This is a genomic window from Lacibacter sp. H407 (assembly GCF_037892605.1).
Taxonomy (GTDB): domain Bacteria; phylum Bacteroidota; class Bacteroidia; order Chitinophagales; family Chitinophagaceae; genus Lacibacter.
In genome coordinates this window covers 2364533-2422203 of record NZ_JBBKTU010000001.1, presented here as the reverse complement: position 1 = coordinate 2422203, position 57671 = coordinate 2364533, and the positions used below count along the sequence as shown (strand labels likewise).

Sequence of the window (57671 nt, the reverse complement as noted above, 5' to 3'; positions counted from 1 at the left end):
AAATGAATTACTGATATACCCGAACGTAATCAATTTCCATACGCTGCGGAAAAATTTTATCATCTACTCCAAACTTACCACCCCAGTTTCCACCTACTGCAACATTCAGCAGCAAATGAAATTCTTTATCGAACGGCCAGGCAGCACTGCCTTGTTTGTTGTTGGAAAAGCGATGATATTCTTTTCCATCGAGCAGAAAAATAATTTCATCAGCACTCCATTCGATCGAATAAACATGAAACGCAGTGGAAAGATCGCTTACAGGAATAGCTGTGCCTACCTGTGTGCCTTGCCCATGATTAAACGCTCCGGTATGTACTGTTGCAAATAATGAATCGGGCCAGTAACCAACATTTTCCATAATATCAATTTCACCACTATGCGGCCAACCACCGTATTCCCATTTGGTAGGCAACATCCAGATAGCGGGCCACATACCTGTACCTGCCGGCAGTTTTGCTTTCACATCAATACGGCCATATTTCCAATCGCCTTTATTTTTTGAAGCCAATCGTGCCGATGTGTATTTGGCATCTTCAAAATTTTCTTTGTGTGCTTCAATAATCAGTTTTCCATTTTCCACCCGTGCATTTTCCAAGCGATCGTGTGTGTAAAACTGTAATTCATTATTACCCCAGCCGCAATTATCCGGACAGCCACGGCCTTTATCATAATTCCATTTTTTGCTATCGGGTAAACCTGTGTTTGTAAACTCATCGGACCAAACCAGTTTTTTATATTTTGATTGTGCCAGCACGGAACTGCAATTGGTGAAATTCCATAGCAGCAACAAAAAAAAGGTAGTACGAAAAATACTGCTCATCATGATCGTATGTTTTGAACGAATGAACGATGTTGTTTTAAGGAATCAAAAAGCAGAAAGTGAAAGATATTCAGTTAAACAAAAAAATATGATTCACTTTGCTATTGATTATAAGAATAACTGCTGTATAAAAATTGATGGTACGGTTTCTTATAATGACACCCGCACATAATCTACTTCCATGGTTGCATTGGTAACGGCAGGATCAACTGCTCCGCCAAAAGTTCCGCCCATTGCAACATTCAGGATCAGAAAAAACTCATGGTTAAATGGAATGGCAGCTGAATTCGCAACTGTGTGAATGATTTGACCATCCACATAAATTTTAATTGATGCTGCCGTCCACTCTAATTTATAAATATGAAACTCAGTTGATGCATTGCTGATCACTTTTGTATTTCCATCAGCATTGCCACCCGAACGACCGGGATAATGCAATGTTCCATAGATGCGATTCAGATCATTGCCCTTGTGTTCCATAATATCAATTTCACCGCATGCAGGCCAACCGGCTGTGCTGATGTTGTTGCCCAACATCCAGATAGCGGGCCATGTGCCGCCACCTGCAGGAAGCTTGGCACGCACTTCAACTGTTCCATACTTAAATGAAAACTTTCCTCGTGAAAGCATTCTTGTTGATGTGTATGGACTGCCGCTGAAATTTTCTTTGATGAGATTGATCTTCAACACACCATTCTGCACAATTACATTCTCCGGACGACTGGTATAATACTGCAACTCATTGTTGCCCCAACCACCAGCACCAAGATCGTATCCCCATTTTGCAGGATCGGGTGCGCCGTTGGTATTAAACTCATCGCTCCAAACTAATGATGTAGAAACAATCACCGTTACTTCAATCGACTTTGTAGTTGATTTTCCCGTTGCACTTTTTGCAACTACGGTAACTGTGTAATTACCTGTTGCCGCATACTTATACGTTACCGCACCTGATGGCACATTCTGAAATGCACCATTGCCAAAACCATATTCAAACGTTGCAGCATTAGTGGCAGTGGCTGTAAAATTTACGTTACCACTGTTATCAGGATTTACTACAGCCGTAAGTGTAAGATTAGTGGGCGCAGTATCCGTTGTACCCGGGCTGCCTTTTTTCTTGCAGGAAGAAAAAGACAGCACGGATAATAACAGCATGAAAAATGATGAATACTTCATTTTTATTTCACTTTTAATTTCTGGTACCATGAATTACCATCACTTCCAATATTACGCAGGTGAAGAATACCATTTGTAATTGATAATATTTCATACGTTGTAGCACCTGTTCCAAAATTGATCAATCCATTACCCGGAACATCAAACTGAATTCTTGTAGAAATAGCGGGGGTAGACGCAGAAGTTGCATCCATGAAAACAAGCTTTCTACTTCCTGTTAAAGGAATATTCAAACAGGCATCACCACCACCAAATCCATAAAACGCAGTAGATGCACCAATTGAAAAGGATTGCCCTTTGTTATCAACAGTCATAAGAATATTATCAGTTGCATCTTTTGTAAACGTAATCTCATCATCGTAAACGCATGGATCCCGTTGGTTGGGAGTGGCTGCATAATAATTTGGAAAGAAAAAATCGGGAGCACCAACTCCAAAATGTCCGGGTTCATCTTTAGCGGTTACCCAAACTTTTGAAGTTCCACCTGTTAAACCGATAATAATTTCCTGCGGAATTACAAACTGTACAAATACTCTTATTTTTTTACTGATGGTAGATACAACACCGCCTGTACCAACGGCATTTACTGTAATAGTATAATCAGCCGTACCGGGATTATTGTACTTATAATTGATCGTACCACTCGGAACAGTTTGTGTTTTACCATCGCCAAAATCAATATTATACGTAATCGCATTCTTAGCTGTGGCTGTAATAACAACATTGCCTGTACCGTTTCCATTGGGATTGCTTGCATCAACACCTGCAACCGTTGCGGTGAGTGTAAGATCAGCAGGCGTTTTAAAATCGCCAAAGCTGTACTCCTTTTTTTCGCAGCCTGCAAGTAATGCAACAGCTGAGAACAAAACAAGTGAGAAAGATTTTATTTTCGTTATCATGATGTATGATTTATGAAATTAATTAAGCGAAATGTCATCAACGTAAAAAGTAAAGTTTGCAGAACCATCACCAACAATACCAAGGTCAAAAATCAAAACAATACTTTGGTAAGATCTGCCTGCATCAATGGCACTGAAATCAAATGTCATTTCCTCCCATGCATTTGCCACAGTTGTAAGTTTTCGGAGTTCAAATGCCGCACCACCCGGTCCTTCTACCTTCAAAAGAACATCTGCACCAACTCGTGGCGAATACACTTTCATTTTAAACGTTTTCTTCACAGAAAAATTGATCGGGTTTACAAGACCAATCAAACTACCTGCATATACTTCGCCTGCATTTTTGATCATTCTTGCAACTTTAGAACTTGGATTACCTGCATTTACAAATGGATTATCAATTACTGCAAGGTTACCACCTGCGAAATCGGTAATATTATAACCAAACGTAGTTGATTGGAAATCGAGTGGCAATGCAACATAGTTTGGAGTTACGTTTGTTGGAAGGAAATTTACATCATCCCAATAAAAAACCTTTCCATCACCATCTACATTAAAATTAAAAAATACACTCGCCATATCGTAATTGTAAGAAAGATTCAATGCCGCAGTACCTGCTGATTGATTTGCAAAGTCAAACACCAATGTTTCCCATGTATCCGCTGCTGTGGTCATGGCTTCTGTTTCAACTGATCTGGTATTATTTGTATGATCTTCTACTTTCAAACGAACACGGATACCTGCTGCAGGAGAATACACTCTGATACTCATTTGTGTTTCTGTTGCAGTGAAAGGAATTTCCGAAGTAAAATAAGCGCCAATGGTTGTGCCTGCCCATGAGGCAGCTCCTGTTGGCTTAGTGGTCTTCTTTACTTTATTAGCAGCATTTGCAGGATCAACATCATTTACTGTTGTTGCACCACCAAAATCTGTAACTGAATAATTAACACCCGGAAGATCAAAAGTTACCGGAAGGGCTAATGGAACAGTAGGAATTTGGTTTGTTAAACGGATGTCATCAAACAGGAATGTAAAGTTTGCTGAACCATCGCCGGGTGTTCCCAAATCAAAAATGAGTACAACTTTTTGGTAAGAGTTGGCGGTATTGATCGCATTGTAATCAAACACGAGATCTTCCCATGTGTTGGCAACCGTAGTGCTCACTTCCTTTTCAAAAAAGATACCACCATCCGTTGCGTTCTCTACTTTCAATAACACCTTAGCACCCACTCTTGGTGAATACACTTTCATGCGGAACACTTTGTTCGCAGAGAAATCAATTGGTGCGCCTAATGTAATTACACTACCACCCCATACTTCAGGAGCATTTTTCACCATACGTCCAACTCTGTTGGTTGTATTGATACCTGTTTTGTTAGGATTATCGATCACTGTTACTACACCGCCACCAAAGTTACCCCAGTTAAATACTAACGTAGACGATTCAAATGTTAATGGTAACAACACCGGATCAACGATCGTAATCGTTTTTGTAAATTCAGTAGTAGCTGCGCCGCCGCTTAATGCTACAACACGTACGGTATATGTGCCAACAGCAGCGTATGTATGGCTGATGGTTTCACCTTCCATAAATGAAACAGGTACTTCATTTGGCACATCACCAAAATACACCCTGAACATTGTTTCGTACAAAGCAGAGGCCGTAACATTCACTTTGAAATTATTGGCTACATCCAGATCGGCAGTTACCTGCAGATTTTCAGGTGCACGGAACGAAACAGTTAACTGCTGTGTTGCTTCTGTTGTTTTACCGGTGATATTGTAGGCAACCAATTTTACATTGTAAACACCTTCAGCATATTTATGTGTGGTGCTTTTACCTGCCTGTACTTTTACAAACGTAGTACCGCCATCTCCATAATATACATCATAGGAAACAGCTCCTTCGCCATTGGGTGTTATGGTAACATTACCGGTATTGTCTTGTGTAATTTCAAACAGTGCAGATACCTTTCCGGCATTAACAGCACTGTTGAGAAACGACAAATCATCATTCAACTCCTGCTTACATCCCGTAATAACAAGGAGGAGCAGAATAAATGGAAAAATATTTTTTATATGACTCATGATCTTCAGTTTTTTAATGTGTTGGAATTAATATCCGCTGTTTTGACTTAAGCCTGAAATAGTAACTTCCTGTTGAGGGATCGGAAACACTTCATGTTTGCCTGCCTGAAAACCGGTGATCTTTGTGGGTGCCTGTCCTGTACGAACAAGATCAAAAAAGCGATCGCCTTCCATACCCAACTCCAATCTGCGTTCGTCCCAGATAGCCTGGCGCAATGCAGTACCGGTTGCAGTAATATCATGCAGGTTGTCACCAAATGCACGTTGACGTACACGGTTCAAATAGGTTTGTGCTTTTGTATCATTTGGCGTTGAAGAACGGTTAAATGCTTCTGCTGCCAGTAACAATACTTCTGCAAAACGTATGATGCGGAAATTATTGGTATAGTTTAATTCCAACTGACCACTTGTTTCACCTTTACGTGGCAAATATTTCTGGTTGTATAACCCTGTGTTCTTGTATGGTGCAACCTGGTAAGTAATATTCAATGCAGGGTTTGCAGTTTTATATGCTTCAATATCCAATACTGTTACAGCTTTGCGTTTATCGCCTGCTGTATATGCATTAGCAAGATTTTGTGTTGGAAGATTTGTACTCCAGCCGGCTGCATACGGCATTGCACCCGTACCATTCAATCCTCTTACACCACATTGCTGAACTGCATAATTGCCTTGACCTCTGTTATAACCAGCCCAATTGTAATAAGGTGAAGTATTGGAATACTGAATTTCAAATACACTTTCAGGACCATTCTCGCCAGTAAACAAATACATCGATGCAAAATCAGTTACCAATGAAAATGCATTGGCAGTAATAATGCTTTCAAGAATAGGTGCTGCTGCATCAAATTTACCCTGATAGATCAACACTTTACCCATCAATGCCTGTGCGGCATATTTTGTAATCCGTCCTTTTTGTTGTTGCACTGCAGGCAAAGCAGCAATGGCAGCGGTGAGATCTTTCTCAATTTGCGCATACACTTCTGCTTTGGGTGAACGCTGTAGTGTTTTGCTGTCGGTGAGGCCTAAACGTCTGTCAACAAACAACGGCACATCGCCAAACATTTTCACCAGTGTGAAGTAGTAATAAGCACGAATAAAATACACTTCACCATACAATGCATCCTTGCCTGCAAAATCAACTGTTCCGCCGGCTGGATTTTTGTCTTTGTATTGTGTCATGTAATTGGCACGGTTCACACCTTCGTATGCCGATGACCATATTTCTGTTAAAGCTGAATTTACGGGCGTATGCGAATAATCATCGATCTGTTGCAGCGCCAATACATCCGATGCATTTTCGCCACCGCTCACGGCATTGTCTGATGCGATATCGCCAATTGGTACAACCTGGTTGATCCATTGCAGCGGAGTGTACACACTCACGGCCATAGTGCGGTAATCAGATTCTGATGCCAGGTAATCCAGTTCTGTAATTCTGAAATCTTCACGTGGATTGTAATCAACCCACTTTTTACAGGAGGCTAACAAAAGCGTCAGCAGAAACAGGCTTGCTATATTTATCGTTATCTTCTTCATTGTTATAATTGTTTTGATGGAAGATTATAGTTTGATGTCGAGACCAAAAGAAAAGGTTCTGGCCTGCGGATAAGCACCACGATCAACACCGGTATCAAGAATACCACCAGCGATCTCCGGATCAAATCCTGTATATTTTGTGAACGTAAATGCATTCCTTACCTGCACGTATAAACGCAGACTTTTGAATGCTTTCTTTCCAACGGTTGCAGGTAATGTGTAACCAAGCTGCAGGTTCTTGATCTTTACAAACGAACCATCTTCCACATATCTTTCAGATACACGGATATTGCTGTTAGCATCTGTAAACGAGTAGCGTGGTGTACGTGCATCGTTCGTAGTGCCTGCACCTGTCCAGCGGCCTAACACATCTCTGAATTTGTTAGAGAAGTTAGCGTTGCGCTCGTATGCTCTGTAAATATCATTTCCAACAGACGCATAGGTGAACATGTTGAAGTCGAAATTTTTATACTCGAGACCGAGGTTCCAACCCAATGTAAAATCAGGGAAAGGATCACCGATCTTGGTTTGGTCATCTGCATTAATAATACCATCACCATTAACATCCACATAACGGATATCACCGGGTTGTGCACCATTTTGTACTGGAGCCTTTGAAATTTCATCAAATGTCTGGAACAAACCATTTGTTTTGTAACCATAGAAATAACCAGGTGTAAATCCTTTTTCAAAAACAGTTACGCTTTGTGATTGGCCGTTGAAATAGTAACCGCCAAGGATCTTTGCAGTACCATCGCTGTTTGTTTCCGTTACTTCATTTTTCGCTGTTGTAAATGCGAACGATGTATTTAAACGGAAATCTTTCCCTATAACTTCTGTATAGCTCAATGTTAAGTCAACACCTCTGCTTGATGTAGAACCGATATTGGCTGTTGGAATAGGAACTGTACCGAGATAGAACGAAGCAGAAGGTGTAAATAACAAACCATCTACATTCTTCTGGAAATAGTCAGCTGATAAAGAGAATTTCTTTTTAAAGAATGTCATATCAAATCCAACATTCATTTGCAACTGCTTTTCCCAACGCAATGCGTTGTTAGCAGCAGAACCTACTGTTGAACCCGGATAAAAAACATCGTTGAACGTATAACCGTTACTGTTAGCAGTTGGGCCATAGCTTGGTCCACCGGTAACAATACCTACAAACTGAGGGCTTACATTTTCGTTACCAATTGAACCATAGCTTCCTCTGATCTTCAGGTAATCAATAAAATTTGAATTGAAAAAATCTTCACTGGAAACTACCCAACCCAATGAACCGGATAAGAAGTTAGCAAACTTATTATCTGAACCAAATGCATACGAACCATCACGACGTGCGGTGAATGATGCAAGGTATTTACTTTGGTAATCGTAGTTAACACGACCAAAGTAAGAAAGGTTACGACGGAAGTATTGATAATAGTAACCGGCTACAGCGTTTGAATTGGTTGCGGTATTGTTTCCGGTTGCTGCTGTAAAATCAGCAAACTCCCATGAGTTGAACGGAACATCCTGGCGACTTGCACCTGCTGCATTACCCGAAGTTTTTGCAACCGATACACCCGCTACTGTTTCAAAATTATGATCGTTGGCTACTGTAAAATTATAGTTACCAAATGTTTCCCATGTATAGTTGAAGTTGCTGGTTTTTTCGTGTGATACACTGTTGAAACGACCTGCAATTTGATTACCTGCTGCATCCATTGAATTTTCAACATTCAGCGGACCATAGAATACAAGTGGTGTAAAACTCTTTGCGTTACCATCGTATTTGGTATAACCAAAACGGGAAGTAAGTGTAAGATTTTTGATCACCTCGTATTGCAATTCAAACTTACCATAGAGTTTGTTCCCTACATTCTTATTATAGGTATTCTCCAGTTTTGTAAGCGGGTTGAATATTTCTGATAACAACAAGTTACTGTATCCGTATTTACCAACGGAGTTCGGATCTGTATTTAAAACAGATACGGTAGGATCAAAATTCAACGCACTACCCAATACACTGTTGAATGAGTTTTCCTGAATACCTCTTGAATCAAGTAACACTCCTGTTGTATTGAGAATGAATTTGAGTTTTGATGTAAGATTGAAACTCAGGTTGGCAGTAAGGTTACCACGGTTAAATCTTGATTTATCGTTACCACCTACAATACCACCTTGATTGGTATATCCACCCGAAAGGAAGAACGACATTTTATCGCTACCGCCACGGGCAGAAACTGAATGTGTTTGAAACGTTGCGTTTTTAAATACCTGATCCTGCCAATTGGTACCAACGCCAACAGTACTCAGGTCAGGAAAAATAAGGTTGCCACCTGCGGTAACACTTCCTTCATTAACCATAGCTGCGTATTCGGTGGCATTTAATACACCAATTTTATTCATTACCTGCTGCACACCATAGTTGGTACTGAAGCTGATCTCCGTTTTTTGGTTTTTGCGGCCCGATTTTGTTGTAACCACAATTACACCGTTACCACCTTTCACACCATAAATAGCGGTAGTGGCAGCATCTTTTAAAACGTTGATCGATTCAATATCAACCGGGTTGATGGAGTTGAAATCGGTTAATGTTTGCGGTACACCATCAATAATTACTACGGGGTCAGTACCGGAGAACGAAGGAATACCACGGATGAGTACCGTTGGTTTTGAACCGGGTGAACCACTTTGGATCACGTTTACACCGGAGGCCCTTCCCTGCAAAGCTTCTTCCGTACGAACGGGTTTCAGCTTTTCAATGTCGGCGGCCTTAATGGTTGAAATGGCACCGGATACTTTGGTTACCCGTTGGGTACCGTACCCTACTACAATCACTTCACCCAGATCAGCGCTACCGCTTTCTTCCAGTTGGATGTCGGCAGTTGCACCGGTAACGGTGTAGCGGTAAGTTGTCATTCCAATATAGGAGACTACCAGCACCGATCCTCTGGATGCCTGAATGGCGAAACGGCCACTGGCATCGGTGAGTGTGGAAGTGGCTGTGCCTTCCACCAGAATAGTGGCACCCACAAGGGCTTCACCGTTTCCTTTGTTTGTTACGCTTCCGGTTACAGAAAGATTCTGTGCGAAAGCAGGCTGTAGAAAAGTGCCGAGGAGAATTACAAGACACAGAATTGTGTTCTTACATTTCATAAAGCAATCGTTTTAGTTAATTAATATAATCGAAGGGAATTGAGAACTTAAAACTACACTACTCCACTACAGATAAGAAATAATCAGCCCCATCATTACTACATCAATAAATTCAATATATTGATTATCAATAGCTTTACACTACATCATTACTACATCAAAAGAAAAATGTTACTTTCACTTTCTAATTGCATTGCCTGCGATGAAGAAATTGCTGCTATTTTTTTGCCTTCCGTTGTACCTCTTGGGTCAAAACAGTATTGGTTTGCCCGATGTGATCAATTATTCCAAACAATCTTATGCGGCGGGCTTGCAAAGTTGGGACATTAAGCAGGATGCAAACGGCATCATCTATGTAGCCAATAATGAAGGGCTGTTAAGTTTTGATGGCCGCTTCTGGACCCTTTACCCACTCCCGAACCGAACCATTGTACGCTCTGTTGAAATAGGTCCCGATAATAAAATATATGTGGGCGGCCAGGATGAGCTGGGTTATTTCTCTCCCGCATCCAATGGCCGTTTAACCTATCATCCCTTAAATGCGGCCATTCCGTCAAAAGATCAATCCTTTGGTGATGTATGGGATATTGTGGCCTATAAAAAAGATATTTTTTTCCGCACAGCTAACCGGATCTTCAAATTCACGAATGGGGCTTTTGCCACCTTCCGTTCAATTCAGGAATGGTCGTACCTCGGCATTTGCAACGGAAAACTGTTTGCCCACGATTTTAAAGCCGGGCTCATGCAGTTTGAAAACAATGCAATGATCCCATTATCGGTTACAAGTACACTTCCTGCAGGCGATCCGGTAACTGCCATTTTACCCGGTGCAAAGGACAGCGTACTGATCACAACCTTAAAGAATGGGTTGTTCCTGCTGGCCTCCAATACTATTTCCAAAGTTGGATCACCCAATACAACCCGGTTTGAAAACGAACGGATCTATGCAGCTACTACTATTAATAAGGATTGGGTAGCACTTGCTACCAGCAGCGGCGGTGTGTATGTTACCGACTGGAAAGGAAACATCATCCAAAGCTTTTCAAAAACAGAAGGTCTGCAGAATAATAATGTGTTGAGCATTTTCTTAGACAATCAACAAAACCTTTGGCTTGGGCTTGATAATGGCATTGATTTTATTGCATACAACAGCGCCATCAAACACATCACTCCATTTCAACAGGATGGCTCCGGCTATGCTGCAATCATTTATAAAGATCGGTTGTTTACCGGCACCTCGAACGGATTGTTCAGTGTACCGCTGCAGCCAATGAAAGATCTCAGTTTCAGCAAAGGAATCTTTTCACCCGTTGCCAATACCAAAGGACAAACATGGGGATTGGCTGAGATCAATGACCAATTATTGCTTGGCCATCATGAAGGAGCGTTTGTGATCAATAACAATACTGCTGTACAATTTTCAAGCAACCCAGGCTTTTGGAACTTTGTGCCTTTATCAACTACGTTTCCTGCTTCGCAGATCATTGCAGGGAATTACCGTAGCCTGCAGTATTTTGATTTTAAGAATCAGCAATTCGTTCCAACTCGAGAGGTGCCCGACTTTATTGAATCGTCTCGTTTTGTAACCATCGATGAGAATGACCATATCTGGGTGTCGCATCCATATCATGGTGTCTACGAACTTGAACAAAAAAACAATGGATCGTTCAGCATTACAACTTATACCGATCAGCATGGACTTCCATCAATTTTAAACAATCATGTTTATAAAGTAAAGAACGAAATCGTTATTGCAACAGAGAAAGGCGTTTACTCATTCAATAAAGGCAGCAAAAAATTTGAGCCATCTGCTTTTTATAAAAACATACTTGGCGATCAAAGCATCCGCTATTTAAAAGAAGATGCCACAGGTAACATCTGGTTCATTCATGAAAAGACATTAGGCGTAATTGATCTGTCGGGAAAAGAGCCAACCGTTATTTATTTACCGGAGCTCAACAATAAAATGCTGAGTGGGTTTGAATTTATTTATCCGGTGAACGAGAACAATATCTTTCTTGGTGGTGAAAAAGGTTTCTTTCATATTAACTATGAAAAGTATAAAGCAACTGCTCCCAACCTGCAGGTACAAATCCGGGCAGTACGCATCATCAGCCAAGGCGACAGTTTATTGTTTGGTGGTTACTTTAAAAATGTAAATGAAAAACAAGTGCAGGATGCAGCGGCTGTTCCTTCTATAAAAAATAAATGGAGAACGATCCGTCTTGAATTTGCATCGCCGTTGTTTGGATTGCAACCCAATTTAGAATACAGCTACCGGCTTACCGGTTTTGAAAAAGAATGGAGTGAATGGACCAAACGTACAGAGAAAGAATACACCAATCTTCCGGCAGGCAATTATAGTTTCGAAGTAAAAGTGCGGAACAATCTTGGTAACGAATCGGCGCCTGCAGTGTATGCGTTTAAAATGCTTCCGCCCTGGTATCAAACAACATGGGCCTATATTATTTATGTACTACTGTTTGGAGCTGGTGTGTATTCACTCTTTAGCTGGCAACAGAAAAAGTTTGAACAGCAGCAGGCAAAGTATGAAGAGGAGCAAAAGCGTTTGCGTTATATTCATGAACTGGAGTTGAACAAAACAGAAAGCGAATTGGTAACGCTGCGCAATGAAAAACTGGAAGTGGAGATCAACTTTAAAAACTCCGAGTTGGCATCATCTGCCATGCATCTTGTAAAAAAAGGTGAGCTGCTTACAAAGATCAAGGCAGAATTGGCGCATGTAATGAAAGTATCGGACAATCCGCAAGCCATCAGTGAATTGAAAAAGATGATGAAATCGTTAGGCGAAGATGACAACATGGATAAAGAGTGGGAAAACTTCACCAAACACTTTGATAAAGTACATAGCGATTTTATTGTAAGCTTAAAAGAAACACATCCTTCGATTACCAACAACGAGATAAAACTTTGTGCTTACCTGCGTATGAATTTAAGCACCAAAGAAATTGCCCAGCTGATGAATATATCGGTACGTGGTGTAGAGATCAGCCGTTACAGGTTGCGAAAAAAATTAGGCATTGGTACCGAAACAAACCTGTTTGATTATTTGATACAGTTGCATAAAGAAGATTAGGCTCAAAGATCATTTACATCTGCAACAATTAAATAACGTGGCGGTTGCTCCAACTGCATCACAACTGAAATCCACTCTGCCTGCGAACTATACATACGTTCTCCTTTTTCATTCCATAGCTCCGGACTGCATAAGCAACCCAACGATGGGGTATTGGGATAATACGTTTTGCTTTTATAAAAAGCAGGATCAATGGTTGTACCGTGTGCAATAATTTCTGTACGACCGAGCTTGCCTGCTGTGAAACTTTCCCACAACGAGTTGTATTGATTCAATGATGTGCCTAATAATTTTTCGTAAACCGTTTGATAAATTGTGTCTTTCTCAAAAAAAGGCAGTTTGGCTTTTTCAAATGGCAAACACATTTGCAGATTGGTGGTTGGTCCGATCCAGTTATTATCCGACGTATCAAATCCGTTGATACGATACAACCCTTGAGGCGTATTGCCATTGGTTAAATAAAACGGAAGATTATTAATAGCACGTGCCAATTGTGGGAAACGAATTTCTTTTCCATTTTCATCCGTAAGCCAACGGCCATCTGCTGTGCGTATCATCAGGTAGCCGGGTTTATTTCGGTCGGTTGATTGAAAGCTGCATAACACCGTTTGTCCATTGAGAAAAGAACTATCCAGAAACAAACTCTTTGCAGGAAGTGATTGCGATGATTTATTTCGCACATAGTTGTAAGCTGGAAAATAAACCGACTTTACAAATGCGTCGTCTTTATGTACATCCACCAACACGTTTGATGCAGCAAGGTATTCCAGCGCCATTGCTTTTACTTTATCGGAGCGCAGTTTTTGCCATACCGCTTTTACTTCTTCATTGAACTCACCGGGATAAAGCGTGTACAGCATTTCAAAAAAAGAACGTTGAAAACCGGGGCCAAAGTTTGGCAGTTCGCTGATCTGTTTTGGAATGATGGATGTGTAAACGTTGGGCTTGTACAACATCAACTCCATTGCCCAATATGCGCCCATCCAGTTATCATAGGTATCATTGTTCAAAGGAAGCTGTACCGTTCGTTCAACTTGCTGTTGCAGTTGTAATGAAACTGAGTCACGACATTGATTTGATGCAAAGAAGAAACCTGTGTTTGCCATTTGTGCAAACACAAATTGGCAACAACATAAACTCAATACAAAAACAATTTGCTTCATTTTATTTGCGCTTGATCAAAACTGCACTTGTTACTGCACGCTCTGTTCCATCACCCGGACGTACTGTAAGCTGGTTACCGATCACCAGTGAAGCGGAACCGCCACCATCCAAATTTACAGCATCTGTACAACTGAGATCCTTCAACAGATTCGCCAGTTCATTCAAATTTAAACCGGCATAACCTCCTGTTGTATTATCGCCTTCAATGGCGAGCAACAACACAATTCCGTTTGCATTATAACCAATGGCTGAGCGTGGACGTGAAGTTGTATTGTTAATGCTGATGAGTTCCTGCACATCGGTGATAGATACATTGCCTGCTTTTAATAACATGGGCGAACCACCAATTGCACTTACTGTATTCCATGAAGTTCCTCCAGTTGGAAAATTTTCATCAGGTACAGGCTGTGGTGCCGACCCTTCTGCATTTGGACTCACGGTTGGATAACTGTACACATTATTATTTCCGCTTCCAATACTATACACCCATGCAACAGATGGCACGCCTGCAGTTGTAACACCAAACGCAGCACGTGTTGGATAATACGGAGTTGATACGTTGTTGTATGTACGGTTCAACACTTTGATGTTGGCTGATGAAACGGTATTGTTGTACTTTACTAAACTGAAAGATTGATTGCCTCCAAAAAATCCACCGTTGATGCAGGCATACACAATACCTGTTTCCTGTGTATAAAACTCACTTGGCTTTTTTGCTGTGGCCGACATAACAGGTTTGAATTCGAATTGTGTATTCTTACTGTCGTATGCTACACAAAACGCTTTTACTTTTTTGCCACTGTATAAACTATCAAATGTAAATACCTGAATACCGGTTGGAAAATTGGAAGCAAGTGTTGTTGATAGCTTCCAACCTTGTGGCAAACTGATCAATGGCGTAACAGGAACAACTACCGGTGGATTCACCGGCCCGCCTGTATTACCACCCGGACTTGATTTCTTTGAACAAGAAAAAACAATAACAGTCAACAGCAGTAACGCCGTTGTTTTTAAACGCATCATCATCAACTATTTTTTGGTTGAATAAAAAGAACCTTTCAATCGATTCAATGTTTCGAAGTAAAAAAACACTTCGCCATTGTAACCGTGTTTCCGGTTTAGTTCAATCATTTGATCGGTTAACTCACGTGTTGATTGATAACCATCGCCCAATGATGTAAGGATGCCCGGAAAAACTCTGTGCTTTAATTCAGCAGGAACCTGTGTATCTAATTCTTTCAATACATTTTCATATGCATCGAGTTTATAACGGTAGAGTTGCGGAATAATATAATCAGCATAACCTTCTTTCAACCACTTGGGCCAATCCTGCAAGTATTGTTCTTTACTCCAGGGATAAATACTTGGCGCCCATGTTACCAAACAGTTTGGCTTGATCTTCTTTACATCTTCATATAATGTTTTGCCAAACAAACTCAACTGATCGGCTTTCCACTGCAGCCATTTTTCTTCTTTTGCATTTTGTGGTGGTACGGCACCGCTATGTTGGGCAGCATATAATTTCAATGTAGCTGCATCGTATCCACCTTCGCCGGGCATGGCTGGCATACGATCATCGCCCTGTATACCATCCACATCATAATTCTTTACAAACTCCGCTACTAACTTTCGCATGAACTGTTGCACCTCCGGATTAATAGCACTCCACCAATAGAATCCGTTTTTTTGCAGCAGATTTCCCTTACTGTCTCTTCCTGCCCATTGCGGATATTTTTGTAACCATAATGCTGTACTGTCTTTATACGAATACGAAAATCCAAATTCAAACCACGCATGCACTTTTAATCCTGCTTTATGTCCTTCTTCAATCATTTCTTTAATGGGGTCACGACCATTAAACTTCGGATCTTGTTTAATACCGATGTATTCATTCACCACATCACTGGGATACATGGTCATACCTCTGTTCCAAACAACAACGAAAATATTATTGAGGCCATTTTGCTTACAGAGTGCTACGGTTTCTTTTACTTTTTCTCTTGATGACAAAGCCTGGCTTGCTACATTGGTGATCCATGTACCACGAATGGGCTCTTCTGATTTTTTTTGTGCACAGGCCGTGAGAAAGTAGAACGTAAAAAGTAAAAAAGTAATCTGCTTCATTTGTTTGTTGTTTGATGATAGCCTGTCGGTCACCTTATCATTCCACAGTCTCAGGACTGGTAGATGACCGACTGCAGATGAGTTAAAAAGTTGACTTGTATTCTAAATAACGGTTGTATAAATGATGCGCCTGAATGTAGGCCGATTGCGGGCTCATAAAATGTGAAAACTCAAACGTGATGGCTTTATCATAGCCTGCACGCCTTGCTGCATCTAACTTTAATTTCAGTTTTTCAAACTTGATGGGCAAAAACTTAATGGGCATATCACGGTCAAATGTTTCAGCATTGGTCCAGCATTGCATACCATGTTTGTCAGCTAATTTTTTATTGATGCGAAAAAAATCTTCCAGCTCACTGTAGTCAATATGTCCATCCTGGAAAGCCACTGCATCAACGGCACCTTTGATGCCATCAAAAATTTCATTCCACTCCTTTTCATGTTCTTCTAATGAAACAGCATCTTCTTTTGTAATGGAACTGCTTGCAGCCATCACCGCTTTCTTACCATCGATCCATGGAGAAATAAACGTGGGCAATCCTCCACTCACCTGCTTGCATTGTAAACCCAATGTGCGGAAAGCTTCCGTTGCACCTTTTGTTTTACGACTGATCTCCATACTTAAATACCAACCTTTAAACGATGGATGATGACCATACTTCTTCCACACTTCATCGATCACAAATTTGTTATCATCAATTTCATGTGTAAGATCTCCGGTATCCCAATAAATTCCGCTGTCGTACAAACCAAAATAGAATTGCATGTTGTATTTATCTGCCAAGGTTAAATACAATCCCACCAGATCAACAGGGGGCGCAAAGCAACCATGTTTCTGTATCAGATAACTTGACGGATAAGTAAGAAACCGACGGTAACCGCTGCGAATAAGAATAACGGTATCAATACCCGCTGCTTTCATATGCTGAAAATCTTTTTCCCATTCAGCAGCTCCCCAGTTTTGGTGGGGAATATCATGGCTAATCTCGTCGATAAATGTTCCTGTTATAAGCATCTTACTTGAGATATTTTCCGTTGATCAATAGTTGTTTCCAATGGCGATATCCTTCACCTGTTAAATGCAAGCCATCGTTGGTAAATCTTTCATTGAGTTTACCATCCGTATTTAAAAATGCATCGTACAGATTGATGTAGGTGATCTTCTTTTCAACACAAAGCTTTTTCAATCCTTCGTTCACCCTTAACACATATTCTGTTTTATTCTGATGATTTTTAAACTGTGTAAAACTGTTATTGGTGGGTAATAAACTCTGTATGTAAAGTTTGGTGAAAGGTGATTGCAGTTGAATACTGTCAACGATCTTACTATAATTACGAAGAATCACTTCATCAGGAACTCCTCTTGCGATGTCATTGATACCAATCAGCAAAAAGACCTTCCGGGGTTTTCGCTTCACTACTTCATATAACCTGTTCAGCACACCAAACGTATTATCAGAACTGATGCCACGGTTCATTGTATTGTATTCCGGAAATAATTCGCTCCATTCACCACCATCTGTAATACTATCACCCAACCAAACAATTACGTTCTTAGGTGTAGGCATCTGTTCAAACATACTCAGCTTCTGATCGTAATAATAGAAGCGAAAAGACGAATCATAAGTTGCCTGTGCTTTCAGTAATTGAAAACATACAACAAACAACAACATCCATAAACTTCGTTTGTGCATTATCTTGTAATTAAGTTGTCACTTGTTCTGCTTTCGTTTCCTCTTCAAATTTCTGCAACGGCACCAGCCATGTAACAAGAAAAGCCGGTATGGTTGAAACTAATACCCAGATGAAAAATTCTTTATAACCCAGCCAGTCGCTCACATAACCACTCACCATTGAAGGGAGTAAAAAACCAAGACTCATCAAGCCACTGCCAAATGCATAATGCGCCATTTTGTATTTGCCGGGAGCAATCTGCTGCATGATGAATAAAATCAATCCAACAAAACCAAACCCATATCCAAAATACTCAATGGCAACAGCCGAACCGATGATGTACACATTCACCGGCAGTGTAATGGCGAGATAAGCATAGGCAGCAAATGGTATATTAAAAAAAGCGCAAAGGATCAGCAATGTGCGGCGTGTTAAACCTTTGTTCGATACAAAATAACCGGCCGCTATGGAACCTAACACAAATGCAATGGCACCAAACACACCATATAATACACCTACCTGCGATGTTGATAATCCTAATCCACCATCGGCTCGTGCTGCTTTAAAAAACAATGGCGTGATCTTAATAGCTTGTCCCTCTGCAAAACGATACAGCACAATAAAACATAAGCTGTACCAAATATTTTTCTTTTGAAAAAATGTAATGATCACATCTTTCAACGTAGCAAATCCTTCTTTTACAGAATGCACTTCAGCCGACTTGCCTCCCTGCGGCAACATCGCTTTGTTATAAATGCCAAGGAGGATCATCACAACAGCATACATCAGCAATACTACCGTCCATGCATTAACAACGCCATTTGATTTTTCTAATTCGCCTGCGAGATAAACCAATAAGCCACCTGAAAATACTTTGGCAATATTATAGAACGCACCTTGCCAGCCAACATACTGTGCCTGCACTTTTGGTGTAAGTTCATTTAAATAAACACCATCGGCAGCCGTATCATGCGTTGATCCGCTGATGGCGATGATGAAAAAAACGGTGATCGAAATGCTGAAAAAATAATCGGCATGTAACGATAAGGCAGCGAGGCCAAACAATGCACCAGTGGTGATCTGTGTTGAATACACAAAAAACTTCTTTGTTTTAAACATCTCCAGGAAAGGCCCCCAAAGTGGTTTGATGGTCCATGGCAACATGATGAGCGAGGTCCAGAAAGCGATCTTGCCATCGGAAATGCCCATATTCTTATACATGATCGATGTAGCAGTAGCCAGCGCAACAAAAGGTAAACCCATTGCAAACCAGGTACTTGGAATCCATGTGGCGGGGTGGCGTTGCTTGGTTGTTTGTTGCGGCACAATCGGTTGGTTTAGTACAGCCTCATCAGCAGAAAGGCTTAATTAAAATTTTTTAATAACTTTTTGTGAATTTATAATATTTTTTAATTAAGTTCGATAAATAAAACTAAAATAATTTTTTCATGCTTGCTGCCGCTTTGCAATTCCGCTTTTTCACGAAGCTTGTTTTTTGTCTGATCTTATTGACAAATTTGAGTGCCTGTAAAAAAAATGACGGCGGCGGAACCAACACTCCTACCAACCCCGGACCAATCACTCCGCAACCACCCGTGTGGGACCCGAATGCATTACGCGGTGTTTGGGTAACCAACGTGGCAAGTACTGCGTTGGATTCAAGAGACAACATAAAACTAACTGTTCAAAACTGCAAGAAAGCAGGCATCAACAACATCTTTATTGTTACCTATAATAATGGACGAACTATTTATCCCAGCGCTATCATGAACAATCTCATCGGCAAACCCATTATGGAACGGTTTGCAGGCAGAGATCCGTTAAAGGAAATGATCGAAGAAGCAAAACTGGAAGGCATCAAAGTACATGCATGGTTTGAGTATGGCTTCTCCTCTTCTTATTCTGCAAATGGCGGCGATATTATTGCGGCAAAGCCAAACTGGGCAGGGCGTGATATTGATGGAAAGTTATTAGTGAAGAATGGTTTTGATTGGCTCAATGCATTTGATCCGGAAGTGCAAAATTATATGATCAGCCTGTTTAAAGAAGTAGTAACGAATTATGAAATTGATGGAGTGCAGGGTGATGATCGTTTGCCGGCGCTTCCATCAACCGGTGGTTACGATGCATATACCGTTAACATGTTTAAAACAGAAAATGGATTTGATCCACCTGTGAATTACAGAGATGCGTTTTGGCTCGATTGGCGGGCAAAGAAATTAAATGCGTTTATGAAAAAACTGCGCAATGAAGTGAAAGCAGTAAAACCAAATGTAATGCTCACCATGTCGCCCAGTCCTTTTCCATGGGGCAGAGATGAATACCTGCAGGATTGGCCAACATGGGTTGACAGCGGTTGGGTTGATGCTATTTTACCACAATGTTACCGCTACGATATTGCTGCTTACAATGGAACCATTGCACAACAGAAAGGATATTATAAAAATCCGGCAGTAGCTTTTTATCCGGGCGTGTTGCTGAAAGTGGGCAACAATGTAACTTCTGTTTCGCTGTTGAACCAAATGATCCAGACAAACCGTAACAATGGTTTTAAAGGCGAATGCTTTTTCTTTTATGAAGGAATAAAAGATCAGATCAACTGGTTTCAACTGCAATATCCTTACATTAAATAATGGATCGTCTATTTCAATTATTTTAATAACGCTGAATGAGATACATATCAGTTGCAATTGCATTGCTTGGATTATCATGTAATCAACCTTCACCACAACTCACATCGTTTGTTGATCCTTTTCTTGGCACAGGCGGGCATGGGCATGTGTACCCCGGTGCAACAGTTCCGTTTGGTATGGTGCAGTTAAGTCCTGATAATGGTGATGAAGGTTGGGATTGGTGTGCCGGTTATCATTACAGCAGTAAAACCATTGCAGGATTCAGTCATACACATTTAAGCGGTACAGGTATTGGCGATTGGTGCGATATTTCTGTGTTGCCATTAACAGATACAACTGCGATCAGAAACGAAAAGATCAAATTACCATTTTCGCATACAAACGAATCTGCAAAGCCGGGCTATTATCGTGTGCAATTGGATAATGGCATCAATGCTGAATTAACCGCAACAGAACGCACAGGTTTTCATCGCTATACATTTCCCGGTAAAGAGGGTTGGCTGCGATTTGATATGGGCTTCCGTATTAACTGGGACGCAAGCACAGCCGGTATTTTGCAACTGCTGAACGATTCTACAATAGCAGGATATCGTTACAGTACAGGATGGGCTAAAGGACAAAAAGTTTATTTCGCTGCAACTTTCTCATCGCCCATAAAACAGCATTTGTTTATTGATGATTCAACAAGGAACAATCAAACAGCTGAAGGTAAGCTGGTGAAACTTGCATTGAAGTTTGCAACCAATGAACCGTTGCTGGTAAAAGTATCCATCAGTTCTGTGAGCACAGAAAAAGCATTGGCTGAAGTAAAGAAAGCAACTGAACAAACATTTGAAGAAGTAAGCACGGCTGCAAATGAGTTGTGGGAAAAAGAATTACAGAAGATCCGTATCAATACTGATGATAAAGAACTGGCAACAAAATTTTACACATCGCTTTACCGTACCTGTATGGCTCCCGTGGTGCATAGTGACGTCGATGGTGCATATCAAACACACGATAACAAACAACTGAAGTTCACAAAAGGAAAAAACAAGTACACCGTTTTTTCACAATGGGATGTATTCCGGGCATTGAATCCTTTATTCACCATCACGCAACAGGAACGCCTGCCCGATATGATCAACAGCATGCTGCAGTTGTATGAAGACAATGGGCTGTTACCTGTGTGGGATCTCAGCACATGGGAAGCGAATACGATGACCGGCTACCACAGTGTGCCGATTATTGCAGATGCGATATTGAAAGACATCAAAGGATTTGATTACAATCTGGCTTATGAAGCCATGCGCAAAAGTGCTTTTCAAAACCAGAGAGGAACGCCGGAATATATTCAATACGGTTACTTACCACAGGATAAACATGGCTGGAGTGTAACCATTACATTGGAATATGCGTTCGACGATTGGTGTATTGCACAAGTAGCAAAGAAGCTTGGCAAAATGGATGATTACAATCTCTTTATGCAACGTGCCATGAGTTATAAAAAACTGTTTGATGCGCAAACCGGTTTCATGCGCAGCAAAGACAGTAAGGGAAAGTTTGTTGAACCGTTTGATCCGTTGTTAAGTGAACATGGTTTTGAAGGACAATATATTGAAGGCACTGCCTGGCAGCATAGTTTTTTTGTACCACATGATGTAAGTGGTTTTGCACAACTGTTTGGCGGCAAAGAAAAACTCATTGCAAAACTGGATCAGTTGTTTACAGCTCCATCTGAGTTACATGGTGAAAATACGTCGGCTGATGTTACGGGCTTGATCGGTCAGTATGCACATGGTAATGAACCAAGCCATCATATCATTTATATGTACACAGCATTGGGACAACCGGCAAAAGCAGCAAAATGGATCAAAGTTGTTGCAGACAGTATGTATAAAACCGGACCTGATGGTTTAATTGGCAATGATGATTGCGGACAAATGAGTGCCTGGTATATCTGGACATGTCTTGGCATGTATCCCATGAATCCAGCAAGCGGAGAATATCTGTTTGGCTATCCGCTCATCAACAAAGCAACGATTCAGTTACCGAATCAAAAAGAATTACAGATCAACGTTACTCGAAGCAAAGAAAAAAAAGAAAGTGGTATTGAACGTGTAAAACTGAATGGAAAAGAATTACCAGTTCGTTCCATTACGCATCAACAAGTAATGAATGGTGGCACACTTGAACTATTCGTAAATGATTAACTGGTTTTTCAATTACGTTTTCCAAAACCAGTTCCGCTTCACAAAAAAGATGGTGATGAGCGACACCACTGCCGTAAACAGAACGCCTTTCATCAACCCCATAAAGAAATTCTGATTCATTGCATCCCAATACTGTTTTGTTTGCGTGAGCTGCAGTAAAGGCAGCAGCAATAAATTACCTGCTACATAAGCAACCATTGGATTTTTTCCATTCAGGGCAAGATAGTTTGTTATTGAAGAAAAGAATCGCCGCTTACTCATCACTGAAAAACTGATCAGACTAAAAAAAGCAAGACCGCTTGTTACAAAATAATAGCTGTACGTAGAAGGATCTTTTTTAATTCCTCCTTCATAGGATTCAAAGAATAAACCCAACAGCAATAGGTATGTACCCGCATGCAAGAGTTGCTTGTAAAGATTTGTAGTTGATACATGTCGTACAACATAAAATCCGATCATACAAAATGAGGCCGTCGTAATCAGATTTAGTAATAATAATCGTGTAAACAATCCGTACAAACTCAACAGCACCAAAACAACTCCGGTAATCGCAAGTATATTTTCTGTTGTTGTGCTAACAGGTTTATCCACATCAGACTTTTCCTGCTTCCTATTTCTAAGCATCAATTCACCGGCAAAGGTTCCGGGAATAATAATGAACAGATATTTCAGAAAGTAAAATTTGTACAACCAGTCAAACTTCCATCCGCCAATTGCTGAAAACTCAAACAACTCTTTTGCCCAACTATTGGTCGGTTCTTTTGCAGCGAGAAATACCGCCATTAAAAAAGGCATTATTCCGATGCGTAAAAGTGGTTTATCAGAAGTCACGTAATAAATAATTGTTCCGAACAACGCCATATTTGCCAATACTAAAATGATGATATCGCTTTTATAAAAATCAAAGCCCTTTCCACTCCAGAAAGGCAATTTCCACAACAAAAATACAGCGGCCGAAAAAGCAATGACTTTCATGAGAAGAAAAACGTTTTTCAACTTTTCATTTTTGCTGGTATAGAACTGTAAGAACAATAATGCAAATGCCAGCATCGACAGCAAATGATCGGCTGCCGTTGGTTGTTCAGCAATAACCCATGCTTTCATGTGCTGTGTAAACAAAGCAAAGAAGGCCAGCAATAAAAAACGTTTGAACGCTATCCACAACACAATCAAAAATCCTTTCTTCGCTTCCAGCTGCTTTTTCAACGACAACGGAATAGCAGCACCCATACTAAACAGAAAAAAAGGAAACACAAGATCAACCCATGTAATGCCCGGAATCGATGGATCGAACTTGTGCAACGGTGGCGGCACCTGTGCATGAAACATCCATGCAGGTAATACATTCCCATATGCAATTGCACCGCTTAACACCATCGTTAATATGGCAAAGCCACGAAGTGCATCCAGGCTTTCGTTTCGTTGTTGCATGAATCAGATTTTACTGTTACATAAAAATCAACTTATAAAAAAGGGCGCTGCTCCACAGCAGCGCCCGACCCTAAACTAAAACTGACTACCAATCGGTATTCTGTGTTAATGCCGGTACTTTATCTATTTCGCCACGTGGTATTGGACATAATAAATGTTGCGGCGTTCTGAATACACGTAATTCTCTTTTCAAACGTGTTGCATCACCATTAGGCCATGCAATGGGTACATTGTAAACCGGATCAAATGTTGGCACAGGGGCAGGATTTACAAATTCCAATCCAACACCAGGCGTAAATGTTACAGGCGAATTTGGTTCACCATACATTTGGAGTGGCATTACCTTAGCAGCATACGCTCCGTTATCCCATCTCCGCATATCAGGAAGATGCAAGCCTTCGTTTGCAAGCTCTACTGTTTTTTCTCTGCGAACCAATTGACGTAGTTTATTTACATCTGCCAACACATCAGCCGCAACATTCGGCATACCGGCTCTTGCTCTCACCTTGTTTACAGAAGTAGCCACAGTTGCTGCGGGCGATCCTTTTTCAAGATGTGCTTCTGCATTGATCAATAATATTTCTGCAAAGCGCATATACACCCAACCAACTTTGTAAAAGTTTCCGGCCGTTCCATTGATATCCCGGTCCTGTAAATACTTTTTCCATAAATTACCTAAACCATTTACACGTGGACCAAAAATATTGGCACTATCCTGATTCACAGTGAGTGGAAAATCCACTACTTGTGTAGTAGGATTATAACGCTTGATATAACGACTGTAAAAATCGAAAATGATACTGGTAAAGCCCTGCACCACTAATGTATCGCCGGGAACTGTAACCGTTTGCACCATACGTGGATCTCTGTTTGCATTGGGCTTTGCAGGATTGTACAATGGTGACTCAGCAATATTTTTTCCGTCTCTGCACTCAAACAGATCAACTAAAAACTGCGTGGGGAAATGGCTTGACTGCCCACCATTATTACGTGAACCCTGCACCAGGTTTAAATAATTAAACGAACCTGCATCTGCATCACCATACGGGTAGTAGAACATGATCTCCTTGTTTACATTCACCGTTTGTCCTGCTTTACGAAACAGATTTTGAAATACAGGATTCAATCCATATCCGCCGTTTGTAATAATGTCATCCGTAATAGTTGCTGCGTAGTTATAATTCTTATCCAACATCGCCAATCGTGCAGCAATACCTTTTGCAACGCCTTTACTTACTCTGCCTGCCTGCGTAGGATTCCAATCGAGATCATTTGCAGCTGACTCAAGATCGGTCAAGAGAAAATCAATGATCACCTTTTTATCCGTTCTTACAAATTCAAATAACTCCTGCTGATTGGCCGGCGGTCTGGTAAAGAAAGGAACATCACCAAAGAAAGAAATGAGATGCCAATACGCCATTGCACGTAATACTTTTGCTTCAGCAACCACTCTTCTGTATTCTGCAGGATCCATTACAGATTCTGCCTTTGTCATATACAGCAACAGATTATTTGCACGCTGTACTACCTGAAAGAAGCCGCCCCATATTTCAGCAACGGTCCCATTGGTTGCATCATATGCACCAGATGCGATGGTACCTGAAAGCCCACGCTCCATGCCAATTTCTGTAAACAGATCAAATTTTGCATAGTAGGTAGTGGGATTGCTATAGCCGGGACTGATTGTACGAGCACCAATGGCATTGTAAACACCAGTCAATGCCTGCTGCACTTGTGCAGCATCGTTATAAAAATCTGCCTGTGAATTGGCTGAGAGCGGATTTCGGTCGAGATACTTTTTGCAGGAACCCAGCGTAACTGCAAAAAATAAAAACAAGGCAACTCTGGTTATATTAATATGTTTCATAAACTTATTTTTTTTCAGCGTTAGAATTTCAGGTTTATACCAACAGTTGTAGTACGCATAATGGGATAAAAAGAACCATTGGCGTTACTGATCTCAGGATCGAAACCCGGTTCGTAATTCGAGAACGTAAACGGATTCACAGTATTTATATACACACGCAGCTGCTGAATTTTTAATTTTTCAGAAATTGCTCTGGCGAGTGTATAACCAAGTGTAATATGCTTTACCCGCATAAATGCACCGTTACGCAACCAATAGTTAGATGAAACATAATTCCCGTTACCTCCATTGTACAAACGTGGATATTTTGCATCAGTGTTAGAAGGAGTCCATCTGTCGAGTGCAGATTCAAGACCTGAAGCAAACCAGTTACCTGCATTGAACGGTTGCACCGCTACCCCAGAAATATAGTTGTCACGTTTTCCAACACCAAAGAGGAAAATATTCAGATCAAAACCTTTGTAATCTGCATTCAAATTCAAACTGTAATCATAACGTGGGAAATTGTTACCAATTAAAACCCTGTCGTCTGCATTGATCACACCATCTTTGTTGGTATCAATATACTTTACATCACCTGCACCTGTTGTGCGTGTGCTGTTTGAAGGGCTGGTGAAATTATCGCCCTGCTGATACAAGCCATCTGTTAAAAAAACAAAGTAGGCAAACAGTGGATAACCTTCACGTGTAACCTGATTTCCACTGATGATATCACGGCCTTTTGTATCAATGGTTTTTGTTCTTACATCAGAAAGATTACCGGTAATGCTGTAATTAAACTTACCGATCTTATCACGATAAGTTGCAGAGAACTCCCAACCATTGTTGACAAACGTTGCTGCATTTCTCGGTATCGTTGATAAGTTGGTATAGCCCTGTGCGAGGGAAACAGGAAAATCGATCAGATTATCTTCAACCCTTTTTTGATACACATCAAACGTAACATTCAATCTGTTTTTTAATACAGTAAGATCTATACCGATATTGCTTTGTTTGGACGTTTCCCATGAAATGGCTTCATTCGGAATATTTCCCAACGAAGAGCCACCGTTTAAAACATTATTGAAATAATAAGCAGTACCTGCATTAATAGTTGAAACAAACGGATAGTTATCGCCCACTTCCTGATTACCGGTTTCGCCATACGATACACGTAGTTTTGCAAAATCAATAAAGGATACATCCTCCATAAAATTCTCTCTCGAAATAACCCAACCTGCAGATACACCCGGGAAGAAGCCCCACTGTTTATTTAAGATCTGGCTAAACCGTGATGAACCATCGTAACGGCCGGTTACTTCTAACAAATACTTTTGTGCATAGCTGTAATTAAATCGGCCAAAGAAACCAACCAACGAATAATCTGTAGCAGAACCGCCCGACGTTTGTTGTGATGGTGATGCAAGATTTAAATATGGACGATTGGGATCAGGTAAACCCTGACGACCGGCAGTAACAGCTGTTACCCGATTATCCAACGCCTGAAAACCACCTTGCAGTTTAAATTGATGATCCTGCTTCAGATTATATGAATAGGTTCCGGAAATATTATACTGATTGGTGATGTTGCGTCGGTTAGTATAATTAAGAGCTGAATCGCCAATAACCTGTGCCAATAAATAGGAATTTGTTGCCGGGTTTGGATTGTACACATCATACGAGCCTCTTGCAACATACGCTTCTGTAGCAGATGTTCTTGCATTGTACGATGCATCGATCACAAAGTTTTTAAACAACTCAGCACTTAATCCAAACCGTACAGACAATGTGGGCGTTTCAGCATGGTTAAAACCGGAAGATTCGGCTGCACCAACGGGATTAATCCTGTTTGACTGGCCAGCATCGCCGTATTGTTCATTGCCAAATTTCGCCGGCCATAAACGTGCCATGGAAATACCCCGTTGAATAATTTCATTGGGCGACATTCCGCCCGGTTGAACGTTTGTTGATTTTGTATAAAACAGATCCGTTGTGAATTTGATCTTCTTTGTAAGATTGATGTCACCATTTAAACGCAGATCATACTTTTTAAAGCTGTTATTTACAACCAACCCTTGTTGATTTAAATAGGTTCCTGATACAAGGAAGCTTGCTTTATCTGATCCGCCATTGATAATGATGTTATGGTTCTGCATTAAACCGGAATTCTGGAAAATGAGATCCTTCCAATCAGTATCAAATACATTCAAATTATCGGCAGCTGTTGTACGATACGTATTGATTTTTGCATCGCTATGAATCACCGGACCACCTGCGTTGGTACTATACTCATTCTCGAGTATCATATGATCTACACTCGATAACAAATTCGGAAAATTAGTAGGCGTTTGCTGGCTTACAAATCCATTGTAGGCAATGGATGTTTTACCCGATTGTCCTCTTTTTGTTTTGATCAGTATCACACCATTCGTTCCACGCACACCATACACAGCAGTTGAAGCGGCATCTTTTAAAATAGATACACTTTCAATAATATTCGGATCCACATCATTGATACTTACACCTTCCACACCATCTACAATAATGAGCGGACTGCTGCTGCCGGTAATAGAACCAATACCACGGATATTAATAGCACCACCATCAGCACCCGGCTGACCGGAACCTTGCTGAATTACCACACCTGGTGCAAAGCCTTGTAATGCCATTGATGTAGAAGCAATAGGACGTTTGATCAACTGATCACCTTTAACCGTTGCTACAGCACTGGTAATATTTGACCGACGTTGTGTACCATAACCTACCACAACCACTTCACCTAAGTTACCGGCTGCAGACTCGAGTGAAACATTTACGACAGCATCGTCAACGGTTACTTCTTTTGCCACGTAACCAATGCCGGAGAAAACCAATGCATCTCCTTTGTTTGCTGTAATTGAGAAGCTACCGTTCGATCCGGTAACTGTTCCTCGTTTGCCTCCTTTCACTGTAACTGAAACTCCTTCGGCCGCAGCACCTGTAGTATTGGTAACAGTACCTGTTACCCGTAGTTCCTGTGCTGAAACATACAGAACCGAAGAAAGAATCATCAACAGCATGAGCATTCGCTTTTTCATAATCAAGTTTTAGTTTGTTAGTGATGATTGTATATCATTTATAATGACCCTCGTGGTCAACTTCTTTCAATTGAAATGGATTGATAACAGCATCGAGCAACACGGCCAGTTCAAGACGTGTAATGTTTCGTTGCGGATCGAAATTTGTAAAACCCCAGCTACTCCATTTTGTGGCGAGCTGTTGTTGCAATTCGTTTATCTCCGAAAAATTCCAGTTTGTATTTTTCTGAAGTGCAGGATATTGTTGGGCAGTTGTTGCAAGTATGGTTACAGCATCTGCAATAGTTACAGTTGATGAAGTAAGTTTAACGTTAGCGAATTCTTTATAATCGTTGATGAATGTTGCAGCAGCAATGGTAGAATCGGGATAGAACCATGTACGGTTGGCCCATTTAAACGGCTCGCCTTTTCCTTTTAAAATTCCGGTAGCACCAATCCGCTGTACCGCAGCAAAATATTTGTGATCTGCACGCACATCAAAGTATGGCATGATGTAAGCTCTCGCATTCAGCAATACTTCCTGTACTGTACGCACAGAAATTTCATGTGCCTGTTTTTGCTGTTGCACACTTAAAGCAGCCAATGCGCCTGCAGCCTGTCCTGTTAATAATACAACAGGTTGCAATCGTGTAGTACCGTTCACAATGTTGCTTACACTAATACCTTTTTCCGTAACCAGTAAACCGTTGTGTTGTTGAGGAATCAAAGCTCCTAATGGGATATTGTATGATGGAACGGGGTAAAAATTTAAATGCTGTGGTGCATTGGTATTTTCCCGGTGATGATGATCAATGGGATAATCACCAACGGAAACACCTGTGCGGTACAATGCCTGTGCTTGATTGAATGGTTCTGCAATATGTTGCACTTTAAACCGTACGATGCCTTGCATTCTTCTTCCTTCACGATGATAAGGAATTAACGGTAACTGATCAGTTGTTGGAAATTCATTTGTTGCAAAATCAAGATGTTTAAATCCAAATTGTGTTTGCAGAAAATATACAAACCGGATTGTTTTTTCTTTTGCCTTTATTATTTCCAGTTGACGTTGCTCATGAGTAAGCGGAATCAGATTCAGGTAAATATCATTTCCTTTACCCGGCCAGTTGATCATGTATTTGTCATTGGGCAGTTTACCATAATCAAGCAGTTGTGCTGCTGTAACATTCGACGCCAGTTTTTTTGGATCACTGCAAAACTCATTGCAGCAACCATCAAATTCCATCGGATCGTAGTTCGCCGGTTTTACCAGGGTACAATCTGCTCCGCTCCCATAATCTTTAAGAATAGCGGTGTATGTAATATCTTGTATAATATCATTGCTTGCAGGTACCCCCACGTTTTCATTGGTAACACTATCTGCTTCCATCCCTACATCAAACGGAACCGATGCACTGGCCATTACATCACCTAACTCTGTTGCATCGATGATGTGTTTGGCATGTATGGTTACTGTATCTCCTGTTTTTATGTCGATGAATGTTGCACCGGTAATGGTTGTGCCTGTTGTAATCGCTTTTACAAAACGTAACTGATGCATCACAGAAAGTTGTTTCTCTGCTGCAGCCATTTGTTTGAAAATACTATCAGCCACATGAGGTTCAAACAGCGTGTTACTTACCCAACCTGTTTCAACGGCTTTCGGCCCGCCGTATACCTGGTAAATTTTTTCCCTGAACTCGGCCCAAATGCCCGATGGCATATTGTGGTTACCATCAAATGCAGAAACACCTGCCGATGAGATCATTCCACCAAGCCATGTTGTTTCTTCTGCAATGATTGTTTTTACACCAAGTCTTGCACTTTGTATACCGGCAGCGGTACCGGAAGTTCCACCACCCACCACAAGTACATCTGTGTAAATGCCTTTCTCTGCAGGAGCAGTGCAACCACTTACCAGCAACAGAACAACAATAGAATAATATAAATATGCAGTCTTCAAATCAGCAGTTTAGCAATCGTTATGTAATCGTTTTTTAAATGGCTTCAAACGTGGTGGCTACCTGGTAAAGCGCCCGTGGAATATGAAAACATCCTTTCCACTTTCCTCCTTTTAATGATAACAGCACCTCACCTCTCCGGTTTAAGTAACCAAACCATTCACCGTATTCCTCATCTCTGAAATGCTTCCATGTGTAATTATGTATCCGTTCAAACCAAACAGCACATTGTTCATTCCCTGTTAATGCATAAGCTTTTGCCAATGCCACCAATGCTTCCACATGTACCCACCATAATTTTTGATCCCACTCTAATTGTTGGGGCGGCGTACCTTTTATATCCATGAAATAAAATATGCCTTCGTATTCTTTATCCCATCCGTATTCAAGTGTAGTTAATAAAATAGCGACCGCTTTATCGATCAATGCACGATCATTCATACGTTTGGCAAGATCCATAATGAACCAGGTTGATTCAATCGCATGACCCGGGTTCAACAGACGACCTTCAAAACTGTTATTGAAACTTCCATCGGGGTTTACATTTTCAAGGATCAATCCATGTTCAGGCTGATAAAAAACATCCATCACTTCATGGATCACTTCCGGAACAAATTCATTTACACGATCGCTGCCAAGAATATGTTCGAGTTCTAATGAGAGGTTGCAAAGGATCATCGGTAACGCAAAATTCTTAAGCGGACGTGTGCCTGGATAAGCTTTGCTGTAGGTTCCTTTCCAGTTATGCCGACGGCGGATAATATTCTCAAACGTATCAACCGCAATCTTCTTCCACTCATCGCTGGGGTTGATCTTATCCAACGCAGCAAATGCCATCGTTGCAAAACAATCACTGAAAATATTATAGGGTTGAACCAATGGTTTGCCATCAGCAGTTACAGAAAAATACCAGTTGCCCTCTTCATCTCTGCCGTGCTGCTGCATAAAACGGGCACCATGCAAAGCCATATCGAGCCATTCTTTTTTCTGCTCAACATGTTTGTACATATAACTGAAACACCAAACTTCACGTCCCTGAAGCCACATAAACTTATCGGTATCGTACACATTTCCGGCACGATCGAGACAGGTAAAAAAACCACCATTTACTTCATCTTTACTGTGGTTTTGCCAAAAGGGTAGAATATTCGATACCAGCTCGTTCCTGTACAAAGAAGCATAGGCAGCAGTATCTAAAGAAAGTATGGCAGCTGATTTTGGTTGCATAGTTCGTCCTTAGTTAGTAAGGATTTTGTTGTTTGAAAACCGAATTTAGGAAAAATATTTACTTTATTGAACAAACTTAATTAATTTTTTTATTTACTTAGAAATTTCCGCCCCTTTCTCTTTAAAAGCTCCTATATTAGTCTACACTTTTCGAAATAAACTACTGTAATGACGGAACAGCATCAGATTTTTGAGGTCTTCAGCGATGAAAATGCCTCGGGGGTTGCATATAAAAACAAAGCACTCAAACGCTCATTGATCAACTTTCTCGACCAGGGCGGCAATACCACGATTACCGAACTGAGCCGGGAATTAAATATCAGCGTGCCCAAAACCACCAGCCTTGTGAATGAATTAATTGAAGATGGATTGGTGAAGGATTATGGCAAAGTAGATTCAACCGGTGGACGAAGAGCCAGCATGTACGGCCTTGTATCCGACGCTTGTTTTTTTGTAGGGGTGGATGTCAAGAAATTCTACATCAACCTCGGGTTACTTGATTTTAAAAAACAACTGGTAACCATCACTGAAAAAGTTCCATATAAATTAGAGAACACACAGGAATCGCTTACACAACTGCTCGACATCATCAAAGGATTTATTGCCGACCTGCCGGTGGAAGAAAATAAAGTGCTTAGCATTGGTATCAATCTTTCCGGCCGCATCAGCAATACAACCGGTTACAGTTACAGTTATTTTCATTTCCAGGAAGAGCCGCTGTCGATAATTATCGAACGGGAGATCGGCATCCGCACATTTCTTGAAAACGATTCCAAAGCCATGGCATACGGCGAATTTTGTTGTGGCGAAGTACACAACGAACGAAATGTATTGTTTGTGAATATGGACTACGGAATTGGTTTGGGTATTCTCATCGATGGAAAAGTATATTATGGCAAGTCGGGTTTTAGTGGTGAGTTTGGTCACATTCCTTTTTTTGATAACCAGATCATTTGTTACTGCGGAAAAAAAGGTTGCCTCGAAACAGAAGCGTCAGGTGCTTCGTTGATCCGCAACTTCAAAGAAAAAATGGCACAGGGTTCTACGTCCAATGCCTTGCGAAAAAATAAACAGATCGAAGATATCACGCTGCTGAATATTATTCATGCAGCGAATAATGAAGATATGCTGAGCATTGAATTGCTGGCCGATATTGGCGAAAAAATCGGACGTGGTTTGGCCATGCTCATCAACATCTTTAATCCCGAGTTATTAATTCTGGGCGGTACCTTATCTGAAACGGGTGATTACTTACGCTTACCCATTCGTAGTGCCATTAATAAATATTCGCTAAGCTTAGTAAACAGCGATACACAATTAAAACTCTCAAAGCTTGGCGAAAAGGCCGGTGTAATGGGCAGCTGTTTGATAGCGAGGAATAAAATTTTATCAATACAGAGTTAGTTTTAAATCAGTCGTGCTTCTGATATACATCACACCCCTAACTGACAGTCTTCATTTCGCAGCAACTGATTATTATCAACATTTGATATTGATTCTTATCAGTCATGTTTGCCACAATCAAAAAGACGCTCGTGGAGGCCGGCTTACTCGGTCGCTTTTCCTTTCGGTTTATCGGGCAAACTATGCAAGCCCGTTTCGAATTCAGTGAATTTGTTCGCCAGTGTTACATGATCGGTTACAAATCGTTTCCACTTGTTGGACTTACAGGTTTTATCATGGGGCTTGTGCTTACAATGCAGTTAAGACCTGCTTTACTCGACTATGGGGTTGCAACGGAACTACCTGAAATGGTAGGTATTGCCATTGTTAGAGAGATCGGCCCCGTTATAACGGCCTTGATCTTTGCCGGCAAGATCGGCAGCAGCATTGGTGCAGAACTGGGCAGCATGAAAGTAACAGAACAGATCGATGCTATGGAAGTAAGCGGCACCAATCCCTACAAATATCTGGTAGTTACAAGAGTTCTTGCATCAACCTTCATGTTGCCGTTGCTGGTAATTGCAGGTGATGCGATTTCTTTATACGGTTCTTATATTGGAGTAAACATCAAAGGCGTTACCAGTTTTCAATTGTTTTTTAAAATGGTATTTGATGGTTTGGCATTCAGCGATGTGATGCCTGCCTTTATCAAATCCTATTTCTTTGGATTTGCCATTGGTATGATCGGTTGTTACAAAGGTTACCACGCACAAAAAGGAACCGAAGGTGTTGGACGTGCAGCGAATTCTGCTGTTGTAGTAAGTTCTGTTGCAGTATTTATCATTGATCTGTTGGCGGTGCAGATCACCGATCTGCTTGGTTTAAACTGATGAATGATGTTGGATGAGCAAAACATACAACAAGAAGTTTCAGTTAAAGAAAACAGCGAACCGGTTATTTCCATCCGGCATTTGTACAAATCCTTTGGTACGAATCACGTGCTGAAAGATTTTGATCTTGATGTGTACAAAGGTGAGAATGTAGTTGTGCTGGGCAAATCAGGTTCAGGAAAATCTGTACTCATCAAATGCATTATTGGTTTGCTGGAACAGGATGCCGGCGATATTACTGTATTAAACGATGATGTGATCAAACTCAACAGTAAAGAACTGGATGTACTGCGTGCAAAAGTGGGCTTCCTGTTTCAGAGTAATGCCTTGTATGATTCAATGACAGTGCGTGAAAATCTTGAATTCCCGTTGCGCCGCCACTGGATAAAAGTAACCGCAGCAGAAACAAATGAGAAAGTGATAGAAGTGTTGACCAATGTTGGCCTTGCCCATACAGTTGATATGATGCCGGCTGAACTTTCGGGTGGTATGCGCAAACGTATTGCATTGGCAAGAACGTTGATCCTTGATCCGGAGATCATGTTGTATGACGAACCAACAACCGGTCTTGATCCCATCACTGCCAAAGAGATCAGTGAACTGATGCTGGAGATGGGTGAGAAATACAACACATCATCGATCATTATTTCTCATGACATGAATTGTATCCGCATGACAGCCGACCGTATTGTAATGCTGATCGATGGTAAATGTTATGCCCAGGGAAGTTATCGTGAACTTGAACAAAATAATGATCCGCTGGTAAAACAATTTTTTGAACAATGGCAAAGCAAACAATAAATAATATCAAACTGGGCATCTTCATTATTGCCGGGTTGTTTCTGCTGATCCTTGGTTTGTATATGATCGGTAAGGACAGTAACCTTTTCAGTAGCAATTATATTTTGAAAGCAAGGTTTGAACATGTGCAGGGTTTAACACCCGGCAACAACATCCGCTATGCAGGCATACAGGTGGGTACAGTAAAAAAAGTGGCCATCATCAGCGATTCTTCGATTGAAGTAACAATGCTGATTGAAGAAGACATGAAACAATTTATACGGGTGAATGATGTGGTGAGTATATCAACAGATGGATTGATGGGAAATAAATTGCTGCAGATCACGCCATCAAAAGACGGTTCAGCATTTGCAATGAACGGCGATGTGTTGCGTACAAAAAAACTCATCAGCACCGATGAAATGCTTGAGCTGCTGAACCGCACCAACCAGAACGTTGCTGTTATTTCAGAAGATCTGAAGAATACCGTGCAACGCATTAACAACAGTAAAGTCTTGTGGCAGGTGCTCGATAACGAAGCCCTACCAAAAAACATTCTTGCATCCGTCAACAACATTCGCTCAGCAACAGTAAAAGCCGATCTGATGGTGAAAGATCTGCAAACCATTATTGCTGATGTAAAACAAGGCAATGGATCGCTGGGAAAAATTATTACTGATACAGCCATTGCTTACAACCTGAATGAAGCCATTGAAAAAATAAAACTGGTGGGCAGCAATGCCGATTCGCTGGCAGCAGACTTACATGCATTTACTCTCTCTGTGAAAAATGATGTGAACGATGGCAAAGGCACTGTTCATAGTTTGCTCAGAGATTCTTTACTGGTGCAAAAGCTGAACAACAGTTTGCAGAATATTGAACAAGGAACCGATGGATTTAATCAGAACATGGAAGCGTTGAAAAGTAATTTTTTATTCAGGGGTTATTTCAGGAGATTGGAGAGGCAGAAGAAGAAGTAGTAATTCTGGATTTAAAAATCACGTGAAGGAATTGGCGTTTACGTGATTTATGTATATTTAGCTTTAATGCCTTTGATCAACTATATGCTTACAGTTGCCAATTTTAACCAATCAGATTTACAGAAAATAGATTCCATACAAAAGTCATTTAGACTGACAGCTGTCCTATTTCTAATTCTCTGTGTGCCGGCATCCTTTCTTTTCGGATTGTTTGGACTATCCAAAAAAGGATTTGGATATTGGCCAACAACATTCGCCTTTTTAATAATTATCGCTATTGTTGCTACTGTTAAAACCATTAAAGACTATTTACTTTATTATAAGGATAAGAGCAATCAAAAAAAATATGTTGGCACTATCACTGTAACCGGCAAGTCGACAAAGAAGGGGGATAAAATAATATTCACAGATACTCCTGAATTAAAGAAACTGGATTTGATAATGAGCGAAGTATTTGACAAAGTCGCTGTTGGCGACAAATTGACAATTGAAATATCAAAGTATTCAAAAACACTACTGAGGCTTGATAAAGACCAGTATGATTTATTAAACTGTGATTAATTAGGATTACTCACTCCCCCGCTTTCACAATTCGATTTGCTTCTTTACTGATGGCTGCTTTGTGCAGTATAATTTTTTCGGCAGGCAAATCAACACTTAGTTCTATCCAGCCATTGTAACGTTTCTCATTCGCTAAAATCTGGAAAGGAAGATAGTTACGCACTGCATTTTTCCAATGCCCTTCCCATACAGGAGGTTGTGTAAAAGAGATCACCTTCTGAATAAGAACAATGCCAGCTAATTCAAACCACTGATAGCCATTAAAATTTCCCGGCATTATCGATTCTCCTTTCTTTAACACAGGAATTTCTTCATTACCGTTTACAGGTAAGTTCACGCTGATATTAGTGGCGACTAAAAACTGCAGTTTATCAACCTGATTCAGGTTATCGCCTACCAGTACAGTTGCAAAAGCAATATCTGTTTTGCCATCTTGATTGATATCCAGATTAACTGAAGGCATGTTTGCCTTAATTTCCCGATTGTTCAGCTCAATATATTCCATCTCCGGACCTGTTACCGGTGGCGGCTGTTGCAGGTTTTGTTTTTTGCATGCAACAAAAGCCAGACCAATGATAACCGGAAATAAAAATTGCAATTGTACTGTTCCGTTTCTTTTCACAATTCATAATTTCCATAAAAGTAGATGATCACAAAAAAATGAACATACACACCTGACTGAATTGAGAAATGAGTGAGATGAACTGTCAAGGAAAGGGTTACCAACCTTTGAAAGGTTGGCAACCCTGAAGGCTATTAGTTGCTGTAACCATGGATGGAAAATTAATGGTGCCGGATTATTAAACTATCTGACATTTGACACTCCAAAACTCACACCGCCCACTTCCCTTTCAGTTGCCAGCTCAGCAACAGCATCATCAATCCAATACCGAGGTACACAAACTGCAACCAATGCAACACGGCAATGAGCAGCATCTGTACAACCACCCAACCCATGATCATAACGGCACCGGCAATGGACCAATCGTAGCGCTGTGGGTGTGTTTGCAGATTGCGAATAACTGCGATGAGATTTGTACCGCCTACTGCAATACAAAGAATAAGACCCGGCACAAGAAAATTGGTGAACGGCGTTGCAGTAAGCAGGCTTGTTGACATACTGAACAACGAACCATCGGGGTAACTGACCAGCAACGCTCCAGACACAATAGCTGTAAAAGCCACAAATGCCGTGAGGAGAAACAGAAACAGTTTCATGTGTTTGTTTTTAGCAAGTGCTTCCGGTTATAGCTTGCACAGGAACGGTTTTTGTTGCAACTCCTGTTGCCACAATCATCATTCCAAAACACATTCTTTTTGTTGTAAAAACCAATGAGGATCATCAAAAGCTGTATGACAGTAATCATAGGAAACGGCTTTGTGATCGAATATATTCGGTACTGATAAAAAGCATTTTTATGAAACAGGAACTTACAGGTATTACCACACTCCATAACCTGCTCGATCACGAAGCAAGTAAATTCTCCAGCGCCGAAATGCAATTGAACAATGTATTACCGCAATGGATCAGCAAAGCCAATTCAGTAAAACTGAAAACCGTATTGCAGAAGTACCGGGATGATATTGGCGAACATTTGTACAACCTGGAAGAATTTGTAAATGCAGAACAGCTTATTTCGCTGAGCCTTACCAACCGTATTATGAGTGCATATATTACGGATACAAATGAAAAACTCTCGCTGTGTGCCGATGCAGAAGTAACAGATGCCTGCCTGCTGGCAAGTGTGCAAATGATCAATCATTTCAAGATCAGTGCCTATGGTACAGCTGCAGCGTTTGCGAATACGTTAGGTATGGACAAGGCTGCCATCTTTTTTCACCGGGCAGAAGTACATGAAAAACAAATTGATGACCGCTTAACACAGCTGGCACAGTACGAAATAAATTTCAGGGCAAAATCACCGATTGTACTGCCGGGATAACAGGCATGTGTTGTAATGAATGATCCGTCGTTTGAAAATGATGCAACACATATTGGTTACAATTAAAACAATCTATATGGAACATTATTCTTCAAAAAGCAGCATTCATTACGTTTATCCGGGCGAATACACTCCCTTGCCTGAACTGGAACAGTTAGCAGAAGAATTAAAATTGCACAGAGAAGGTACGGTTGTGCAACCATTGGTGAATGTGCGTGACCGTGCAGAAAGTTTCACCGTAGAAGTAGCCATACCCGGTGCAAAGCGGGAGAATTTTCTGTTGGCAGTGAACGATCATGTGTTGTCCATTGCATTGTTTGTAAAGAGCAGTATTGATTGTACGGGTGAAAACTTTCACCTGCATGAGTTCAACTATGAATGTTTCGACCGGCATATTTTATTACCCGAGAATGTGAATCCGGAATTAGCATCTGCGTTTTATAAAGAAGGATTGCTGCAGATCTATATTCCGAAAGAAAGCGCTCCTGTTAAAACAGATGCATTACGGATCGTTGTTTATTAAATTGAAAACCACCCGATCGGGTGGTTTTTTTTTCAGTCAACCAATTCTCAATAATAATTGATCAATACGATCTTTTCATACTCCTTTAACGTTCCTTCATCTACAAATTCCACATCACCACCATTATCCAGCACACTCTCAATTACGTCGTCTACTGCATCTTTAATATAGGAGAACCGGTTGTAGGGCTCTTCCAGTTTTTCAATTACATCTGCTGCTGCACTATGCTGTGCTGGAAACATGTAATTCTTTTCCACTACCAGCAATTGACCTTTTTTATGTGAAGTGTCACGCCAAACAGCCTTCATCCCAACTGCCAGTTTCTTTTTGCCCGCTGCTTCTTCGATCTGATTGAGCAGATCTTTTTCTTTTACTTTTTTCCAATCGTTGATATACGGTTCGAGTACAGCTTTCAACTCTGCCATTGAACTTTCTTCATAATTGCCACGTATGGTTTCAACAATTGATTTCTCGTGTTTGGTAAGTTGTTTGAAATGTCCGATAATTCTGTCGGTGCCCATTACAAACAACGGAAGATGATACGCATGCAATACAATGTCCAGTGAATGATCAATATGCTGCAGAAATTTATCCATTACAATTTCTTTGCGCTCCGATGTATCGGAGAAATTAGCAGTACGCTCCGGCACTTCATTTACATAAGCATCAATATGCTCGGGCTTGTCGGAGATGATGCGAACAAGCTCACCTGTATTACCGAGGTACATACGGCTTTCTTTTCCACTTAACAGCAATACTAAATATTTATGAACTTGCTTTTTACTGTACACCAGGTCTCTGATCTCAAACGATTCATCGATAATGATCTTCGCCTCCACCTGCACATCGAGGTACAATACTTTTTCAAACACAGGCGATACAAAAAGCGCTATACTTTTCTTAAATGAATTGAAGTTGAGATTTTTTACCAGGGTATTTAATTTATTCATGACCAGTGCAGACATTTCGCCGGGGTATTGTGCCACCAGTTCATCTTCCACTTTTTTCACCGCCAGTTTCAGCGTGTACATCAACTCTGTTTTCAAATTCATTTTCGGCTCAAACGGAAGAATAATCGAAACAGAAGGTCTGTAATGAAGCGCCCCCATTACTTCACGAATTTCAGGAGCAAGATTGGCATTCATATCGTTTTCGTTTAGACAGGAAAGCTATTTCACTTGATCTATAAAAAATATGACTGCCATCACAACCGGCTTTGATGCTACTCATAAAAGACAGGGAATCTGCACGTTGCTTTTCACTCACCTTAACAGTACGATCCATGAGCAGCGAAATCGAAATTCAGGCTTCTTTTTTGATGCCAATCATAAAAAAAGCTGCTGACAGTCATTTTTTAAAAATCTGCGGCGGCTGATCTTTAACCTTCAAAATCATTCATCATGAAAAAGATTCTGCTGGCATTCGACGGAACTCATTTTTCAAACGGAGCTTTTCAATTTGCCCGTCAACTGAATGAGTTGGAACCTGCTTTGGTAACCGGTGCCTTTTTGCCACAGGCACAAGCCGCCAACTTATGGAGCTATGCCGATGGTATGAGCGGTCCTATGTTTGTACCCTTAGTAGAAGAGCGTGACACTGATGTGATCAAAGAAAACATCGAAAAATTTGAAACCCTTTGTCGTAAGAATGGAATGGATTACCGGGTGCACGAAGACCTGTATGATTTTGCCCTGCCTGAACTGAAGGCCGAAACACGTTTTGCAGATGTGCTGGTCATTGGCAGTGAAGTGTTTTATGAAAACCTGGGTGGAAAGATGAACGAATACCTGCAGGATATTTTACACAGATCAGAGTGTCCGGTGGTAGTAGTTCCTGAGAAATATGATTTTCCGAAAACAAACATTCTTTGTTATGATGGTTCCGAATCGTCTGTTTATGCCATCAAACAATTTGCATACCTGTTTCCTGAATTAACAACACAACCTACGTTGCTGGTGTATGTGCAGGAAGACGGCAAGAATGAATTCCCGCAACAGGTAAATATTGAAGAACTGGTGGCACGGCATTTCAGCGATCTCACCTTGATGAAGCTGGATATGAGCCCTGAGAAATATTTCAGCACCTGGATGAATAACCGTGAAAGTGCGTTGTTGGTAACAGGTGCATTTGGACGTTCGGCAATTTCACAACTCATTCGCAAGAGCTTGGTGAAAGATGTGATCGCAGAACATAAACTACCGGTATTTATCGCACACAGATAACAGATAGATAGCAATTTGGTTGGTGATTGTTTCGGGGCCGATATCCATCGGCCCCTCTCTTTTTTATTAGCCCGGGATGATAACGATCATTGATCGCTGCAATCAGCATCATTCAATACCACATGTGCGGGAGGTAGGTTTACAGCAGCATGGCAATCAACAAAAAAACAACCGCAAAATTTCTGCTCATCTGTTTGTTATGCGTAGGATTTGTTGTTGCAATTGCCTTGCTGATAGAATTTTTTCAATCATAAAACACATTATATGAAAAAGAACATGGGGAATGCCGATCGTATCATTCGTCTTTGTATAGCAGGTATACTTGCTTTGCTTTGGTTTCAGAATATTGTTACCGGCACTTGGGGCATCGTAGCACTGGTTGTTGCGGCTGTATTTGTACTTACAAGTCTTGTAAGCTTTTGTCCGTTGTACGCAATATTTGGCATCAGCAGTTGCCCGGCAAAGAAAACAAGCGCCTAACAAAAACAAAAAATCACTGGTATTCTATTCATCACACATCCAATTCAATTGAACTGGATGTTATACTCATATCTATGAAACTCAATAAAGAATGGCATCTGCAACATCGCATGCCAAAAAATCCAACGATGGATGAGCGTATTGCCTGGCATATCGAACATGCAAAACATTGTACTTGCAGAGAAATGCCTGCTGCCATCAAAGAAGAAATCAAAAAGCGCAGAATAAAAATTCTATCCGCATGAAATACATATTTGCTTTTTTGATGATGGCACATGGCCTCATCCAGCTCATGGGTTTTACAAATAGTTTTGGAATGAGTAAGCTGCCCGCACTTACGAAATATATTTCCAAACCAATGGGTATGCTGTGGCTGTTTGCAGCCATGCTTTTTACAACAGCTGCCGTTTACTACTTGTTGAAAAAAGAAAACTGGAGCCTGTTTGCATTTGTGGCGGTGTTTATTTCACAAGTGCTGATCATTTGGTATTGGAAAGATGCAAAGATTGGAACGGTTGCAAATATCATAGTTCTGCTTGTTGCAGTTCCTTCATTTGCTCAGTGGCAATTTAATCGCATGTACAGGAAAGAAGTAAACCAACTTCTCTCACTACCACTCAGTTCAGCGAATTCGCTCATTACAAACGAACAAATCAAATCGTTACCTTACCCCGTACAAAAATGGTTGCAGGTGAGTGGCGTAGTTGGCCGGCCAGCCATTCAACGTGTGCATTTACAGCAGAAAGGTGAAATGAGAAACAAACCCAATGGCGAGTGGATTCCATTTGCTGCCGAGCAGTACTTCAGTATCGATCAACCTTCCTTTCTCTGGAATACAACCATTCAACCATCAACGTTTCTATTTATTAATGGAAGAGATCAATACAAAGAAGGCAAAGGCAACATGCTCATTAAAGCATACGGACTGTTTACCATTGCCGCCAGCAAAGGGTCCACAACTGATCAGGGAACATTGTTGCGCTACCTTGCTGAAACCTGTTGGTTTCCGTCTGCAGCGCTCAGCGGTTATATTAAATGGGAAGCCATTGATGAACACAGTGCAAAAGCAACCATGCAGTATGGTGGTACAACAGCATCGGGTATTTTCTATTTCACAACGAACGGTGATGTTGAAAAATTTGAAGCAGATCGCTATTACATCAATAAAAATGAATCATCGCTTGAAAAGTGGCAGGTAACTTGTATTGCTTACAAAACGTTTGATGGCATCCGTATTCCGGTTAAGAATAATGTAACCTGGAAATTGCGTGATGGAGATTTTACATGGCTTGAACTTGAAATTACCGACATTCAGTTTACTTTCACGCCATAATCAACTGCATGGATTCAATTACACATATAGCGTTAGGTGCCTGTATTGGCGAAGCTTTTTTTGAAAAAGGCTTTGGCAAAAAAGCAATGCTTTGGGGCGCATTGGCGCAGAGTATTCCGGATATTGATTTCGTTGCTTCGTTCTGGATGGGTACAGCTGATGATTTGCTGGCACATCGTGGCTTTACACATTCACTTTTATTTGCTGTACTCATTGTGCCCATCATGGCCATGGCTGCTGAAAAAATTCACCGGCCGCATAATATCAGCTTCAAAAAGTGGGCATTGTTTTTTGCAGTAGAAGTATTGATGCATTTGTTTCTGGATGCATTTAATAATTATGGTATCGGCTGGTTGATTCCATTCGATGATCACCGGTTTTCATTTAATACATTGTATGTGGCCGATATCTTCTTTTCAATATGGCCTGGCATTGCATTTGCTGCACTCCTGCTGCTCAACCGTTTTCATCCACTTCGTCCGCTGTGGTGGAAGATCGGCATTTTCATGCCCTTTCTCTATCTCACCTATTGCAGCTACAATAAGTTCTCTATTGATAAAGAAGTAAAAGAAATTTTTGTAAAGCAGAATATTCCGCATCAACGTTATTTCACCACTCCTACTCCGCTCAACAACTGGCTATGGTATGTGGTTGCAGGGAACGACAGTGGTTATTACATTGGCTACCGCTCCATATTTGATCAAAACCCGGGAATGGATTTTAATTTCTTTCCACGCAACGATTCATTATTGAATCCGGTTGATCAATTTGAAGACATGCAAAAATTAGTTCGTTTCTCACAACAATTTTATACGCTGGAAAAATGGGGCGACACGCTGGTGTTTAACGATCTTCGTTTTGGACAGATCCTCGGCTGGCACAATCCGAAAGAACGGTTTGTGTTTCATTATTTCCTGCAATATCCCAGTGAAAATAAATTAGTAGTACAGCGTGGACGGTTTACCGGCTGGAGCAAAGAAGAAATTAAATTTCTGCTTAATCGAATGAAGGGAAATAGATGAAGATGAGTAATGAGTAATGAATGATGAGTAATGAGTAAGTATCTGTTGTTGGGAAAGTATAAGTAGTTGTTGACAGTTTGTATTCCTTTGCTAGCAGGTCGAAGCTTTCCCTAGCTTTTCTGTCTGAAATAAAATGTAAACAGAAAAAACAAAAAGCGGATGATCTCATAACAAATGCGTTGCCAGATCCGTTTGAGAATGGTATTGTGTTTTTCAAATTCCTTTTCAGTAATCAGGATACAATCCCGCTCCATAATTTCTGCTAAGGTTTCTTCCACTTTCAGTGCGAAAGCTTTGTTCTGAACATCAAGATTAAGTTCAATACTGGCATATGCACTCAGGTTATTGACGTTGTAAGAACCTACGGTTACAAATTTACTGTCGTAGGTACTGAGTTTTCCATGCAATACATTGGGCTGATATTCGTACAACTCAATATTCATTTTCAACATGCGGCGGTAGAGATAACGTTCGGCATGTTTGGCCAATGAAATATCACTGGTACCGGCAGCGATCACTTTTATTTTTACGCCCCGCTTTGCAGCAAAGGCCATGTTTCGCCGAAACGCACGACCCGGTAAAAAATAACTCGACATAATGGTAATATGCGATTCAGCTTTGCGGAACATTTCCAGGTAACTGCGGCTGATCTGATTTTTCCTTCGCACCCAATCATTCCTCCGCACCCGCACCAAGCACTCTTCACCATGCGAATGAATGGATGCTTCTGTTTTCAACAGCTGGTGCTTCTTTTTTCCCCAGCCCGATTTATTCCATACATCCACGCAAAGATTGTAGATCTCTGCACTTACTTCGCCTTTACTGTACAGGGCCCAGTCGAGCCAGGCTGGTTGCCCCGGCATATCGTTATAACGATTGGAAATATTTACACCGCCAATTAAACTATGCAATGCATCTGTTACTAAAATTTTATGATGCATGCGTCGGCCAAAATAAAAATACCGGCCTTTAAAAACCGGTTCGAACCAACGGAACTGTACACCGTTTGCTTTTAGTTCTGCAATAAAATCATCCGGTAAATTTTGAGAAGCATATCCATCCAGCAACAGGTACACCTGCACTCCACGTTTGGCTGCTTTCATCAATGCATCCGCAACGGCCACACCCGTTTCATCATCTTCAAAAATATAGATCTGCAAATGAATGGTGAACCGGGCTTCTTCCACCAGTTGAAACAGCCTGTCAAAATAATCATGACCACCCCTAACCAACTCAACCTGGTTATAGTTGCTGTATGCTGAAGAAATAGAAAGCTCTTTGCCTGCCACCATCAAGGCCAAGTTAGCATTTATCTTTTTTCAAACCTTCCTGTTTTTTGAGCAATGGAAATACGATACATCACACGCTTCAGGCGGTTGCTATCGTCGAGCTCCGATTCTACTTCGTGTTGTTCACCATCAATCGTTGCACTTGTCATCATCGGAAACACCCGGTTCTTCAAAATCGTACGGGCATTTTCTGCATCCTCGTCTGTTAATTCTTCAAATGTTCCTTTCACAATCACGCTTTGCCAGTTGGCCATATTGGTCATTGCATCCACTTCAAAACAAACATTGGGATTATTGCGCAACAAATTCAACTTCATCCCTTCATTTGTTTGTCCGTAAATGTACGTGCCATCAAAAGCATACGTAACCGGTACAAGATATGGTTGTGTTGAATCTGTACAGGCGAGCCGGCCCACCACCTGACTGGCAAGCAGATTGTTCATTTGTTGTTCGTTGAGTTGTCCAAGCATAGCAAATCGTTAAGAAGATGAAATGATCATTTAAAGTTACTGATGCATGCAAGCGGGCTTACTGATGAACATCAACTGCATGGTTGACTGTTCTCATAGCAATCGATGTTATAAAAAACTAGCTTTGGTTTAATGAGCAACTTTGAGTCACATATCTACGGAAGTAAACCGGTGGTAGTTGATTTTTTTGCAGAATGGTGTGGACCATGCAAGTTGATGACGCCGGTGCTGCAGCAAGTGAAAGCAGCTGCGGGCGACCGTGTGACGGTTCTGAAGATGGATATCGACAAGAATCCGGGTTTTACTCATCGCTACAGCGTGCAGGCAGTTCCTACCCTTATCATCTTTAAAGATGGCCAGGTGATCTGGCGGAAAAGCGGTGTGGTTCCTGCCCATGAAATTCTGGAGCACCTGAATACGGTGATGAGCTGAATTGCTTCGAACCAGGTTGTTATTGCCGGGCTTTGTGCCCGGCTTTTTTTATACTGAATAATTATTACCTTGATTGTTCATGGAAGTATCGTTTGATATCTGGAAAATACTTGCAGGCGTTGCCATCTTTTTGTTAGGGATGAATATGCTGGAAGAAGCATTACAGTATTTAGCAGGCCGCCCGTTCAAATTATTTCTGCGAAAACATACGCAACATAAATTAAAAGCCATTGGTGCAGGTGCCATTGTTACTGCGTTGTTGCAAAGCAGCAGTATTGTAAACCTGATGTTGCTTGCATTTGTTGGCAGCGGTATTATTCAAATGCAAAATGGTTTGGCGATGATGCTGGGCAGTAATATCGGCACAACGTTCACCAGTTGGATCGTAGCAACTGTTGGGTTTGAATTCAACATTGAAAGTTTTGCATTGCCCGTTACAGGTATTGCCGGTATTGCTATGGTATTACTTAACAAACACAGCAAATGGTTTCAGCTAAGTAAATTCTTTTTTGGTTTCAGTTTTTTGTTTGTGGGGTTGAATTTTATGAAAACGGCTGTTGAAGCAATGGTGCAACAAACCGATCTCAGCCGCTTTAATGAATACCCTGTATTACTGTTTTTATTGATCGGCATATTGATCACCGCACTTATACAGGCAAGCTCGGCCACCATTGCATTGGTACTTGCTGCATTGCATGCAAACGCTATTGAACTTGAACCTGCCATGGCTATTGTATTAGGTGCTGAGGTTGGCACTACAATCAAACTCTTGTTGGCATCGGCCAAGGGAATTCCTGCAAAAAAACAGGTAGCACTCGGAAATTTTTTGATGAATGTTATTATCTCACTTCTCCTTGTGTTCTTTCTCGACCCATTTGCATTGTTTATCAGCGAAACCATAGGTGTCAAAAATCATGTACTTGCATTGGTGGTGTTTCAAACATTGGTGAATATCATCAGTATTGTACTGTTCTATCCGTTTTTGAATCCGTTCGGAAAATTTTTATCAAACCGGTTTGCAAAAAACAGCGATGAAACATTATTCATTCACAAAATAAAACCTGCAGAAACAGAACTGGCACTGCAGGCCATGCAACAGGAAACTGCTCATTTTCTGCAACTCATCATTGCTTATACCAAGCATATTTTTGAACTGAAGCCGGAGCAAAAGAACGGCAATGAATTTTATAAAAAATCGCCGGAAGAAAAATACGAGTTCATTAAACACCTGCACGGTGATATACTTGCGTTTTATGTGAAGATGCAGGCTAACCAAATGCAACCGGAAGAAACTGCACGGTTTCAATTATTGATTTCTTCGGTACGTAACGGCATGTATGCAGCCAAGAGTCTGAAAGATGCATGGCATGATGCACTCATTCTCAAAAACTCATCGAACGATAAAAAATTCACCTATTATGAAGAAAGCCGCAACCGCACGGCGCATTTCATTTCAACCATCGGCGAGGTGCTTACTGCAAACAAACCTGCGCCGGCAAATGCCGATGCATTGATTGCTCTTTATCGTGAAATAATAAAAGGTTATACAGAGGAACTGAGTCATTTGTATAAACAGGGTACAATCGATCACCTGAATGAAACAGAGATCTCCACCATTATTAACTACAACCGTGAATTATATACCGCTTACAAATCGTTGATCCTTGCAACAAAAGATCTGTTACTCACAGATGCTGAAGCAGTAGCCTTCGACGAATTACCCGGCTTCATCCGGTAGTAATGAGGAACATCAAAACAGTGCCTGACATTCATCATCGTTCAACAAGAAGTAACAGAATACTTTTGGTTTTCCGTTAAAGATTGTTGCCATGCTGGGAAAATTAACCACATCCGAAATAGATGAGCTGCTGTACAGTGCTAATCTGGGTCGCATAGGTTGCAGCTTCAATGGTAAAACCTATGTTGTACCTGTTAACTATGTGTACGACGGACGTTCGATTATTGCACATTCGGTGGAAGGAATGAAGGTGAAGATGATGCGACTCAATGCCGAAGTTTGCTTTGAAGTAGATGAAGTACAAAACAATAAAAACTGGAAAAGTGTAATTGCATGGGGAACGTACCAGGAAATTACCGGTGAGCGGGAACGCTACGATGCCATGAAATTATTTGTAGACCGCATGCTGAAACTGAAGATCAGTACTACGGCGCATCCGCCTGAATTAAGTGCCGAACGTTTACGCAGCGGCAGCCACAGTGTAAAGCCGGTGATCTACCGCATTCTCCTTTCTGAAAAAACCGGTCGTTACGAAAAAGAATGATCCATTCTCATTGCAAACCATGATGAGCATCATTGGAATGGCTTGCTGTAAATCCTACCTTAGAAACGAAAGAAAAATCATTCTTCACTTCAAACATTTTTACATGAACACTATTGGAAAAATTGCTATTGCGGCTGCAGCAGGTGTTGTGGCTGGTGGCGTACTGGGCATTTTGTTTGCGCCAGATAAAGGTGTGAACACCCGTAAAAAAATTACTGACAGTGGAAAAAAACTTACTGACACTGTGAAAGAAAAAATGAGTGGTTTAAAAGTAAACATCCGCAGCAAAGCAGATGCTGTGCGTGAAGAGATGGAAGAAATGGCATAAGCTTAAAACGGGCAACATGGAAGAAACATTTGTCAAAGCAGAAGAACTGGCGGAACATGTAAAAGAGTATATCAACAACCGCATGGATGCGGTGAAGTTGAATACAGCTGAAAAAAGTTCAAAGCTATTAGCAACCGTGATTGCGTCGGTTGTTGTGGCGATGTTCTTTATCACCTTTCTGTTTTTCGCCAGTACTGCTTTGGCATTTGTTTTTTCTCGTATTACAGGAGCGTTGTCGTGGGGCTTTTTAATTGTTGGTGGCATTTACCTGTTGCTTGGTGTGCTTGTATGGCTGCTGAAAGATCGTATACTGCAACTGCCCATTATGAATGCATTACTGCGGCAACTATTTACTGATGAAGATGACTACGAAGATGAATAAGATCCGATCCATAAAACAATTAAAAGTCCGGCAAAAAAAACTGGAGCAACGAAAAGTGGAACTGGAAAAAGCGATCCGTTACGACTGGCTGGATGTGAAAAAAAGTTTGAAGCCAACGAACGTAGCTGGCCAGATTTTTGCGCATCTTTTTGCAAAAGAACATCAGAACGGAGATTCATCTTTAGCTGATTCACTTTCGCAAATAGCAGCCGTACTTACAAAGATCGGCGTGGAAAAAGCAGAAGAAAAGGTAGCGGAGTGGATGTCGAAGAAATAATATGCTCAAATAATTTTTCGCTGATTACTCTCACCACTTCGCTTGATGCAGGTTCTTGAAATCCGCTACTCAGTAAACTATCTTTAAACAAGTGAAAATTATTTACTCATCATAAAACAAGGAGGTGTATATGTCAACCAGAGCGATTTCAAAACCCGGTATGCTGCCAACAGTATTTGATGAATTTTTTAAACCATGGAATGAATGGTTTGATAACGGCAGTTCATTTTTCGGACGTGTAATGACCGTACCTGCAGTAAATATTCTTGAAAATAAAAATGACTACAACGTATCATTGGCTGTACCCGGCATGAAGAAAGAAGACTTCAACATTGATGTAGAAGGAAACATGCTGACCATCAGTTGTGAAAAGGAAGTAAGCAAAGAGGAAAAGGAAGAGCAATTCACAAGAAAAGAATACAACTACTCTTCTTTCAGCCGCAGTTTTACTTTGCCTGAAGAGGTGAACAAAGAAAAAATTGAAGCGAAGTATGAAGATGGTGTATTGAAACTGATGCTTCCAAAAAAAGAGGAAGCCAAGAAGCTGGCAGCGGGCAAACATATCGCTGTGAAATAGTCTCACCGATGGTGGGATTGTAACCCGAGCCCTGTCGCAATTGATTTGTGGCAGGGTTTTTATTTTAATGAGGATGATCAGTCCATTTTCTGACGTTGGTCAGAAAGCAGCAACAGCACCGGGTTTATTTTGCAGCCTGTTATGGACTTGTCTTCTCATACAACTGTAAAATGTTATCACTGTGGTGATGAATGCATCACCGAACAAATTCAACTCGCCGGCAAAACATTTTGCTGCCAGGGTTGCAAAACCGTATATCAGGTGCTCAACCAAAGTGATCTGTGCGATTACTACGAGCTGAATCAAAACCCCGGCACCAGTCAACGCATTACAGTCCGGCAAGACAAATTCTCTTTTCTGGATGATGACAAGATCCAGCAACAACTTATCTCCTTCCGAAACGATGAACAAACGCATGTAACGTTTTATTTACCGCAGATCCACTGCAGTTCGTGTTTATGGCTGTTGGAAAATCTGCATCGGTTGAATGCAGCCGTAGTTTCATCCCGTGTGAACTTTACAAGCAAAGAAGTAGCGATCGTGTTTAACCACAGGGCAACTTCCCTGCGAAGCATTGCAGAATTGCTTACCAGTATTGGTTATGAGCCGTACATCAGTCTGCAAAATCTGCAACAGGCAAAACCACGTATTCAACGCAGCCTCATTTATCAATTGGGTGTGGCAGGATTTTGTTTTGCCAACATCATGCTCATGAGTTTTCCGGAATACCTGGGACTGGATGGCATTGAAAAAGAAATGCAGTCAACCTTCCGGTATTTCAATCTCATATTATCGTTACCTGTTCTGCTCTACAGTTCACTGCCCTTTTACCAAAGTGCATGGGGAAGTTTGAAACATAATTTTCTGAACATTGATGCGCCTATTGCACTCGCTATCATTATGACCTTTGGCAGAAGTTTATACGAGGTACTCACCAATACGGGTGGTGGTTATTTTGATTCCATGAGCGGTATTGTATTCTTTATGCTGGTGGGCCGTGTGCTGCAGGAAAAAACTTATCAGCAATTATCGTTTGAACGGGATTACACTTCTTACTTTCCTATTGCTGTAACTGTTTTAAAAAACGAGGAAGAAATTCCAACCGCCTTACCCGACATTAAAGTGGGCGATACCATTCTTCTGCATAACGAAGAATTGATTCCGGTTGATGGATTACTAACCAGAGGAAAAGCATTGATCGATTATAGTTTTGTTACCGGCGAATCCATTCCTGTGCTTAAAGAAATGGGCGAGTTGTTGTATGCAGGTGGAAAACAAACCGGCGGCAATATCGAATTGCTGGTAATGAAAGAAGTGGCGCAGAGTTATTTAACCAGCCTGTGGAATAAAGACGAAAAACAAAAACCACAACAGGTTTCGTTTGTAAATACACTCAGCCGTTATTTTACATGGATTGTTTTTGCATTGGCGGCAGCCGGTGCGTTGTACTGGAGCTTTTACGATGGCGGCCGTGCATGGAATGTTGTTACCACCATTCTTATTGTTGCCTGCCCTTGCGCCTTGTTGTTATCCAATAGTTTTACAAATGGCAACGTGCTCCGCATCCTCGGCAATAACAAATTCTATTTACGAAACGCACAGGCAATTGAAGAAATGGCGAATGCCGATCATATTGTATTTGATAAAACCGGAACGCTTACCACTACCGAAGAACAGGACATTCGTTATTCCGGAAAACATCTCAGCACTGAATTAACCGGACAAATTGCAGCCCTTGCCGCACAAAGCACACATCCTTTGAGTAAGCTGCTGGCAAAGCAGGCGGCGCATTATGGAAAGTACAATGTGCAACAGTTTCATGAACTTACCGGCAAAGGCATCAGCGGTATTGTTGATCAACAGATCATTGCAATTGGATCGGCTGAATTTGTAACCGGCAGAGTAACCCGGCAAATCAATGGCAGTTCTGTGTATGTTTCGGTTGACGGTGAGTTGATGGGTTTTTATACCATTCGTAACCATTACCGCCCTGCAATTTTTAAACAGATCCTGCAACTCAAAAAAAATTACGGCATTTCCATTTTATCCGGCGATAATGAAAGTGAACGAAGTATTCTGCAAAAAGAGTTGGGGGATGATGTGCAATTGCATTTCTATCAAAAACCGGAAGATAAACTCCGTTATATAAAACGCTTACAGGAAAATGGCCATAAAGTGATCATGATCGGTGATGGGTTGAACGATGCAGGCGCTTTGAAACAAAGCGATGCCGGTATTGCTGTAACCGAAAGCACCAACAACTTTACACCTGCCAGCGATGGTATTCTGGAAGCAGATAAATTAAGACGCCTCTCCTCCTATCTCCTGTTTACCAAAGCCAATAAAAAAGTGGTGATCGCAAGTTTCGTCCTGTCGATCCTCTACAATATTGTTGGGCTGAGTTTTGCGTTGCAGGGAATCTTATCTCCATTAGTGGCAGCGATCCTGATGCCGTCCAGTTCCATCAGCATCATCCTCTTAACCTTCGGGGCTTCCTCGTTGTATGCCCGTCGTCTCCATTTGAATTAAAAAAGCTGACCAAAGTCATCATGGGTTTGATGAATGTCAACCCTTTCTCTGATTTGCGTCAGGTTCTGCGTCCGTACTCGCCAATAGTTTTACACCCGAAAACATACTCATATGAGCGTCATCATTTTATTACTAATCGCCAGTGTATCAGTGGCCGCACTTTTCCTCGGCGCATTTCTGTGGAGCGTGAAAAGCGGGCAGTACGACGATGAAACATCGCCACCGCTGCGCATTTTATTTGATGACAAGCCTTCATCCAAAACAACAACCAAGACCACGTCCGTAGAAAAGACCAACTCTAAACCATAGACAAACAGATATTATGCAACTCGAAAAATTTCAGTACGACAACAAGATCGTAAAATACTTTGCCAATGCAACCGCCATCTGGGGCCTGGTAGGTATGACCGCCGGTTTATGGGTAGCCATTCAGTTTTATTTGCCCGCTGCATCACTCGATTATCCGGGTACAACGTTTGGCCGCCTTCGTCCCATTCATACCAACGCCATCATTTTTGCATTTGTTGGCAACTGTATGTTTACTGGTATTTATTATTCACTCCAACGCTTGTGTAAGGCACGCATGTTCAGCGATAAATTAAGCTGGATCCATTTCTGGGGATGGCAATCGATCATTGTTGCCGCAGCCGTTACACTCTTTCTTGGTTTTACTACCGGTAAAGAATATGCGGAGTTAGAATGGCCTATCGACATCATGATCACATTAGTGTGGGTAGTGTTTGGTGTAAATATGTTTGGTACTATTTTCAAAAGAAGAGAACGTCATTTATATGTTGCTATCTGGTTTTACATCGCAACATGGATCACGGTTGCTATGCTGCACATTGTGAACTCATTTGAAATTCCTGTATCGCTGTTTAAAAGTTACAGCTGGTATGCAGGTGTGCAGGATGCGTTGGTACAATGGTGGTATGGGCACAATGCCGTTGCATTCTTTTTAACAACGCCGATCCTCGGTTTGATGTATTACTTCTTACCCAAAGCTGCAAACAGACCCGTTTACTCATATCGTTTATCCATCATCCACTTCTGGGCCCTCATTTTTATTTATATATGGGCGGGCCCGCACCATTTGTTGTATACCGCCCTGCCAGACTGGGCACAATCACTTGGCGTTGTGTTTAGCGTTATGTTGATTGCTCCGAGTTGGGGCGGTATGCTCAATGGTTTGTTTACACTGCGTGGTGCATGGGATAAAGTACGTGAAGAACCGGTGTTGAAATTTTTTGTAGTAGCCGTTACCTGTTATGGTATGGCAACGTTTGAAGGACCGATGATGAGTTTGAAGAGCGTGAATGCCATTGCACACTTTACTGATTGGGTGATCGGGCACGTTCATATTGGCGGACTAGGATGGAATGGTTTCATGGCCTTTGGTATGTTGTACTGGCTTATTCCAAGAATGTGGGGAACGACATTGTATTCAAAAAAATTAGCCACTAATCACTTTTGGTTAGGCACCATTGGTATTGTGATCTATGCGATTCCATTATACTGGGCAGGTTTTGCACAAGCCGATATGTGGAAGACGTTTACTGAATCAGGTCAATTAAAATTCCAGTTCCTGGAAACTGTTACCAGTATCATCCCCATGTATATCACACGCAGCGTTGGTGGTACACTCTACCTCATTGGTGCATTCATGATGGTGTACAACTTATACAAAACAGCCAAACAAGGAACTTTTATTCCAAACGAAGATGCGGAAGCGGCACCATTGGTAAAAGAAACATCGCATGTAAAAGAATACTGGCACCGTTGGATCGAACGCAGACCGGCAACGTTATTAGTATTCAGTTTGATCGTAGTTGCCATTGGTGGTATTCTTGAATTAGTTCCTACGTTCCTCATCAAATCAAACATACCAACCATCACCAGTGTAAAACCATACACTGCACTTGAACTGCAGGGTCGTGATATTTATATACGTGAAGGTTGTTATACCTGTCACTCACAAATGGTGCGTCCGTTCCGTGATGAAGTGGCACGCTATGGTGAATATTCCAAAGCGGGTGAATTTATCTATGATCATCCGTTCCAGTGGGGAAGTAAACGTACAGGACCAGATCTTGCACGACTCGGTGGAAAATATCCCGACAGCTGGCATTATAATCATATGATGGAGCCATCGTTGATGTCGCCCGGCTCCATTATGCCACGCTATGGCTGGTTACTGGATAACAATCTTGATACAGCATCAACTCCTGCCAAGATAAGAGCCATGCAAACACTCGGTGTGCCGTATGCAAAAGGATACGATCAACAAGCCAACAAAGATCTGATGACGCAAGCCAACAGCATCCGCATCAGTTTAAAAATGGATAAGATCGAAACACCGGCGAACAAAGAGATCATTGCATTGATCGCTTATCTGCAACGGTTAGGTAAAGACATTAAAGCAGAAAAGAAAACAGAAACTGCTTCGGCTGAATAAAAAAAATTGTCCAGGGCTGCAAGGCCCTGTACATCAAATCATACAACAATGAAATTTATCAACTACCTCGAAAAGATCAGCAACGTAAGCGTTTACGGCTTAAGCTCGTTTCTCATCTTCTTTATTTTCTTCTGTGCTGTGTTTATTTATGTGATGCGTGCAAGTAAGAAAGAAATGAATGAACGCAGTCGTATTCCATTGGATTAAACAATCAAAACAACAGAGTTATGTTCACATATAAACCACAGTCTGCTAAAAACTATTTCCTACGAATCCTGTTGCTCCTTCCCTTCTTGCTTACAGGCGCAATGGCTTCAGCACAACAAACATCAAGTGCACCTCCTCCATCTATCTGGGATAATCCACTGGCATTAACCATGCTGGCTGTTATTCTTGTATTGTTATTGGTGATCGGGTTACTGGCCAATGTAGTGTTGGGCACCGCAGGATTGTTTCTTGAAAAAGAAAAAAAGAAAACCGATACGACCATTCCAACAACAATCGTCATCATCTTATTGCTTCTTTCTCCATTGATGAGCATAGCACAAGAAGAAGCGGCCGTTGCTGCAGCACCAACTTCTATTGGTGGTTTGTCTGCCACTACGTTTTGGTTATTAGCAACCGTCATTATTATAGAATTGCTGGTAATCATTGTACTGGGATTGTTTGTAAAAAGTTTTCTGGCAAAAGAAAAAGCAGTTGTTGCAGCAGTGGATGCAGCGGAGAAGAAAACATTTTCATTCAAAGAATTCTGGGATAAGTTCAATAAGTTAAAACCAATTGAGCAAGAAACTGATATTGATCTGGGACACGATTATGATGGCATCCGTGAACTGGACAACCGTTTACCACCCTGGTGGTTGTATGGTTTTTATGTAAGCATACTCGTTGCTGCAATTTATATCTGGCGTTACCATATTGCTGAAACTGCACCATTGAGCAAACAGGAGTTTGAAATTGCCATGCAGAAAGCTGAAGTACAAAAAGCAGCTTATCTCGCAAAAACGGCCAGCAATGTAGATGAAAATACCGTTGTGTTTTTGAATGAACCAACTGCATTAGATGCTGGTAAAAATAATTTTGTACAAATGTGTGCAGCTTGTCATGGAAAAGAAGGACAAGGTGGTGTAGGCCCCAACTTAACGGATGATTACTGGATCAACGGTGGAAGTATGAGTGATATTTTCAAAACGATCAAATACGGTAAGCCTGAAAAAGGAATGAAGAGCTGGCAGGATGATTACTCACCGGTGCAAATTGCACAACTGGCCAGCTTTATCAAATCACTGCACGGCACCAAACCCCCGAATCCAAAAGAACAACAAGGCGAATTATACAAAGAAGCAGCACCAAAAGCAGATTCAACAGCAACAGTAAGTACAGCAACGAATTAATTGATCGTTGACGGGAACTATCATGAATAAAGAACAAAAACAAGAAGAACAATCATTCCGTGACAGGATCGCAACCGTAGATGCGAAGGGAAAACGCAAATGGATCTTTGCGCAAAAACCGAAAGGAAAATTCTACTCTATCCGCAGCTATGTAAGTTGGTTCTTCTTTGCATTGTTTGTAGCGCTTCCGTTTATTCATATCAACGGACGTCCGCTCTTTCTGTTCAATGTGGTAAAAGCAAAGTTTATCATTTTCGGAAAAGTATTCTGGCCACAGGATTTTTTCATCTTCGGTATCATCATGATCACATTCATTGTGTTCATCATTTTGTTTACCGCTGCGTTCGGTCGTTTATTCTGCGGATGGGTTTGCCCGCAAACCATCTTTATGGAAATGCTATTCCGCAAAATCGAATACATTATTGAAGGAGATGCTGCACATCAAAAATTACTGGCAGCAGGTCCGTGGACAACAGAAAAAATTATTCGGAAATCTTCAAAGCATATTGTTTTTTATCTACTGGCATTTATCATTGCGAATTTATTTCTTGCCTACATCATTGGAGTAAAGGAGCTGTGGGTTATGATCCAGCAGCCTTCTGCAAACATTGGCACCATCGCTTCGCTTATGGTGTTCTCCTTTGTGTTTTATGCAGTGTATGCATTCTTCCGGGAACAGGTTTGTACAGTCATCTGTCCATACGGTCGATTGCAAGGTGTATTGCTTGATAAAAATTCGATGGTTGTTGCATACGATTACAAGCGTGGTGAAGAGCGCAAAAAAATCAATAAAAGTGAAGTGCGCACAGCAGGCGATTGTATCGATTGTTTTCAATGTGTAAAGGTTTGCCCTACAGGTATTGATATCCGCAACGGTACACAAATGGAATGTGTGGGTTGTACGGCTTGTATTGATGCATGCGATCACATGATGGAAAGTGTAGGTCTTGCAAAAGGATTGGTACGGTATGCGAGTGAGAACGGCATTGCCAATCATGAAAAGCTGCGTTATACACGTCGAATGAAAATGTACACGGCGTTGCTGATCGTCTTAACGGGTTTGTTAAC

General features: G+C 41.2%; 50 protein-coding genes (1 of these 50 cut by a window edge). 28 read left to right on the top strand and 22 right to left on the bottom strand.

The features are described 5' to 3' along the window. Positions 1-7 precede the first annotated feature (7 nt). The 6 genes from WG989_RS10585 to WG989_RS10560 form a co-directional block, all read right to left on the bottom strand. Entirely contained in the window at positions 8-826 is an 819-nt protein-coding gene (locus tag WG989_RS10585) for a glycoside hydrolase family 16 protein (protein WP_340429309.1), read from the bottom strand. Positions 827-973: 147 nt separating this feature from the next. After that, the gene (locus WG989_RS10580; protein WP_340429308.1) at positions 974-1978 is read right to left on the bottom strand and encodes a family 16 glycosylhydrolase; all 1005 of its coding nucleotides are present in this window, start codon (positions 1976-1978) and stop codon (positions 974-976) included. Between the two features lie 23 nt (positions 1979-2001). Then, a complete protein-coding gene (locus WG989_RS10575; RefSeq protein WP_340429306.1) occupies positions 2002-2898 on the bottom strand; it encodes a PKD domain-containing protein in 897 nt (298 codons plus the stop codon). 18 nt (positions 2899-2916) lie between these two features. Next, a complete protein-coding gene (locus WG989_RS10570; RefSeq protein WP_340429305.1) occupies positions 2917-4986 on the bottom strand; it encodes a PKD domain-containing protein in 2070 nt (689 codons plus the stop codon). Between the two features lie 27 nt (positions 4987-5013). Beyond that, a complete protein-coding gene (locus tag WG989_RS10565; protein ID WP_340429303.1) occupies positions 5014-6525 on the bottom strand; it encodes a RagB/SusD family nutrient uptake outer membrane protein in 1512 nt (503 codons plus the stop codon). A gap of 24 nt (positions 6526-6549) precedes the next feature. After that, complete coding sequence (locus WG989_RS10560) at positions 6550-9666, bottom strand: SusC/RagA family TonB-linked outer membrane protein (protein ID WP_340429302.1); 3117 nt, start codon at positions 9664-9666, stop codon at positions 6550-6552. Positions 9667-9868: 202 nt separating this feature from the next. Between WG989_RS10560 and WG989_RS10555 the strand changes: the two genes are divergently transcribed. Continuing rightward, positions 9869-12763: a ligand-binding sensor domain-containing protein gene (locus WG989_RS10555; protein ID WP_340429301.1), complete on the top strand. Its 2895-nt coding sequence runs from the start codon at positions 9869-9871 to the stop codon at positions 12761-12763. Positions 12764-12765: 2 nt separating this feature from the next. Here WG989_RS10555 and WG989_RS10550 read toward each other — a convergent pair whose 3' ends face one another. The 6 genes from WG989_RS10550 to WG989_RS10525 all read right to left on the bottom strand — a co-directional run bounded on the left by WG989_RS10550 (position 12766) and on the right by WG989_RS10525 (position 19051). After that, the gene (locus WG989_RS10550; protein WP_340429300.1) at positions 12766-13926 is read right to left on the bottom strand and encodes a hypothetical protein; all 1161 of its coding nucleotides are present in this window, start codon (positions 13924-13926) and stop codon (positions 12766-12768) included. 1 nt (position 13927) lies between these two features. Then, complete coding sequence (locus tag WG989_RS10545; RefSeq protein WP_340429299.1) at positions 13928-14950, bottom strand: phosphodiester glycosidase family protein; 1023 nt, start codon at positions 14948-14950, stop codon at positions 13928-13930. A gap of 6 nt (positions 14951-14956) precedes the next feature. Then, positions 14957-16051, bottom strand: coding sequence for a glycoside hydrolase family 10-like protein (locus WG989_RS10540; protein WP_340429298.1), 1095 nt, complete (start codon positions 16049-16051; stop codon positions 14957-14959). A gap of 82 nt (positions 16052-16133) precedes the next feature. Beyond that, on the bottom strand, positions 16134-17066 hold the full coding sequence (locus WG989_RS10535; protein ID WP_340429297.1) for a DUF4434 domain-containing protein: 933 nt from the start codon (positions 17064-17066) through the stop codon (positions 16134-16136). A 1-nt stretch (position 17067) separates the two neighbouring features. Then, positions 17068-17745, bottom strand: a complete 678-nt coding sequence (locus WG989_RS10530) for a GDSL-type esterase/lipase family protein (protein WP_340429296.1) — start codon at positions 17743-17745, stop codon at positions 17068-17070. Between the two features lie 10 nt (positions 17746-17755). Further along, positions 17756-19051, bottom strand: coding sequence for an MFS transporter (locus WG989_RS10525; protein WP_340429294.1), 1296 nt, complete (start codon positions 19049-19051; stop codon positions 17756-17758). A 122-nt stretch (positions 19052-19173) separates the two neighbouring features. Here WG989_RS10525 and WG989_RS10520 point away from each other — a divergent pair, with 122 nt between their 5' ends. Both WG989_RS10520 and WG989_RS10515 read left to right on the top strand, forming a co-directional pair. Further along, entirely contained in the window at positions 19174-20358 is a 1185-nt protein-coding gene (locus WG989_RS10520) for a glycoside hydrolase family 10-like protein (protein WP_340429292.1), read from the top strand. A gap of 35 nt (positions 20359-20393) precedes the next feature. Beyond that, complete coding sequence (locus WG989_RS10515; RefSeq protein WP_340429290.1) at positions 20394-22550, top strand: GH92 family glycosyl hydrolase; 2157 nt, start codon at positions 20394-20396, stop codon at positions 22548-22550. A 12-nt stretch (positions 22551-22562) separates the two neighbouring features. Here WG989_RS10515 and WG989_RS10510 read toward each other — a convergent pair whose 3' ends face one another. The 5 genes from WG989_RS10510 to WG989_RS10490 form a co-directional block, all read right to left on the bottom strand. Beyond that, complete coding sequence (locus tag WG989_RS10510) at positions 22563-23981, bottom strand: DUF5009 domain-containing protein (RefSeq protein WP_340429288.1); 1419 nt, start codon at positions 23979-23981, stop codon at positions 22563-22565. A gap of 85 nt (positions 23982-24066) precedes the next feature. Beyond that, a complete protein-coding gene (locus WG989_RS10505) occupies positions 24067-25848 on the bottom strand; it encodes a RagB/SusD family nutrient uptake outer membrane protein (protein ID WP_340429286.1) in 1782 nt (593 codons plus the stop codon). 20 nt (positions 25849-25868) lie between these two features. After that, positions 25869-28904 (bottom strand): SusC/RagA family TonB-linked outer membrane protein, encoded by a 3036-nt coding sequence (locus WG989_RS10500; RefSeq protein WP_340429284.1) that lies wholly within the window; start codon positions 28902-28904, stop codon positions 25869-25871. A 34-nt stretch (positions 28905-28938) separates the two neighbouring features. After that, a complete protein-coding gene (locus WG989_RS10495) occupies positions 28939-30846 on the bottom strand; it encodes an FAD-dependent oxidoreductase (protein WP_340429282.1) in 1908 nt (635 codons plus the stop codon). Between the two features lie 34 nt (positions 30847-30880). Then, positions 30881-32071 (bottom strand): n-acyl-d-glucosamine 2-epimerase, encoded by a 1191-nt coding sequence (locus WG989_RS10490; protein WP_340429280.1) that lies wholly within the window; start codon positions 32069-32071, stop codon positions 30881-30883. 168 nt (positions 32072-32239) lie between these two features. Here WG989_RS10490 and WG989_RS10485 point away from each other — a divergent pair, with 168 nt between their 5' ends. From WG989_RS10485 to WG989_RS10465, 5 genes are all read left to right on the top strand, one after another. Further along, on the top strand, positions 32240-33475 hold the full coding sequence (locus tag WG989_RS10485) for an ROK family transcriptional regulator (RefSeq protein ID WP_340429279.1): 1236 nt from the start codon (positions 32240-32242) through the stop codon (positions 33473-33475). Between the two features lie 182 nt (positions 33476-33657). Further along, entirely contained in the window at positions 33658-34344 is a 687-nt protein-coding gene (locus WG989_RS10480) for an MlaE family ABC transporter permease (protein WP_340429277.1), read from the top strand. A gap of 6 nt (positions 34345-34350) precedes the next feature. After that, positions 34351-35145 (top strand): ABC transporter ATP-binding protein, encoded by a 795-nt coding sequence (locus WG989_RS10475; RefSeq protein WP_340429275.1) that lies wholly within the window; start codon positions 34351-34353, stop codon positions 35143-35145. Next, complete coding sequence (locus tag WG989_RS10470) at positions 35127-36104, top strand: MlaD family protein (RefSeq protein WP_340429273.1); 978 nt, start codon at positions 35127-35129, stop codon at positions 36102-36104. Before WG989_RS10475 ends, WG989_RS10470 begins: the two co-directional genes overlap by 19 nt. Positions 36105-36188: 84 nt before the next feature. Continuing rightward, positions 36189-36665: a hypothetical protein gene (locus WG989_RS10465; protein WP_340429272.1), complete on the top strand. Its 477-nt coding sequence runs from the start codon at positions 36189-36191 to the stop codon at positions 36663-36665. Positions 36666-36675: 10 nt separating this feature from the next. On the opposite strand, the gene WG989_RS10460 is transcribed toward WG989_RS10465, so the two are convergent. Together WG989_RS10460 and WG989_RS10455 are read right to left on the bottom strand one after the other, a co-directional pair. Next, on the bottom strand, positions 36676-37287 hold the full coding sequence (locus WG989_RS10460; protein WP_340429270.1) for a hypothetical protein: 612 nt from the start codon (positions 37285-37287) through the stop codon (positions 36676-36678). A gap of 209 nt (positions 37288-37496) precedes the next feature. After that, positions 37497-37883, bottom strand: coding sequence for a hypothetical protein (locus WG989_RS10455; protein ID WP_340429269.1), 387 nt, complete (start codon positions 37881-37883; stop codon positions 37497-37499). A 200-nt stretch (positions 37884-38083) separates the two neighbouring features. Between WG989_RS10455 and WG989_RS10450 the strand changes: the two genes are divergently transcribed. Both WG989_RS10450 and WG989_RS10445 read left to right on the top strand, forming a co-directional pair. Next, on the top strand, positions 38084-38608 hold the full coding sequence (locus WG989_RS10450; RefSeq protein WP_340429268.1) for a YciE/YciF ferroxidase family protein: 525 nt from the start codon (positions 38084-38086) through the stop codon (positions 38606-38608). Between the two features lie 76 nt (positions 38609-38684). Continuing rightward, the gene (locus WG989_RS10445) at positions 38685-39131 is read left to right on the top strand and encodes an Hsp20/alpha crystallin family protein (RefSeq protein WP_340429267.1); all 447 of its coding nucleotides are present in this window, start codon (positions 38685-38687) and stop codon (positions 39129-39131) included. Positions 39132-39178: 47 nt separating this feature from the next. On the opposite strand, the gene WG989_RS10440 is transcribed toward WG989_RS10445, so the two are convergent. Further along, positions 39179-40276 (bottom strand): baeRF3 domain-containing protein, encoded by a 1098-nt coding sequence (locus WG989_RS10440; RefSeq protein ID WP_340429266.1) that lies wholly within the window; start codon positions 40274-40276, stop codon positions 39179-39181. Positions 40277-40531: 255 nt separating this feature from the next. On the opposite strand from WG989_RS10440, the gene WG989_RS10435 reads away from it, so the two are divergent. From WG989_RS10435 to WG989_RS10415, 5 genes are all read left to right on the top strand, one after another. Continuing rightward, on the top strand, positions 40532-41353 hold the full coding sequence (locus WG989_RS10435; protein WP_340429265.1) for a universal stress protein: 822 nt from the start codon (positions 40532-40534) through the stop codon (positions 41351-41353). Between the two features lie 264 nt (positions 41354-41617). Next, the gene (locus WG989_RS10430) at positions 41618-41833 is read left to right on the top strand and encodes a YgaP family membrane protein (protein ID WP_340429264.1); all 216 of its coding nucleotides are present in this window, start codon (positions 41618-41620) and stop codon (positions 41831-41833) included. A 74-nt stretch (positions 41834-41907) separates the two neighbouring features. Continuing rightward, entirely contained in the window at positions 41908-42078 is a 171-nt protein-coding gene (locus WG989_RS10425; protein WP_340429263.1) for a hypothetical protein, read from the top strand. Further along, on the top strand, positions 42075-43166 hold the full coding sequence (locus WG989_RS10420; protein WP_340429262.1) for a DUF6544 family protein: 1092 nt from the start codon (positions 42075-42077) through the stop codon (positions 43164-43166). Before WG989_RS10425 ends, WG989_RS10420 begins: the two co-directional genes overlap by 4 nt. Positions 43167-43174: 8 nt before the next feature. Beyond that, positions 43175-44188 (top strand): metal-dependent hydrolase, encoded by a 1014-nt coding sequence (locus WG989_RS10415; protein ID WP_340429261.1) that lies wholly within the window; start codon positions 43175-43177, stop codon positions 44186-44188. 110 nt (positions 44189-44298) lie between these two features. Here WG989_RS10415 and WG989_RS10410 read toward each other — a convergent pair whose 3' ends face one another. Together WG989_RS10410 and WG989_RS10405 are read right to left on the bottom strand one after the other, a co-directional pair. Further along, on the bottom strand, positions 44299-45480 hold the full coding sequence (locus WG989_RS10410; RefSeq protein WP_340429260.1) for a phospholipase D-like domain-containing protein: 1182 nt from the start codon (positions 45478-45480) through the stop codon (positions 44299-44301). Between the two features lie 17 nt (positions 45481-45497). Further along, positions 45498-45947 (bottom strand): pyridoxamine 5'-phosphate oxidase family protein, encoded by a 450-nt coding sequence (locus WG989_RS10405; protein ID WP_340429259.1) that lies wholly within the window; start codon positions 45945-45947, stop codon positions 45498-45500. A gap of 132 nt (positions 45948-46079) precedes the next feature. On the opposite strand from WG989_RS10405, the gene trxA reads away from it, so the two are divergent. The 13 genes from trxA to ccoG form a co-directional block, all read left to right on the top strand. Beyond that, a complete protein-coding gene (gene trxA, locus WG989_RS10400; RefSeq protein WP_340429258.1) occupies positions 46080-46379 on the top strand; it encodes a thioredoxin in 300 nt (99 codons plus the stop codon). Between the two features lie 79 nt (positions 46380-46458). Beyond that, positions 46459-48117, top strand: coding sequence for a Na/Pi cotransporter family protein (locus WG989_RS10395; protein ID WP_340429256.1), 1659 nt, complete (start codon positions 46459-46461; stop codon positions 48115-48117). Between the two features lie 91 nt (positions 48118-48208). After that, positions 48209-48661 carry a pyridoxamine 5'-phosphate oxidase family protein gene (locus tag WG989_RS10390; RefSeq protein WP_340429255.1) on the top strand — a complete coding sequence of 151 codons (453 nt, stop codon included), beginning with the start codon at positions 48209-48211 and terminating at the stop codon, positions 48659-48661. A gap of 103 nt (positions 48662-48764) precedes the next feature. Further along, entirely contained in the window at positions 48765-48989 is a 225-nt protein-coding gene (locus WG989_RS10385; protein ID WP_340429253.1) for a YtxH domain-containing protein, read from the top strand. Positions 48990-49005: 16 nt separating this feature from the next. Next, the gene (locus tag WG989_RS10380) at positions 49006-49371 is read left to right on the top strand and encodes a phage holin family protein (RefSeq protein WP_340429252.1); all 366 of its coding nucleotides are present in this window, start codon (positions 49006-49008) and stop codon (positions 49369-49371) included. After that, on the top strand, positions 49364-49648 hold the full coding sequence (locus tag WG989_RS10375) for a hypothetical protein (protein WP_340429251.1): 285 nt from the start codon (positions 49364-49366) through the stop codon (positions 49646-49648). The genes WG989_RS10380 and WG989_RS10375 overlap by 8 nt, the downstream gene beginning before the upstream one ends. Before the next feature lie 130 nt (positions 49649-49778). Further along, the gene (locus tag WG989_RS10370; RefSeq protein WP_340429249.1) at positions 49779-50225 is read left to right on the top strand and encodes an Hsp20/alpha crystallin family protein; all 447 of its coding nucleotides are present in this window, start codon (positions 49779-49781) and stop codon (positions 50223-50225) included. A 141-nt stretch (positions 50226-50366) separates the two neighbouring features. Beyond that, the gene (locus WG989_RS10365; protein ID WP_340429248.1) at positions 50367-52754 is read left to right on the top strand and encodes a heavy metal translocating P-type ATPase; all 2388 of its coding nucleotides are present in this window, start codon (positions 50367-50369) and stop codon (positions 52752-52754) included. A gap of 111 nt (positions 52755-52865) precedes the next feature. Next, a complete protein-coding gene (gene ccoS, locus WG989_RS10360; protein ID WP_340429247.1) occupies positions 52866-53063 on the top strand; it encodes a cbb3-type cytochrome oxidase assembly protein CcoS in 198 nt (65 codons plus the stop codon). A 13-nt stretch (positions 53064-53076) separates the two neighbouring features. After that, a complete protein-coding gene (gene ccoN / locus WG989_RS10355) occupies positions 53077-55209 on the top strand; it encodes a cytochrome-c oxidase, cbb3-type subunit I (RefSeq protein ID WP_340429246.1) in 2133 nt (710 codons plus the stop codon). A gap of 48 nt (positions 55210-55257) precedes the next feature. Further along, positions 55258-55416 carry a CcoQ/FixQ family Cbb3-type cytochrome c oxidase assembly chaperone gene (locus WG989_RS10350; RefSeq protein ID WP_340429245.1) on the top strand — a complete coding sequence of 53 codons (159 nt, stop codon included), beginning with the start codon at positions 55258-55260 and terminating at the stop codon, positions 55414-55416. Positions 55417-55436: 20 nt separating this feature from the next. Continuing rightward, positions 55437-56603: a cbb3-type cytochrome c oxidase N-terminal domain-containing protein gene (locus WG989_RS10345; protein ID WP_340429244.1), complete on the top strand. Its 1167-nt coding sequence runs from the start codon at positions 55437-55439 to the stop codon at positions 56601-56603. A gap of 22 nt (positions 56604-56625) precedes the next feature. Further along, a protein-coding gene (ccoG, locus tag WG989_RS10340; protein ID WP_340429243.1) for a cytochrome c oxidase accessory protein CcoG crosses the window boundary here: on the top strand, positions 56626-57671 show its 5' portion. It continues 361 nt past the right edge of the window; the window shows 1046 of its 1407 coding nt (coding positions 1-1046); the start codon lies at positions 56626-56628; its stop codon lies beyond the right edge, outside the window.

What these genes read in the sequence shown, in the direction of transcription:
- WG989_RS10365 (WP_340429248.1), top strand. Translation starts at nt 50,367, where the DNA reads ATGGACTTGTCTTCTCATACAACTGTAAAATGTTATCACTGTGGTGAT.
- WG989_RS10430 (WP_340429264.1), top strand. Translation starts at nt 41,618, where the DNA reads ATGAAAAAGAACATGGGGAATGCCGATCGTATCATTCGTCTTTGTATA.
- WG989_RS10565 (WP_340429303.1), bottom strand. Translation starts at nt 6,525, where the DNA reads ATGAAGAAGATAACGATAAATATAGCAAGCCTGTTTCTGCTGACGCTT.
- WG989_RS10480 (WP_340429277.1), top strand. Translation starts at nt 33,658, where the DNA reads ATGCAAGCCCGTTTCGAATTCAGTGAATTTGTTCGCCAGTGTTACATG.
- WG989_RS10580 (WP_340429308.1), bottom strand. Translation starts at nt 1,978, where the DNA reads ATGCTGTTATTATCCGTGCTGTCTTTTTCTTCCTGCAAGAAAAAAGGC.
- WG989_RS10435 (WP_340429265.1), top strand. Translation starts at nt 40,532, where the DNA reads ATGAAAAAGATTCTGCTGGCATTCGACGGAACTCATTTTTCAAACGGA.
- WG989_RS10440 (WP_340429266.1), bottom strand. Translation starts at nt 40,276, where the DNA reads ATGAATGCCAATCTTGCTCCTGAAATTCGTGAAGTAATGGGGGCGCTT.
- WG989_RS10575 (WP_340429306.1), bottom strand. Translation starts at nt 2,898, where the DNA reads ATGATAACGAAAATAAAATCTTTCTCACTTGTTTTGTTCTCAGCTGTT.
- WG989_RS10405 (WP_340429259.1), bottom strand. Translation starts at nt 45,947, where the DNA reads ATGCTTGGACAACTCAACGAACAACAAATGAACAATCTGCTTGCCAGT.
- WG989_RS10570 (WP_340429305.1), bottom strand. Translation starts at nt 4,986, where the DNA reads ATGAGTCATATAAAAAATATTTTTCCATTTATTCTGCTCCTCCTTGTT.
- WG989_RS10350 (WP_340429245.1), top strand. Translation starts at nt 55,258, where the DNA reads ATGAAATTTATCAACTACCTCGAAAAGATCAGCAACGTAAGCGTTTAC.
- WG989_RS10455 (WP_340429269.1), bottom strand. Translation starts at nt 37,883, where the DNA reads ATGAAACTGTTTCTGTTTCTCCTCACGGCATTTGTGGCTTTTACAGCT.
- ccoN (WP_340429246.1), top strand. Translation starts at nt 53,077, where the DNA reads ATGCAACTCGAAAAATTTCAGTACGACAACAAGATCGTAAAATACTTT.
- WG989_RS10535 (WP_340429297.1), bottom strand. Translation starts at nt 17,066, where the DNA reads ATGCTTATAACAGGAACATTTATCGACGAGATTAGCCATGATATTCCC.
- WG989_RS10520 (WP_340429292.1), top strand. Translation starts at nt 19,174, where the DNA reads ATGCTTGCTGCCGCTTTGCAATTCCGCTTTTTCACGAAGCTTGTTTTT.
- WG989_RS10410 (WP_340429260.1), bottom strand. Translation starts at nt 45,480, where the DNA reads ATGGTGGCAGGCAAAGAGCTTTCTATTTCTTCAGCATACAGCAACTAT.
- WG989_RS10505 (WP_340429286.1), bottom strand. Translation starts at nt 25,848, where the DNA reads ATGAAACATATTAATATAACCAGAGTTGCCTTGTTTTTATTTTTTGCA.
- WG989_RS10475 (WP_340429275.1), top strand. Translation starts at nt 34,351, where the DNA reads ATGTTGGATGAGCAAAACATACAACAAGAAGTTTCAGTTAAAGAAAAC.
- WG989_RS10370 (WP_340429249.1), top strand. Translation starts at nt 49,779, where the DNA reads ATGTCAACCAGAGCGATTTCAAAACCCGGTATGCTGCCAACAGTATTT.
- WG989_RS10425 (WP_340429263.1), top strand. Translation starts at nt 41,908, where the DNA reads ATGAAACTCAATAAAGAATGGCATCTGCAACATCGCATGCCAAAAAAT.
- WG989_RS10500 (WP_340429284.1), bottom strand. Translation starts at nt 28,904, where the DNA reads ATGAAAAAGCGAATGCTCATGCTGTTGATGATTCTTTCTTCGGTTCTG.
- WG989_RS10515 (WP_340429290.1), top strand. Translation starts at nt 20,394, where the DNA reads ATGAGATACATATCAGTTGCAATTGCATTGCTTGGATTATCATGTAAT.
- WG989_RS10395 (WP_340429256.1), top strand. Translation starts at nt 46,459, where the DNA reads ATGGAAGTATCGTTTGATATCTGGAAAATACTTGCAGGCGTTGCCATC.
- ccoS (WP_340429247.1), top strand. Translation starts at nt 52,866, where the DNA reads ATGAGCGTCATCATTTTATTACTAATCGCCAGTGTATCAGTGGCCGCA.
- WG989_RS10380 (WP_340429252.1), top strand. Translation starts at nt 49,006, where the DNA reads ATGGAAGAAACATTTGTCAAAGCAGAAGAACTGGCGGAACATGTAAAA.
- WG989_RS10485 (WP_340429279.1), top strand. Translation starts at nt 32,240, where the DNA reads ATGACGGAACAGCATCAGATTTTTGAGGTCTTCAGCGATGAAAATGCC.
- WG989_RS10560 (WP_340429302.1), bottom strand. Translation starts at nt 9,666, where the DNA reads ATGAAATGTAAGAACACAATTCTGTGTCTTGTAATTCTCCTCGGCACT.
- WG989_RS10545 (WP_340429299.1), bottom strand. Translation starts at nt 14,950, where the DNA reads ATGATGCGTTTAAAAACAACGGCGTTACTGCTGTTGACTGTTATTGTT.
- WG989_RS10540 (WP_340429298.1), bottom strand. Translation starts at nt 16,051, where the DNA reads ATGAAGCAGATTACTTTTTTACTTTTTACGTTCTACTTTCTCACGGCC.
- WG989_RS10470 (WP_340429273.1), top strand. Translation starts at nt 35,127, where the DNA reads ATGGCAAAGCAAACAATAAATAATATCAAACTGGGCATCTTCATTATT.
- WG989_RS10530 (WP_340429296.1), bottom strand. Translation starts at nt 17,745, where the DNA reads ATGCACAAACGAAGTTTATGGATGTTGTTGTTTGTTGTATGTTTTCAA.
- WG989_RS10585 (WP_340429309.1), bottom strand. Translation starts at nt 826, where the DNA reads ATGATGAGCAGTATTTTTCGTACTACCTTTTTTTTGTTGCTGCTATGG.
- WG989_RS10420 (WP_340429262.1), top strand. Translation starts at nt 42,075, where the DNA reads ATGAAATACATATTTGCTTTTTTGATGATGGCACATGGCCTCATCCAG.
- WG989_RS10375 (WP_340429251.1), top strand. Translation starts at nt 49,364, where the DNA reads ATGAATAAGATCCGATCCATAAAACAATTAAAAGTCCGGCAAAAAAAA.
- WG989_RS10555 (WP_340429301.1), top strand. Translation starts at nt 9,869, where the DNA reads ATGAAGAAATTGCTGCTATTTTTTTGCCTTCCGTTGTACCTCTTGGGT.
- WG989_RS10450 (WP_340429268.1), top strand. Translation starts at nt 38,084, where the DNA reads ATGAAACAGGAACTTACAGGTATTACCACACTCCATAACCTGCTCGAT.
- WG989_RS10415 (WP_340429261.1), top strand. Translation starts at nt 43,175, where the DNA reads ATGGATTCAATTACACATATAGCGTTAGGTGCCTGTATTGGCGAAGCT.
- WG989_RS10445 (WP_340429267.1), top strand. Translation starts at nt 38,685, where the DNA reads ATGGAACATTATTCTTCAAAAAGCAGCATTCATTACGTTTATCCGGGC.
- WG989_RS10385 (WP_340429253.1), top strand. Translation starts at nt 48,765, where the DNA reads ATGAACACTATTGGAAAAATTGCTATTGCGGCTGCAGCAGGTGTTGTG.
- trxA (WP_340429258.1), top strand. Translation starts at nt 46,080, where the DNA reads ATGAGCAACTTTGAGTCACATATCTACGGAAGTAAACCGGTGGTAGTT.
- WG989_RS10490 (WP_340429280.1), bottom strand. Translation starts at nt 32,071, where the DNA reads ATGCAACCAAAATCAGCTGCCATACTTTCTTTAGATACTGCTGCCTAT.
- WG989_RS10345 (WP_340429244.1), top strand. Translation starts at nt 55,437, where the DNA reads ATGTTCACATATAAACCACAGTCTGCTAAAAACTATTTCCTACGAATC.
- WG989_RS10510 (WP_340429288.1), bottom strand. Translation starts at nt 23,981, where the DNA reads ATGCAACAACGAAACGAAAGCCTGGATGCACTTCGTGGCTTTGCCATA.
- WG989_RS10390 (WP_340429255.1), top strand. Translation starts at nt 48,209, where the DNA reads ATGCTGGGAAAATTAACCACATCCGAAATAGATGAGCTGCTGTACAGT.
- WG989_RS10550 (WP_340429300.1), bottom strand. Translation starts at nt 13,926, where the DNA reads ATGAAGCAAATTGTTTTTGTATTGAGTTTATGTTGTTGCCAATTTGTG.
- WG989_RS10465 (WP_340429272.1), top strand. Translation starts at nt 36,189, where the DNA reads ATGCTTACAGTTGCCAATTTTAACCAATCAGATTTACAGAAAATAGAT.